This window comes from Pseudomonas sp. RA_35y_Pfl2_P32, assembly GCF_963970735.1.
Taxonomy (GTDB): Bacteria; Pseudomonadota; Gammaproteobacteria; order Pseudomonadales; family Pseudomonadaceae; genus Aquipseudomonas.
The window spans coordinates 1-57,353 of the sequence record NZ_CAXAQF010000002.1 but is presented as its reverse complement, the minus strand read 5'-3'; the positions used below and the strand labels follow the sequence as shown (position 1 = coordinate 57,353).

Below are 57,353 nucleotides of genomic sequence, written 5' to 3'. Positions count from 1 at the left end.
AGATTGACCGAGAGTGAGCCGAAACCCTCGTAGCGCTTGTTCCATTCGTGCATCTGCAGGCAGGCCTGTTCCAGTACCCAGTCGCCGATTTGCAGGATCATGCCGTTTTCTTCGGCCAGGGCGATGAAGTGCTCGGGCGGTACGTCGCCGAAGGTTGGGTGGCGCCAGCGGATCAGCGCTTCGGCACCGACCAGGCGTGGATGGTTGAGGCTGATTTTGGGTTGGTAGGACAGGGACAACTCGTTGCGCTCGATGGCGCGGCGCAGTTCATGTTCCAGGGCTATGCGTTCGCTGGCCTGGGCGGTGAGGTCGCGGGTATAGCTTTCCACCCGGTTGCGCCCTTTGGCCTTGGAGCGGTACATGGCGGCATCGGCGTTCTTGACCAGGGTGGCGACGTCGTTGCCGTCCTTGGGGTAGAGGCTGGTGCCGATGCTGGCGCTGATGAAGAACTCATGCTCGCCGGCCTGGAACGGCGCACTGAAGCAGTTCAGCAGTTTGTTGGCGATGTGTTCGGCATCGCTGGCTTGCTGCAGGCCCGGCAGCAGGATGATGAATTCGTCACCGCCCAGGCGCGCCACGGTGTCGATGTCGCGCAGTTGCTCCTTGAGGCGCACGGCGATGCCCTTGAGCAGCAGGTCGCCGACTGGATGCCCGAGGCTGTCGTTGATGTGTTTGAAGCGGTCGAGGTCGAGAAACAGCACGGCCCCCAGGCCCCCTTGTTCATGCTGGCTGTTGAGGGCTGTCAGCAGGCGGCTTTCGAACAGTGTGCGGTTCGGCAGGCCGGTCAGCGGGTCGTGGTGGGCCTGATAGTCGAGCTTGGCCTGGGCGTGCTTGAGGCTCGAGATGTCGGCAAACACCGCGACGAAGTGGGTGATGAAGCGGTCTTTGTTGCGCACCGCGCTGATGGTCAGCCAACTGGGGTATAGCTCGCCATTTTTGCGCCGATTGGAGATCTCGCCCTGCCAATGGCCCTCGGCGGTCAACTGGTGCCACATGGCCGCGTAGAAGGCGCTGTCGTGCAGGCCCGAGGCCAGGAGCCGGGGTGTGTGGCCCAGGGCTTCGGTTTCGCTGTAGCCGGTAATCTCGCTGAAGGCCCGGTTGACGGCGCTGATGTGCTGTTGGGTGTCGGTGATCAATACACCCTCGGCGGTGCTTTCGAACACGGTGGCGGCCTGTTGCAGTTTTTCCTGCATCAGGTGCCGCTCGGTGATGTCCCGGGCGATGGTCAGCATGCATTCTTCGTCGCCGATCGGCAGCGGTCGGCTGGACATTTCGCAGAGGCGGATCTGCCCGTCGTTGCGCCGGATATGGCAGGTGAAGTCGCGCACAAAGCCGTCGCGCTTGAGCAGGTCGAGCATTTTGCGGCGCTCATTGAGGTTGACCCAGATTCCCAGGTCGAGGGTCGAGCGATCCAGGGACATGGCGCTGTTGAAGCCGGTGATGCGGCTGAAACCTTCGTTGACCTCGATCAGCAGGCCATCGCTGACCCGTGAAAGCAGTAAGCCATCAGGCGAGGCGTGGAAGGCTTTGGCGAACTTCTCTTCGGAAGTCTGCAGTTGCTGTTGGGTTTCCTTGAGCTGGCTGATGTCCCGGACCACCACCACCAGCGCTGGCGTGGTATCGAGTTCGAAGGGCTCGGCGGAGATCAGGCCGGTGAACACCTGGCCATTGCTGCGGCGAAAGGGCATCTCCAGGTTGCGAATGCTGCCGGCCTGCAAGCGCTGCAAGAGGCCCGGGCCGACGCCGGCAATGCCCCAGATGTTCAGCTCGGTGGCGGTTTGTCCCACCACTTGTGCGGCCGTCAGGCCGATCTGCTCCTCGAAGGCCTCGTTGACCTCCAGCAGGCAGCCGTCGGACAGGCGCGCAATCACCAGGATGTCCGGGCACTGCTGGAACACCGAGGCAAACTTCTGCTCGGAGAGGCGCAGGGCTTCTTCGGTGCGCTTGGCTTCGCTGATGTCGATCATCAGGCCGCGCATGATCGGTTCGTGGCCGTGCTCGATCAGGCTGACGATGTCGCGTACCCACAGGCAGCGTCCGTCGGCCGTGATCACCCGGTAGTCGAGGCTGTGATCGCGCCCGGCCAGCACTTCGTGGTCGCAGAAACTCTGGGCCCGTGTCAGGTCGGCCGGGTGAATGATGTTGCGCCAGAAGCCGGGAATCAGCCAGTGGGACAGAGGGTAGCCGAGCAGATCCTCGGCGTGGGGCGACACGTAGCTGTAGGTGAAGTCACTGATGCGCGCTTCCCAGGCGATGGCGGACAGGCTCTCCACCAGGCCGCGGTAATGGTATTCGCTGCTGCGCAGTTCCTGCTCCAGGGCGACTCGCCGGGAAATCTCCGAGCTCAGGCGGCGATTGATGCGGATTACCGCGGCGAGTATGGCAATCAACAAGCCCACGCCTGGCAGGCCGTAGATCAACAGATCGGACCAGAAACCCCGGTGATCGAGGACGTTGCCTACCCAGTGTTCCTGGATGGCGCTGATTTCCCCGGGGCTCATATCGGCCAGTACTTTGTCGAGGATGCCCACCAGCAGTTTGTTGTCCCGTGGTACGGCCATCGCCAATTGGTAGCGATAGGGGGTTTCGCCGCTGACGTAGAGCCCTTCGAGCTTGAGTTGGCGCAGGCTCCAGACACTGGACGCGAGGTCACCGACGACCGCGTCCACCTGGTCGGTGGCCAGGGCCTGGAGCGCGGAGCTGACATTGGGCAAGGGCACCAGGTTGAGGTCGGGGTGCTGGGTGCGCAGCAGTTCGTGTGGGGCGTAGTTTTCCACCACGGCGATTTTCAGGCCGTAGAGGTCTTCAAGGTCATGGGGCTGGGCGCCGCCCACATGGGCCAGGATAACGATGGGGAAATCCAGGTAGGGCCGGGTGAAGGCCAGGTAGTTCTGGCGTTCGGGGGTGGACATGATGCCGGGCAGCAGGTCGAGCTGGCCGTGTTTGACCTGATCCAGCACCTCGGTCCAACTGACCGGTTCCACGGGCGTGACCTTGACGGCCAGGCGATCGCGCACGACGTTGATGTAGTCAGCCGCCAGACCCTGGTAGCGGCCTTGCTCGTCACGAAACTCGAAGGGCGGCCACGAGGCGTCCACGCCCAGGCGTAACTCTGGATGAGCCGCCAGCCAGGCACGTTCTTCGTCATTAAGAGTCAGCGCGCCAGCCGTTGCGGTCCAGGTCATCAGCGACAGTAGCAGCACGGCCGGGAGTCTGGGCATAACGGTCTCGTTATGGCTCGGAGGGAATGTTTCGAGTGTAGACGGGCTGGGGGAGGGGAGCGATGTCTCGAGGATTTAATCTGCACAAAGCAAAACCCCCGGCAGGGCCGGGGGTTTTGTGATCACTCGTCGAGGAAGGAGCGCAGATGCTCGCTTCTCGTCGGGTGGCGCAGCTTGCGCAGCGCCTTGGCTTCGATCTGACGAATCCGTTCGCGGGTCACGTCGAACTGCTTACCAACTTCCTCGAGGGTGTGGTCGGTATTCATGTCGATGCCGAAACGCATGCGCAGGACCTTGGCTTCACGGGCAGTGAGGCCGGAGAGTACTTCGCGAGTCGCTTCTTTAAGGCTCTCAACGGTAGCGACATCGATTGGCGACTGCATGGTCGAGTCTTCGATGAAGTCACCCAGATGGGAGTCTTCGTCATCACCGATCGGGGTTTCCATGGAGATCGGCTCTTTAGCGATCTTCAATACCTTGCGGATCTTGTCCTCAGGCATTTCCATGCGTTCGCCCAGCTCTTCCGGGGTCGGTTCGCGACCCATTTCCTGCAGCATCTGCCGGGAAATACGGTTGAGCTTGTTGATCGTCTCGATCATGTGCACCGGAATACGGATGGTGCGGGCCTGGTCGGCGATCGAGCGAGTGATCGCCTGACGGATCCACCAGGTGGCATAAGTCGAGAATTTGTAGCCACGACGGTATTCGAACTTGTCCACCGCTTTCATCAAGCCGATGTTGCCTTCCTGGATCAAGTCGAGGAATTGCAGGCCACGGTTGGTGTACTTCTTGGCGATGGAGATCACCAGACGCAAGTTCGCTTCGACCATCTCTTTCTTCGCGCGGCGGGCCTTGGCCTCACCGATCGACATGCGACGGTTGATGTCCTTGATCTCGGCGATCGTCAAACCGGTTTCGGTTTGCAGTGCGGTCAGCTTCTGCTGGCAACGAATGATGTCCGGTTGCAGGCGACCGATGGCTTCAGCGTATTTGCTTTTGCCTTTGGCCAGTGCTTCGGTCCAGCTTTCGTCTACTTCGTTGCCCGGGAACTGGCGCAGGAAGTCGGTACGCAGCATACGTGCATCACGTACACACAGTTGCATGATCGCGCGCTCTTGCTGACGCAGACGATCCAGGGCACTGCGAACACGCTCGACCAGGCCTTCGAATTGCTTCGGCACCAGCTTGATCGGCATGAACAGCTCGGCCAGCGCGACCATTTCTGCAATCGCTTGCTTGTGATCGCGACCGTGCTTTTTCAGGGCCTTGCGGGTAATTTCCATCTGGTCGGCCACAGCGCCAAAACGCTGGGCAGCGATGACCGGATCCGGACCGCTTTCGGCTTCTTCTTCGTCGTCACTGGCTTCAGCGTCGTCGTCTTCGGCATCGTCGGCAGCGGGAGCGGCTTTCGGGTCGACAGGCGGCGGTACTTCGGCAGCTGGAGGCGCAATGCCGTCGTCCGGGTCGATGTAACCGCTCAGGACGTCAGACAGGCGACCACCTTCGGTGGTGACGCGAGTGTATTCGGAGAGAATGTGATCAACCGTGCCAGGGAAGTGCGCAATGGCGCCCATCACTTCACGGATGCCCTCTTCAATACGCTTGGCGATTTCGATTTCGCCTTCACGTGTGAGGAGCTCTACGGTACCCATTTCACGCATGTACATGCGCACTGGGTCGGTAGTGCGACCAATGTCGGTCTCAACCGCTGCCAACGCTGCTGCTGCCTCTTCGGCCGCGGCTTCGTCAGTATCGGCGTCGGCCAGCATAAGGGAATCCTTATCTGGCGCAACCTCGAATACGTTGATCCCCATGTCGTTGATCATGCGGATGATGTCTTCCACCTGTTCCGGATCTGAAATATCCTCCGGCAGGTGGTCGTTGACCTCCGCGTAAGTCAGGTAACCCTGCTCACGACCGAGTGTGATCAACTCTTTGATACGAGACTGCTGTTGCGCTTTTCCGGACATAACACCCTATCCACTGAAGGTCTTGGCGGGCAAAAAACAAGCCGAGGATTATACCTGAGCTATGACCTCACGCGCCAGTTGAGGTCGGGCTTGATGCGGAAACATTGCGACTTAGAAGGTCGCGCAGTTGGTTTTTCTCATCGCTACTCAGTTCACTTTGACGTGCTTTCCTGAGCAGTTGTTCCAGGTTTCGCTCGCGTTGGCGGGCTGACAAGCTAGTTATGGTGTCGAAAAACTGTTGTTCAAGGTTGTCGCCCTCAATCAACCATTCCTTTTCGGCCAATGCCTTGAGCAGGCGACCTTGTTCGGTCCCGTGCCAGCGTGCAATCAGCTGAAATGAGTTTAGCTTGGGATTCTTCTGTACCGCTTCGAGCAGTGCCACCAGCAATTGCGTGTTGGAGTGGTCCTCGGCCGCGAAGTGCCCGGCGTCCTCGACTTTTTCCGCCAATTGCGGGTGGTGCAGTAGTGTGCGCAAAGCGGCCAGTGTTGGAGGTTCGACGGCGGCCGGGACGCGCGGGGCACGTGGCTGATCGCGATCGCCGCCACGCTTGCCTTTTTTGTCCCAGGGTTTGTCTTCCCATTTCTTGCCGCCGCCAGGCTTTTTCGGCGTCCATTCCTGCTGGGGTGCGTAGGTTTCCTGCGGTTGATGGTAGTCGGAATAATCCGGCATGGCGTCGTAATCAATGCCTGGGTCGTAGGCCGGCGGCGCTTCCTGTGGTGCGCTTTGCACCAACTGGCTGACGGCTTCGCTGTTGAGGCCGGTGATCTCGCTCAGGCGCTGGCGCATGAGGGTGCGCAGGTTGGCCCCGGGGACCTTGTCGATCAGCGGCGCAGCGAGGGTGGCCATGTGGGCCTTGCCTTCGAGCGAGCGCGGGTCGGATTCTTCGATCAGTTGCTGGAAGAAATAGTCGGCCAGGGGCTGCGCATGTTGGTTGATGCGGGCGCGAAAGGCGTCGGTGCCTTCCGAGCGGACCAGGGTGTCCGGGTCTTCGCCTTCGGGCAGGAACAGAAAGCGCGCGCGGCGTCCGTCCTGCAGGCTCGACAGCGTCGACTCCAGGGCTCGCCACGCGGCATTGCGGCCGGCCTGGTCGCCGTCGAAGCAGAACAGCACGCTGGGCACCACTCGAAACAGGCGCTTTAGGTGCTCTTCGCTGGTGGCGGTGCCGAGGGTGGCGACGGCGTTGCGCAAGCCTTGCTGGGCCAGGGCGATGACGTCCATGTAGCCCTCGACGACGATGATCTCGTCGAGGTTGCGGTTGTTTTTCCGCGCTTCATACAGGCCGTAGAGCTCCTGCCCTTTATGAAAGACCGGGGTTTCCGGTGAGTTGAGGTATTTCGGCTTGTCGTCGCCCAGGACTCGACCACCGAAGGCGATGATGCGCCCACGGCTGTCGCGGATCGGGAACATCACCCGATCGCGAAAGCGGTCGTAGCGCTTGCCGCTCTCGGCGTTCTCGATCAGCAGTCCGGCATCGATCATGGCTTTCTGTTGCAGGGCGTCGCTGCTCAAGTGCTTGAACAGGTTGTCCCAGCCAGGAGGCGCAAAACCCAGGCCGAAATCCCGGGCGATCTCACCGGTCAGGCCGCGGCCCTTGAGGTAGTCGACCGCGGCCTTGCGCGCCGGATGGCTTTTCAGGGCCTGGCGGTAAAAGTCGGCGGCGGCGCTCAAGAGTGGGTACAGCGGCGAGTCGGTGGGTTGCCGGGGTTTGTGCGGGCGACCACTTTCCTCGCGGGGAATTTCCATGCCGGCGGCTTTGGCCAGGTCCTCGACGGCCTGGGGGAAGTCCAGGTTGTCGTGGTCCATGAGGAAGCCGAGGGCATTGCCTCCCGCGCCGCAGCCAAAGCAGTAGTAGAACTGTTTGTCCGGGCTGACGCTGAAGGAGGGGGTTTTTTCTTTGTGGAACGGGCAGCAGGCAGTGTAGTTCTTGCCGGCTTTTTTCAATTGCAGCCGCGAGCTGACCACATCGACGATGTCGGTGCGGTTCAGAAGGTCGTCAATAAAGCTCTGGGGAATCAGCCCGGCCATGGCGTTCTCGTCATCACTGCTTGTGAGTATCTGGCCCACGCGAGGGGCGAGCGGATATCGGTCATGATTTTGAGGCGCGGCAAATGTGCGGCTCGACCAAATATCGTCTGCGTATTCGCGGTAGGGGAGTGCATCCGCCGAAAATCCACTGAGGTTAGTCCCAATCAGGGTTCGACTGTTGAAAAGTATTGCGCTGAGTCCCGCAGTGCCCGGTGACAGGCCTCGGATAGCTCAAAAGCAGGCGCGCAAGAAGGCACCTTGGGCTGATCGTCGTTGAGAGGAATCAGTAGGGTGTGCTCGTCAGTAGCCTTGGAAGGCTCGTCAGAAGAGACGTGCACTGCTGGCAAAAGAGCCAGGTCTGACGTGTGAAGCAGTTTGTCGCGGTCGCGTCTGCGGCTTTGACAGTGAAGCATCAAGCGATATCCGCAAATGCCATAAGCCCGGCTGAGGGCCGGGCTTGGCAGAAGCTTGCTACGATCGTCGGTGTATTAGTACAGACGAACGGCGCGGCGCTGTTCGCGCTGAACTTTCTTGGCGTGACGCTTAACAGCGGCTGCTGCTTTACGCTTACGCTCAGAAGTTGGCTTCTCGTAAAATTCGCGGCTACGAACTTCAGCCAGTACACCGGCTTTTTCGCAGGAGCGCTTGAAACGACGCAGAGCTACGTCGAAGGGTTCGTTCTCTTTTACTTTGACGGCTGGCATCCAGAGCTACCTTCATTCATTACCGGGGTCAACATCCTCGCGGCAAAAGAGCACTTGAAGACGTCGGTTTTTAAGGGTTGCGGATGTTAACCCCTCATCGCTCGGAATGCAAAGCCTCTGATCGAAAACCGCTGGTCGGGGCATCCCATGGAGACTATTATGCGCGCCTTCGAATTTAGCCTAAACAAGGCGCAAACCCATGCTAGTACTGGGATTAGAAACCTCCTGCGACGAAACCGGTGTCGCACTTTACGACAGTGAGAAAGGCCTGCTGGCCGATGCACTGTTCAGCCAGATCGACCTGCACCGCGCCTATGGTGGCGTGGTGCCGGAGCTGGCTTCACGGGATCACGTCAAGCGCATGCTGCCCTTGATCCGTCAGGTCTTGGCCGAGGCCGATTGCGTTCCGACCGAGATCGATGCGATCGCCTACACCGCGGGTCCTGGCCTGGTCGGTGCCTTGCTGGTGGGCGCTTCCTGCGCCCAGGCGCTGGCGTTTGCCTGGGGCATTCCGGCGCTGGGTGTGCACCACATGGAAGGGCATTTGCTGGCGCCGATGCTGGAGCCGCAACCACCCGAATTCCCGTTCGTCGCTTTGTTGGTCTCCGGTGGACACACGCAGCTGGTTCGGGTCGATGCAATCGGTCAATACGAGCTGTTGGGCGAGACCCTCGACGATGCCGCGGGTGAAGCGTTCGACAAGACGGCGAAGATGATGGGGCTCAATTACCCCGGCGGACCGGAAATCGCTCGCCTGGCCGAGCAGGGTGTGCCGGGACGATTCACTTTCCCGCGACCGATGTGCGACCGGCCGGGCCTGGCGTTCAGCTTCAGTGGTCTGAAAACCTTTGCCCTGAACACCTGGCAGCAGTGTGTCAGCGCTGGGGACGACAGCGAGCAGACTCGTAGCGACATTGCGCTGGCCTTCCAGCAGGCGGTGGTGGAGACTTTGACCGTCAAGTGCAAGCGCGCCTTGAAACAGGCGGGTCTCAAGCGCCTGGTGATCGCCGGCGGCGTGAGCGCGAACAAGGCTTTGCGGGTTTCGCTGGAGAAAATGCTCGGTGACATGAAGGGCGACGTTTACTACGCACGTCCGGAATTCTGTACCGATAACGGCGCGATGATCGCTTTTGCCGGTTGTCAGCGACTGCAGGCCGGGCAACACGAAAGCCTGGCGATCACGGTGCAGGCACGTTGGCCGATGGAGCAGTTGTCAGCGCTGTAGAGCCGAAAGGCGTGAGCGTGGCTCATGGGACGGGGTCAAAAATGCCGTTCGCGCCCGGCAAACAGGTCGCGTAGATTGCCGCGGTGGCGCCAGACGATCAGGATCGTCAGGACGCTCATCGGCAGTAGCGCTGCCGGTTCCTGCCAGGCCAGCAATGGCAGTGTCAGGGGGGTGGCAATCAGCGCCGCCAGCGAGCTGGTGCGGGTCAGGTAGAAGGTCAGCAGCCAGCCGCCGATGGCCAGGAGTGCCGCGGGGGGGTAGAGCCCCAGCAGCATGCCGGCGGCGGTCGCCACGCCTTTACCGCCGCGAAAACGGAAGTACAGCGGGAACAGATGGCCGATGACGGCGCAGATGCCGACCCAGGCTTGTTGTTGAATCGACAGGCCGGCGAGGGCCGCCAGCAGAACGGGCAGCAGGCCTTTGCACAGGTCGCCCAACAACGTCAGGACCGCGAGTTTTTTTCCCGCCAGGCGTAACATGTTGGTGGCGCCGGCATTACCCGAGCCACTCATTCGCGGATCGGGGTTACCGGTCAGGCGGCTGAGCAAAATGGCGAAGGACAGCGAGCCAAGCAGGTAGGCGAAGATCGCCAGTGACCAAAACATGCTAACTATTCCGGGCGAGGACGCCCTGATTCTAACGGCGCAATGCGCCCTTGTCGTGCTGCGGAGAAAAGTGCTTGGACAGAGTGTTTATCGAGGGCCTGGAAGTCGACACGGTAATCGGTGCCTACGACTGGGAGCGCGGCATCCGTCAGTGCCTGCGTCTTGATCTGAGCTTTGCCTGGGACAATCGTCCGGCAGCAGCTGGCGATGACCTGACCCTGGCGCTCGATTACGCCAGCGTTTCGGCGCGCATCCAGGCGTTTGCCGAACACGCCCAGTTCCAGTTGGTGGAGACTTTTGCCGAGCGCCTGGCCGAAGAGTTGATGAGCGAATTCAAGATCACCTGGATGCGTCTCAAACTGACCAAGCCTGGGGCCGTTCCGGCGGCTAGCGGCGTGGGCGTGGAGATCGAGCGCGGATGTCGCTAACTCAGGTATTTCTTGGACTGGGCAGCAATGCCGAGCGCGAAACCCATTTGCTGGCGGGGCTGGAAGCGCTTAGCGGGTTTCTGGTGAATATGCGCTGCTCGGCGGTGTTCGAAAGCCAGCCGGTGGGGATCAAGAGCGGGCCGTTTTTCAACTTTGTGGTGTCGGCGTTTACCGATCTGCCGTTGATCGAGCTGGATCGACGCTTGAAATTCATCGAGGCCGATAACGGTCGTTACGCGCCGGATCGCAAGGGTTTACCACTGGATATCGACGTATTGTTGTACGGCGATCTGGTGGGCAACTTTGACGGCTTGATCCTGCCGCGGGCGGAGATTCTGAAAAATGCCTTTGTGTTGTGGCCGCTGTCGCTGATTGCGCCTGATCGGGTGCATCCCGGCGCGGGCAAAAGCTTCGCGACGCTGTGGGCTGAGGCGCAGATTGATCAGGTGTTGGCGCCGGTGGCATTCGAGTGGCGCGGTGAGCCGCTGACGCCTTTGAACTTGCTCTGATCGGGTGACCCCATCGCGGGCGAGCCCGCTCCCACAGGTGTGAAGTCGCCCGTTGTGGGAGCGGGCTTGCCCGCGATGCTTTTCAGGCCGATGCTGCTTCTTTGTAGACTTTTAATGCCTTGAGCCGTTCGCGCTTGAGCGCTTCGCCCAGTTCCGGGCCCTTGAATCCCTGCTCCAGTAATGGCTGCACCGCCACGTTGCGAGCGGCGGTCGCTGCGCCACGCAAGTAGTCCGCCTGTGGGTAACTTCTTTGCTCCAGGCCCTTGCGGCCACGTGCGTCCATCTCGCAGGCGACGATGAACTCTTCGAAGCGCTGCGGACGCCGATAGACGTCAAAGCTGTGCAGCAACTCGAGCAAGGTCGAGGGCTTGAGTTCCAGTGCACGGTGGCCATGGGTGTGGTACTCGCCCACCAGCAATGCCAGCTCCTGGCAGTCACGCGGAGCCTTGAAGCGGGCATTGACGGCTTTGATCAGCTTGAGGCCCTTGTGTTCATGGGCGATGTGCCGGGGCCACTCCTCTTGCGGGGTCAGGCCTTTGCCCAGATCGTGCAGCAAGCAGGCCCAGCGCACGGTCAACGGTTGTTTGTGATGGGCGGCCTGGAGCAGGACGCTCAAGGTATGCACGCCGCTGTCGATTTCCGGGTGGTGGATTTCGGGCTGGGGCACACCGAACAATGCGTCAATCTCCGGCAGCAAAACCTTCAGTGCGCCACAATCGCGAAGCACCTGGATAAACACCTGGGGTTGCTCTTCCATCAGGGCGCGGGAGATTTCTTTCCAGCTGCGCTCAGCGGTCAATGCCTGCAGTTCGCCGGATTCGCTCAGTTGGCGCATTAGCTCCAGGGTCTCTGGGGCTACGGTGAAACCGAGTCCGGCATAACGCGCGGCAAAGCGGGCAACTCGCAGGACTCGCAGAGGATCTTCGGCGAACGCGGGGGAAACGTGACGTAGTACGCGGGCCTGGAGATCGCGTTGACCCTGGTAGGGGTCGGTCAAGTGGCCGTGATCGTCTTCGGCCATGGCATTGATCGTCAGGTCCCGGCGAATCAGGTCCTCTTCCAGGGTCACTTCGGGGCTGGCGTGAAAAGTGAACCCGCCGTACCCGCGCCCGCTCTTGCGTTCGGTGCGGGCGAGGGCGTACTCCTCCCCCGTCCTGGGGTGCAGGAATACCGGGAAGTCAGCACCTACCGGGCGAAAGCCCTTGGCGAGCATCTCTTCGGTGCTGGCCCCCACCACGACCCGGTCGATATCGGTAACAGGTATGCCGAGCAGGCGATCCCGCACTGCGCCGCCGACTTTATAAATCTGCATAAAAAACCTCCGTTAGCTCGACAGGATAACCCTTGCATCGAGCCAACGGAGGCCAGGTTGGTTTCAAAGATGAATGACGGCCAGGTCGAGCCGGCCGTAATCGCCTTCGCTGTGCTCCGATCTGGGGGGGACGTGTTGGGTTTTCATGACCTGGTCGCCTTGCAGGGTTTCCAGGTGAATATCGAAGCCCCACAAACGGTGCAGGTGCTTGAGTACTTCCTCGGTCGACTCTCCCAGGGGTTTGCGGTCGTGTTGTTGATGGCGCAGCGTCAGCGAACGGTCGCCACGGCGATCGATGCTGTAGATCTGCACGTTGGGTTCACGGTTGCCCAGGTTGTACTGGGCGGCCAGGGTTTCCCGGATGGTCCGATAACCGTCCTCGTCATGAATGGCGGGTACCAGCAGGTCGTCCTTCTGATCGTCATCGAGGATGCTGAACAGCTTCAGGTCGCGGATCACCTTGGGTGACAGGTACTGCAGGATAAAACTCTCATCCTTGAAGCTGCTCATGGCGAACTTGATGCTCGACAGCCAGTCGGTCCCGGCGATCTCCGGGAACCAGCGGTAATCCTCCTCGGTGGGCTCTTCGCACATGCGCCGGATATCGCGGTACATGGCAAAACCCAGGGTGTAGGGGTTGATCCCGCTGTAGTACGGGCTGTCGAACCCCGGCTGGTAAACCACGCTGGTGTGGGAGGTCAGGAACTCCATCATGAAACCGTCGGTGACCAGGCCTTCGTCATACAGGTCGTTCATCAGGGTGTAGTGCCAGAACGTGGCCCAACCTTCGTTCATCACCTGGGTCTGGCGTTGCGGGTAGAAGTACTGGGCGATCTTGCGCACGATGCGCACGATCTCCCGCTGCCAGGGTTCCAGCAGCGGCGCGTGCTTCTCGATGAAATACAGGATGTTCTCCTGGGGTTCGGAGGGGAAGCGCGCGTTGTCTTTCTCGTTGTACTTGTCGGCGCCCTTGGGAATGGTGCGCCACAGGTCGTTGATCTGCTTTTGCAGGTGTTCTTCGCGGTCTTTCTGGCGGCGCCGTTCTTCCTCCGCCGAGATCGGATACGGGCGTTTGTAGCGGTCGACGCCGTAGTTCATCAGGGCGTGGCAGGAGTCCAGCAGGTCTTCGACGGCATCGATGCCATGGCGCTCCTCGCATTGCATGATGTACTGCTTGGCAAACACCAGGTAATCGATGATCGAGCTGGCATCGGTCCAGGTACGAAACAGGTAGTTGCCCTTGAAAAAGCTGTTGTGGCCGTAGCAGGCGTGGGCTACCACCAATGCCTGCATGCAGATGGTGTTTTCCTCCATCAGGTAAGCGATGCAGGGATCCGAGTTGATCACGATTTCGTAGGCCAGCCCCATTTGGCCGCGGCTGTAGGATTTTTCGGTGCTGAGAAAGTGTTTGCCGTAGGACCAGTGGTGGTAGCCCAGGGGCATGCCGACGGAGGCGTACGCATCCATCATTTGCTCGGCGGTGATCACCTCGATCTGGTTGGGGTAGGTGTCCAGCGCATAACGGGCCGCAATACGGCTGATTTCGCGGTCGTAGGCTTGGATCAGCTCGAATGTCCATTCGGAGCCGGTGGAGATGGGTTGGCGCTTCTGCTCTTTGGCGGTCATGTCACTAACCTGCGCTGGAAGAGTTCACGGAAGACCGGATAGATATCCCCGGCCGAAACCAGCTGCTGCTGGGCAAACGTGTCGGAAAAGGCTTCGGCGATACGCTCGTATTCGTACCACAGGGCCTGGTGTTCGCGCGGGGTAATCTCCACGTAAGTGTAGTACTGCACGAAGGGCATGATCTGGTTGATCAGGATGTCGCGGCAGATCGGCGAGTCATCGTTCCAGTTGTCGCCGTCGGAGGCCTGGGCAGCGTAGATGTTCCAGTCGTTGCTTGGATAACGCTCGGCCATGATCTCCTGCATCAGTTTCAAGGCGCTGGAAACGATGGTGCCGCCGGTTTCGCGGGAGTAGAAAAACTCTTCCTCGTCCACTTCCCGGGCACTGGTGTGGTGGCGGATGAAGACGACGTCGATCTTGTCGTAGTTACGTTTCAGGAACAGATACAACAGGATGAAGAAACGTTTGGCGATGTCCTTGGTCGCCTGGGTCATGGAGCCGGAAACGTCCATCAGGCAAAACATCACCGCCTTGGAGCTGGGGTTGGGTTGCTTGATCAGCAGGTTGTACTTGAGGTCGAAGGTGTCCAGGAACGGCACGCGGTGAATGCGTGCGCTCAAGCGCTCGATTTCCGTTTCAATTTCCTGGATATCGCCGAAGTTATCCGGTTCTTCCAGCTTGAGTCGCGCCAGCTCTTCCTTGGCGTCGCGCAGTTTGGCCCGGCTGCTGCCGGACAGGGCGATACGCCTGGCATGGGCTGAGCGCAGGGTGCGGATGATGTTGATCCGTGATGGATTGCCTTCGTTGCTGATGCCGGCGCGCACGGTCTTGAAGGTGTCAGTGCCAGTCAGGTTGCGCTTGACCAGGTTGGGCAGTTCCAGGTCCTCGAACATGAATTCGAGGAATTCTTCCTGGGTAATCTGGAAGACGAACTCATCCATGCCTTCGCCAGAGTTGCCGGCCTTGCCCGGGCCTTTGCCACCCCCACCCCCTGGCGGACGGGCAATATGCTCGCCGCTGGTGAATTCCTTGTTGCCAGGATGCACCACGGTCTGTTTGCCACCACGACCGTGATGAAGCACCGGTTCGTCGATATCGCGACCGGGAATGCTGATTTGTTCGCCGTGTTCCATATCGGTGATGGAGCGCCGACTGACCGCCTCTTCGACGGCCTTTTTGATGTGGTCACGATAACGCCGCAGAAACCGCTGACGGTTTACCGTGCTCTTGTTCTTGCCATTGAGACGTCGGTCGATCACATAGCTCATGACTGCTCCTTAGAAGCTGTCCTGAAAGGGGCGAGCGGTGACGCAGCATGGGCTCAGGCCAAGGGACGTTTCACGCTCCCCCAAGCGCTCAGGGTGCTGCCTGTACCTCGCTACCGGCTTTCGAACACCTTCCAGAGGCCTGTGTAACAGAAAATGCGTAGACAGGCCTCTGGCTAACGACAACCGGTCTGACCGGCAGCGGGTTACTGTGATTTTCTGACCCGCAGGTACCACTCGGACAGCAGTCGTACCTGTTTGTCGGTGTAGCCGCGCTCGACCATCCGTGTGACGAAGTCGTTGTGCTTTTGTTGGTCCTCTTTGCTGGCCTTGGCGTTGAAGCTGATGACCGGCAGCAGATCCTCGGTGTTCGAGAACATTTTTTTCTCGATGACCACCCGCAGTTTCTCGTAGCTGAGCCAGGTCGGGTTCTTGCCGTTGTTGTTGGCCCTGGCGCGCAGGACGAAGTTGACGATTTCGTTGCGGAAATCCTTCGGATTGCTGATGCCCGCCGGTTTTTCGATTTTCTCCAGTTCTTCGTTCAGGGCGACGCGGTTGAGGATCTCGCCGGTTTCCGGGTCGCGGTATTCCTGGTCCTGAATCCAGAAGTCCGCGTACAGCACGTAGCGGTCGAAGATGTTTTGACCGTACTCGCTGTAGGACTCCAGGTAGGCGGTCTGGATTTCCTTGCCGATGAACTCGATATAGCGCGGTGCCAGGTATTCCTTGAGGAAGCGCAGGTAACGTTCGCGGGTTTCGGCCTGGAACTGCTCCTGCTCGATCTGCTGTTCCAGCACATAAAGCAGATGCACCGGGTTGGCGGCGATCTCGTGTGGGTCGAAGTTGAAGACTTTCGACAGGATCTTGAAGGCGAACCGGGTCGAAAGGCCGTTCATGCCTTCATCGACACCGGCGGTGTCGCGGTACTCCTGGATCGATTTGGCCTTTGGATCGGTGTCTTTGAGGTTTTCACCGTCGTACACCCGCATTTTCGAGTAGATGTTCGAGTTTTCCGGCTCCTTGAGGCGCGAGAGCACGGTGAACTGGGCGAGCATCTTCAGGGTGTCGGGGGCGCAGTGAGCCTTGGCCAGGGAGCTGTTGAACAGCAGCTTGTCGTAGATCTTCACTTCATCGCTGACCCGCAGGCAGTAAGGCACCTTGACGATGTAGATCCGGTCGATGAAGGCTTCGTTGTTCTTGTTGTTGCGGAAGGTGTGCCACTCCGATTCGTTGGAGTGCGCCAGCAGGATCCCGGTGAACGGAATCGCGCCCAGGCCTTCGGTACTGTTGTAGTTGCCTTCCTGGGTGGCGGTCAGCAGAGGGTGCAGGACCTTGATCGGCGCCTTGAACATCTCGACGAATTCCATCAGGCCCTGGTTGGCCCGGCACAGGGCGCCCGAGTAGCTGTAGGCGTCGGCGTCGTTTTGCGGAAATTCTTCGAGCTTACGGATATCGACCTTGCCCACCAGTGCCGAGATGTCCTGGTTGTTTTCATCGCCCGGCTCGGTCTTGGCGACCGCGATCTGGTTGAGGATCGATGGGTAGAGCTTGACCACGCGGAACTGGCTGATATCACCGCCAAATTCGGCCAGCCGTTTGGTCGCCCAGGGCGACATGATGGTGTTCAAGTAGCGCCGGGGAATGCCGAAGTCTTCTTCCAGGATCGCGCCGTCCTCGGTGGCGTTGAACAGCCCCAGTGGCGACTCGAATACGGGAGAGCCCTTGATGGCATAGAAGGGCACTTTCTCGATCAGTTGTTTGAGCTTTTCAGCCAGGGACGACTTGCCGCCGCCGACGGGACCGAGCAGGTAGAGGATCTGTTTCTTCTCTTCCAGGCCCTGCGCGGCGTGGCGGAAGTAGGAGACGATCTGGTCGATGCATTCTTCCATCCCGTGGAAGTCCTCGAAGGCCGGGTAACGCCGGATCACCTTGTTGGAAAAAATGCGCGACAGCCTTGAGTTGGTCGAAGTGTCCAGCAGTTCGGGTTCACCGATTGCCAGCAGCAGACGCTCGGCGGCGGAAACGTAGGCGCTGCGGTCCTGTTTGCAGAGCTCCAAGTACTCCTGCAGCGAGAGTTCTTCCTGGCGTGTGGACTCGAAGCGTTGTTGGAAGTGGCTAAAGATACTCATGACGTCACCTCGCTCGATACGTGGAGCCGACGTCGGATCATTCAGTCGATGCTGGTTAGCAGCCGTAATTTCAGCTGCTTTCTACCCCCCCAGAACACCTTCAAAGCTATCAACCCTGAAAGCTACTCCCGATGACCCGCTCGCCGGTGTACCGGCTCTCCCCTGTTTTGGATGGCCTGAGGCTAAGGATAGTTGGTAATCCGCGAGGTAAAGGAGCAATGCGTAATTTGTTGTGCATGACCGTTCGTCAGCCCACGGGGGACGTGGGCTGGAGCGCTGAAAAAAATTATTCGTCGCTACTTTTCGCGGTTTCTGAAGGATAAGTCGTACGCCACAACTCGAAGCCACCGTCCATGCTGTAGACGTCGGAAAAGCCCTGGCTGATCAAGTAGGCGGCAGCGCCCTGGCTGGAGTTGCCGTGGTAGCAGACCACCACCGTTGGCGCGTCGAGGTCGGCGGCGCGGATAAAGTCCGAGATGGAGTGGTTGTCCAGGTGCGTGGAGCCGCTGATGTGCAGTGCGGCGTAGGTCGCGGGGTCGCGGATATCGACCAGTACTGCGCCTTGTTCGCGCAGGGCCTGGGCTTGTTCGGGGGGGATGCGTTTGAATTCGCTCATGGCGGGCTCCTGTGGCCGGACTGGCAGCGCAGCCTAGCGCTTGACGCTGGCCGACAATGGTTCGGGGGTAGGTGAGGCGACAGGCGGCGCGACATGGCCGTGCTCGTCGCACTGGCAGCTCAGGCGTACGCCGGTGTCGATGTTCAGCAGGGTCATGGCGCCGCCCCAGACACAACCGGTGTCGAGGGCAATGACGCCGGGTTCGTCGCACCGGCCTTCCAGTGCGGCCCAGTGGCCGAAAATGATCTTCAGGCCGCGGGTCTTGCGATCCTTGTGCTTGAACCAGGGCGCGTAGCCAGGCGGCGCGGTGTCGGCGCCTTCCTTGCCCTTGAGGTCAAGCTTGCCCTCGCTGGTGCAAAAGCGCATGCGGGTGAAGTAGTTGGTGATCACCCGCAGGCGGGTCACGCCTTTGAGGTCGCTGTCCCACTTGGCCGGCTCGTTGCCATACATGCCGTCCAGATAGGGAGTGAACAGGTTGTCGTCGCGCAGGGCGGCTTCGACTTCGGCGGCGCACTTGAGGGCCCTGCGCAGGGACCACTGCGGCGGGATACCAGCATGCACCAGCGCCATGTCGCGGATTTCGTCGTAGTGCAGGAGCTTTTGCTGGCGCAGCCACTCAAGCAGTTCGTTGCCGTCGGGGGCTTCGAGAATTTCGCGCAGGGTGTCGGCTTTCTTCAGGCGCTCGATCTTGTTCCCGGCGGCCAACAGGTGCAGGTCATGGTTACCCAGTACACAGACCAGCGACTGGCGGATGCTATAGAGGAAGCGCAAGGTTTCCAGCGACTGCGGGCCACGGTTGACCAGATCGCCGACCAGCCAGAGGCGGTCGGTCTGCGGATCGAAGGCGACCTGCTTGAGCAGGCATTGCAGGGGTTCGAGGCAGCCCTGCAGATCGCCGACGGCATACGTCGCCATCAGTGCAGGGCTCCGGGCACCGCCAGGCGGAAGGGCGCGATGATGGCGTCGAAGTGGTTACCGTCTTCGGCGAGCATCTGGTAGCTGCCCTGCATATTGCCCACGCGGGTGGTCATTACGGTGCCGCTGCTATAGGTGTGGCTCTGGCCGGCGCCGATCAACGGTTGCAGGCCAACCACGCCCGCACCACGAACCTCTTCGACATGGCCGTCGCCATCGGTGATCACCCAATGCCGCGAGAGCAACTTGGCCGGTAGCGAGCCGTTGTTGTGCACGGTGATGGTGTAGGCGAAGGCGAAACGGTTCTGCTCGGGTTGCGACTGTTCTGCCAGAAAGCGAGTGACGACGCTGACGTCGACCTGGTAACGAGGATCGGACATGCAAGAAGGCCTTAAAAGCAAAAGCGCAGATTACCTAACGCGAGAGGTGGTCAGTCTAGGCCAACTGGCAGGCAGTAGGCCAGAGATGCTGTGGCCGAGGACAGGGGAACGATGTGGTCTGCCTTGTAGGAGCTGGGTTGCCAGCGAGTGGATCTGTCGACTTTGCCGACGCCATCGCCAGCAAGCTGGCTCCTACAGGGGCTCTGAGTTACTCAGCGGTTGGCGCGGGCTGGATTGCCAGCTGATCGGCCAGGCGCACGAAGGCGGCCAGGTCGAGTTGTTCCGGGCGAAGGCTGTCATCGACGCCGGCGGCTTCGATTTCAGCATTGCTGAGCAAGGCCTTGAGAGTGTTACGCAGGGTCTTGCGACGCTGGTTGAAGGCTTCGCGAACAACCCGCTCCAGCAGGCGGTGGTCCTTGGCCGGGTGCGGCAGTACCGCGTGGGGTACCAGGCGCACGATGGCCGAGTCGACTTTGGGTGGCGGGTTGAATGCGCCAGGGCCGACGTTGAACAGGTGTTCGACCCGGCAGTGGTACTGGACCATGATCGACAGGCGGCCCCAATCGCCACCGCCAGGGCCCGCGGCAAGACGCTCGACCACTTCTTTTTGCAGCATGAAGTGCATGTCGCGAATGATCCCGGCGTTGTTCAGCAGATGGAAAATCAACGGCGTGGAGATGTTGTACGGCAGGTTGCCGACCACGCGCAGGCTGTTCGGCGCGGCGTTCAGGCTATTGAAGTCGAACTTCAGGGCATCGCCCTGGTGCAGGTTGAAGTTGCTCTTGCCGGCAAACTGCTGGTTGAGGATCGGGATCAGGTCCTTGTCCAGCTCCACGACATCAAGCTGCGCGCCGCTGTTGAGCAGACCTTCGGTCAGGGCACCCTGGCCCGGGCCGATTTCCAGCAGGCGGTCGTCGGCCTTGGCGTGGATGGAACGCAGGATGCGGTCGATTACGCCGGCGTCGTGCAGGAAGTTCTGGCCGAAGCGCTTGCGCGCCCGGTGTTGGTAATGCTCGGTCATAAACGGGTCTCGGCCATCTGGTAGGCGGTTTCCAGGGCGACTTGCAGGCTGCCGGTGTCGATGTTTCCGCTGCCAGCCAGGTCCAGGGCGGTGCCGTGGTCGACTGAGGTGCGGATGATCGGCAAGCCCAGGGTCACGTTGACTGCCGCGCCGAAGCCTTTGTACTTCAGCACCGGCAGGCCCTGGTCGTGGTACATCGCCAGCACTGCATCGCAGTGCTCCAGATATTTGGGGGTAAACAGAGTGTCGGCGGGCAGGGGACCACGCAGGTCCATGCCTTCGCCGCGCAGACGCTCAAGGGTGGGTTCGATGATATCGATTTCTTCATGGCCCAGGTGGCCGCCTTCGCCCGCGTGGGGGTTGAGCCCACAGACGAGGATGCGGGGCTGGGCGATGCCGAATTTGTGTTGCAGGTCGGCGTGCAGGATCCGCGTGACCCGCTCCAGGCGCTCCGGGGTGATTGCGTCGGCAATCTCCCGCAGCGGCAGGTGAGTGGTCACCAGGGCGACGCGCAAGCCACGGGTGGCAAGCATCATCACCACTTGGGGGGTGTGAGTCAGGTCAGCCAGGAACTCGGTATGCCCGGAAAAGGCCATTCCGGATTCGTTGATCACGCCCTTGTGCACCGGGGCGGTGATCATTCCGGCAAAGTCGCCATCCAGGCAGCCCTGGCCCGCGCGGGTCAGGGTTTGCAAGACAAAGGCGGCATTGGCCGGGTCCAGTTGACCTGCGATGACCGGGGCCTTGAGTGGCGTATCCCAGACGTACAGGCTGTTGGCGGGCGCGGGAACGTCCGGCCAGTGCCCGGGGCTGACGCTCAGCAGATCAACGACCACACCCAGCTGCGCGGCCCGCTCGAGGAGCAGGTCGCGGCTGGTGATGGCTATCAGGGGGTATGGCTGGGCGTGCGAGGCGAGCAGCAGGCACAGGTCGGGGCCTATGCCGGCTGGTTCGCCGGGTGTCAAAGCGAAGCGTCTGGGTTTCACTTCGCCGCCTGGTCGACGCCAGGGAGCTTGATTTCAACGTAGGCTTCGTCACGGATCTGACGCAACCAGGTTTGCAGCTCTTCGTCGTACTTGCGGTTACGCAACACGGTCATTGCTTGTTGCTCGCGAGCCTGGCTGGTGCTGTCGGTGGCGCGACGGCCAAGGACTTCCAGGACGTGCCAGCCATACGGGCTCTTGAACGGCTTGGACAACTGACCTTGCGGGGTGTTGTTCATCACGGTACGGAACTCCGGTACCAGCGCGTTCGGATCGATCCAGTTCAGGTCGCCGCCGTTGAGGGCCGAGCCTGGGTCTTCGGAGTAGGTCTTTGCCAGTTCGGCGAAGTCTTCACCCGATTCGATGCGCTCGTAGAGCTTCTGTGCCAGACGCTTGGTTTCTGCTTCGCTGCGGATTTCGCTCGGCTTGATCAGGATGTGGCGAACGTGGACTTCGTCACGGGTCTGACTACCACCGCCGCGTTTTTCCAGCAGCTTGAGGATGATGAAACCGCCAGGGGTACGTGCTGGCTGGGTGATCTCGCCGACGGGCATGGCACTCAGTTCGCGGTCGAACGGCGGTGGCAGTTGAGCCGCTTTACGCCAGCCCATGTCGCCGCCTTCCAGGGCGTTGTCGCTGCCGGATTTGGCAATCGCCAGTTGGGTGAAGTCCGCGCCCTGCTTGAGTTGCTGGTAAACCTCCATTGCCTGGCGGTACGCACCCTGAATCGCTTCGGAGTTGGCGCTTTCCGGGGTAGGAATCAGGATGTTGGCCAGGTGCAGTTCTTCCGACAGCTGCATTTTGCCCAGGTCGGAGGCGAGGAAGTTCTTCACTTCCTGCTCGGTCACCTGGATGCGCTCGGCGACCCGACGCTGACGCACACGGCTGATGATCATTTCACGGCGCACCTGCTCGCGAGCGTCTTCATAAGACAGGCCGTCGCGGGACAGGGCGGCGCGGAATTGATCCACGCTCATGTTGTTGCGCTGGGCAATGGTGCCGATTGCCTGGTTCAGCTCTTCATCGGTAATGCGGATGCCGGAGCGCTCGCCGATCTGCAGTTGCAGGTTTTCGACGATCAGGCGCTCAAGTACTTGTTGTTCCAGTACGCCGGCCGGTGGAACGGCCGAGCCACGCTTGGCGATGGTTTGCTGGACTTCGTGAACCCGTTGGTCCAGTTGGCTTTGCATGACCACGTCGTTGTCGACGATGGCCACCACTTTGTCGATGGACTGCACCGCGGCGCTGGCCGCGGTACTCAGGAACAGCGCGCCCAGCATCAGCGGGCGCAGACAATCAGAAAGCTTGGTCTTCACGTTCACGATAACCTTGGATGCCTTTGTCGAGGAAGCTCTCTACTTTGGTGCCAACAACGCCACCGAGACCTTTCAGAACGATTTGGAGGAAGATGCCGTGGTCGCCTTTTTCGTTTTGCGGGGCTTCCTGACTGAATTCGTCATAGGACACCCAGTAACGGTTGATCAGGCGCAGTTTCCAGCAGCAGTTGTCGTATTCGAAACCACCGAAGGCTTCCAGCGTACGGTTGCGGTTGTAGTCGTACTGCCAGCGGCTGATGGCGTTCCACTGCGGCACGACCGGCCAGATGACCGAGAAGTCGTGCTGTTGGATCTTGTAGTAATCCTTGACGTAGCCAGGCTCGCCCGCGGTGCCGTAGTCGCCGCCGAACTGCCATTTACCAGTGTTCTGGTTGTAGATCACTTGGTCATTGCGATAACGATAACCGGCGTTGATAACCTTGTTCGGGTTGTCTTCAGGCTGGTAGTGGAACATCGCGCTGCCCGAGCGAGGGCTGTGGCTGTCCGGGTCCCAGTTGTAGTCGGCCGTGGTGCTCCAGTCACGGTTCCAGTTGTATGCGTATTCTAGGGCATACGGTGAAACGCTCGACTGAGCATCTTTGCGATCTTTCGCATCAATCCCCGGTAACTGGACTTCACGGTCTTTGAAGTACACGGCCTGGCCGACGCTGATGCGTTGACGCTCGAAGCCGTTTTCTTCGATCCAGCGGTTGGTTACGCCCAGCGACAGCTTGTTTTCGTCGCCGACACGGTCGGAGCCGGTGAACCGGTTGTCACGGAATAGCGAGGAGTAGCTGAACACGGATTCACTGGTGTCGAACACTGGAATGTCGGACTGGTCTTTCTCGGGAACATAGAGATAGTACAGGCGCGGTTCCAGGGTCTGGCGGTAGTTCTTGCCGAACCATTGGGTATTGCGGTCGAAGTACAGGCCGCTGTCGATGCTGGCGATCGGCACACCGCGATTTTGCGAACTGTCGAAGCTTTCACCGGGAAGCAGCGTGTTTTTACCTTTCTGATCAAGATCCAGATCGTACTGGGTGTATTGGTACTTGAGCGTAGGTTTCACGAAACCGTAGGACGCGTTAAGCGGCAGGCTCATGGTGGGTGCCAGATTGAGACGATTACCGTTGGATCGCGCTAAGCCAGCAACTTGATTGTCGAGGCGAGGAGTACCAACCGGATTGCCTGCCGTGTCAAAAGCACCACCATCTTTATCGAAGTAGTTACCCGTCAGCAAATCACGATCAAATCGCACGAGCTCTGTCTGATAGGCGAAGTTCAGGCCGCCCGGTGTCTGCGGCAGGAAGCCGTTGAAGGTGATCTGCGGTAGGCGGTCATACGGGGTGATATTGGACACCGACGCCAATTCATAGGCCTGGGCGTTGATACGCGCGGTGTAGGTGTCGCCACGGTAGCTGACAGCACCTTGCTGATTGACGAAATCGGAAACGCTTTTAACGCCCAACTGGTCGGTCTGCAGATCCTGGAAGTAGTACGGATCGCTGATCTTGGTGTAGTCGACTTCGGTGAATACCCGCGAGTCCAGGCCACCCTTGTGTTGCCAGTTGTACATGTAGCGAGTTTTTTCGGAGTCGGTCTGTAGCTCACGGTCATCGTCCTGGTCATCCAGGTACGCAGCACCGAACTGGCCCTCGCTCGACTTGGTCAGGTAGCGAGCCTCGCCTTCCAACAACATGCCGCGCTTGCTCATGTAACGCGGGTACAACGTGGCGTCGTAGTTCGGCGCCAGGTTGAAGTAGTACGGCGTGACCAGCAGCATCCCGGTATCGCTGCCGCTGCCGATGGTCGGCGGCAGGAAGCCGGACTGGCGGCGGTCGTCGATCGGGAAGTAGATGTACGGCGTGTACAGGACTGGAATGTCCTTGACCCGCAGTGTCACGTTGGTCGCGGTACCGAAGCCGGTCGCCGGGTTCAGCGTGATGTTGTTGCCCTTGAGCTGCCAGGCGTTGCTGTTGGGCTCACAGGTGGTGTAAGTACCGTCCTTGAGGCGGATGATCGCGTTTTCTGCACGCTTGGCGTACAGCGCGTTACCGCGCACACGGGATTTGTGCATCACGTATTCGGCGTTGTCGACCTTGGCTTCACCGGTGTCCAGTTGCACGTCGGCGTGGTCGCCGACGATCAGCGCGCCGTTGTCGCGCACCCGGACGTTGCCGTTGAGCTCGCCACGGTTCTCCGCCTGGTACAGGCTGGCCTCGTCGGCCTCGACCTGCATGCTGCCCTGGCGCATGACCACGTCACCGGCGAGGGTGGCAATCTGCTGTTCCTGCTGGTAGCGGGAGGCCTTGGCGCCGATGAAGGTCGGCGCGTCGCTTTTATCCGTCTTGTCATTCATGCCAGGACGAGTCGGTTCGACATAGGCGCCGGAGCAGTAAGGACCGGTTTCAGCCAATTGCGCAGCGGTGAGTTGCTCACGCGGGACCCAGTCGAGGTGACTGTAGTCGGCGCTGCGCGACTTCAGGCCGCGGCCCTTGGCTTCGGTAACCAACGCCGGTTTGTCGGCGCTTTCGCTGGCAACGGTGGTGTCTGCTGCCGATTCGTTGCCCGAGCTGACCGCACTGGCATCATGCACAGGGCGCGGAGGCAGTTGAGCCGCGTTGGTTTTCGGCGCGCAATCCCAGGCACCCGAAGCAGAGACTGAGCAGTCATACTGTTCCGCGGCGACCACGAAGGAAGTGGCTAGAGGTTGCAGGGCCAGCAGACTGCCGGTAACCAACAACGGAAATTTTTTACGAAACGCGGGGGATTTCAATGCCATCTTATTAGTCCGGGCTTCCTGCGTGCCATCTGCCCGCGGTGTGGGCCGCACGCCTCTCGATGGTCTGAAAAAGATGCTGGATAATAAAGCATGACCCGCTTGACGGCTAGCGCCGTCGGAGACCCTTGCAATGCCTGATCAAGATGTACGCTTGATACACCTGAAAGTTTGGCTCGATGAGCAATTGGCCAGCCTGTTCGCCGCACAAGGCCGGGGGGCTGTGCCCCAGGCCACGTTGACTGCGGCCAGCAGCGACGCGAGTTTCCGCCGTTATTTCCGCTGGGAAGGCGATGGCAGGAGTTTTGTGGTGATGGATGCGCCACCGCCCCAGGAAAACTGCAAACCGTTCGTGGATATCGCCTTTTTGCTGGCGAAATCCGGGATCAACGTGCCGAAAATCTACGCAGAGGACCTCGAGCGCGGATTTCTTTTGCTCAATGACCTGGGCAACCAGACCTATCTGGACGTGATCAACGACGAAAACGCCGATGACTTGTTCAATGACGCCCTGCAGGCGTTGCTGGCTTTCCAGCAACTGCCGATGGTGGCGCCGTTGCCCAGCTATGACGTGGCGCTGTTGCGTCGCGAGCTGGAACTGTTCCCTGAGTGGTACGTGAAGCGCGAACTGGGGATCGAGTTCGACGCGCACCAGCAAGCCCTCTGGCAGCGTGCCAGCGACCTGTTGATCGACAGCGCCCTGGCCCAGCCGAAAGTGCTGGTGCATCGCGACTATATGCCGCGCAACCTGATGATCAGCCAGCCGAACCCTGGCGTGCTGGATTTCCAGGACGCGGTGTACGGCCCGGTGACCTACGACGTGACCTGCCTGTTCAAGGACGCCTTCCTCAGTTGGCCCGAAGCCCGCGTGCATGGCTGGTTGGAGCGTTACTGGCAACAGGCTGGCGAGCTGGGGATTGCGGTCCAGGCGGATTTCCAGGAGTTCCTGCGGGCCAGCGATCTGATGGGGGTGCAACGGCATCTGAAGGTGATCGGGATCTTCGCCCGTATCTGCCACCGTGACGGCAAGCCGCGCTACCTGACGGATGTGCCGCGGTTCTTTACCTATATAGAAGCAGTTCTGGCCCGTCGGCCAGAGCTGGCGGAGTTGGGTGAGCTACTGGCCAGTCTGCGCCCGGCGCTCGGAGCTTGTGTATGAAGGCGATGATTCTGGCGGCCGGCAAGGGCGAGCGCATGCGCCCCTTGACGCTGACCACGCCCAAGCCTCTGGTGCCAGTCGGCGGCGTACCGTTGATCGAGCACCACCTCAAGGCCCTGGCCGCGGCGGGCTTCACTGAAGTGGTGATCAACCATGCCTGGTTGGGACAGCAGATTGAAGACTACCTGGGGGATGGCTCGCGGTACGGCCTGAGCATTCAGTACTCGCCGGAAGGCGAGCCACTGGAAACCGGGGGCGGGATCTTCCGTGCCCTGGGCTTGTTGGGTGATGGCGCCTTTGTGGTGGTCAATGGTGACATCTGGACGGACTACGACTTCAGTGCGCTGCGCCGGCCACTGGCCGGGTTGGTCCACCTGGTGCTGGCGGATAACCCGGCTCATCACCCTGGCGGAGACTTCACCCTGGTCGATGGACAGGTCTTGGACGGCCAGGCCGATGCACCGACCCTGACCTACAGTGGCATCGCCGTGCTCGACCCCAAGCTGTTTGCCGGTTGCACGGACGGTGCTTTCAAACTGGCGCCGCTGTTGCGCAACGCCATGGCCCAAGGCCGGGTGAGTGGCGAGCGACTGTCAGGGCGGTGGGTGGATGTCGGCACCCACGAGCGTCTGGCCGAGGCCGAACACTTGCTGCAAGCGAGCCGCTGAGATGCTGTGGCCAGGGACTCTGATCGGAGCCGGGGCGGGTTTTGCCATCGCCAGCATTCCGGGGGCCATGCTCGGTGCATTGTTGGGGCAGGCGCTGGATCGGCGCCTGCAACTGCAAAGCCTGGGGCATCTGCGCGAGCGCCTGGGAGGGCGTGCGATGTTGCGCAACGATGAATTGCTGTTTGTGTTGCTCGGACGCCTGGCCAAGAGTGATGGCCGGGTGGGTGACGGCCATATCTACCAGGCGCGCCAGGAAATGCGCGCACTGGAGATGAACGAGTTTGCCCAGAAGCGTGCAATTGCGGCGTTCAATCGTGGCAAGAGCGGGCATGATCGGTTGCGCGGCTACCTGCGTCGTCTGCGTGCCCAGCCCCATGCCGCCGAAGGGGTGCTGCGGGCGTGCTGGCGGATGGTCTGGGCAGACGGGCGTGCAGGACGTGCCGAGCGCGAATTGCTGGACCAGTGGGGTAAATGGCTGGACTGGACGCCGGAGCAGATCCAAGCCCTGGCCCAGGATTACGAGCCGCACAAGCGACCCTTGGCCAACAGTGGCGAGGCCTACCAGCACGCCATGCGCCTGCTGGGGGTGACGGTGAGCAGCGAACCGAGCCAGATCAAGCGGGCCTACCGTCGGCTGCTCAGTCGCCATCACCCGGACAAGATTGCTGGCAGCGGGGCTTCGCCGTCCCAGGTGCGCGAAGCGACGGAGAAGACCCGGGAGTTGCACAGCGCCTATGCATTGATCCGTCAGCGGCGCGACTTTCGCTAGGACGCCGTTGCCCTACCTAGGGCAACGGCGCAGCGTTGTTCTGCGGACTCAACCAGCCCCGCACCCGGCGCACCAATTGTTCCTGTTGGGCGGCGCTGTTGCCCGGCAGGGCGTTCAGGGAAATCTGCCGAAAACTCGAATCCTTCAGCCGCTTGCTGGCCTGCAAGCGTTCCTGGGCCGCGCGTTGCAGCAAAGGTTTGTCGTTGTAGTACAGATCCAGGGTCGGCAATTTCAGGCCGGTGCTCAGTTCCGCCAGCCCGGGTGTGCTGGAGGCGGGAACCTGGGCGGCGACCATCACCAGCTTCGCCACTTGAGCAGGCTGTTTTTCGCTCAGGTAACGGGCCGCCCAGTAGGCCCCGGTGCCGTGGCCGAGCAGGACGATACTGCGGGCGTTCTGTTGCTCGGCAAAGGCCAGGGCGGCGTCGATGCGCAAGAAGATCCGCTGGGCATCGGCCTTGAACGGTTCATCGTGGGTCTGCACCACCGGCTGATCAACCACCTCGCCTTCATCACCGGCCACCTGCTCGATCGGGGCTGCGGTGCTGGCGCCTTTACTTGGGGGCTCGGTGCTGACCGGTGCCGGTGCACTTTCGAGGATGCGCGGCTGTGGGGCATTGCTTTGCAGGTCCGGCAGGGTAAGACTCAGGCTGCTCCAGTCGTTGTCGGGCAATTTTTGCCGCAAAGGCGCAATTGCTTGAGGCCAGTCAGCGGTTTCGCCCGTGCCCGGGATGATAATCACTATGCCGTGGGGTTCGCTGGTGTTGGCCGGTTGCCACAGGGCCAGGAAGGTCTCGCTGCCCACCGGCAACTGTTGCTGCTCGCCGGTGGGCAGGCTGCGTTGCAGGGCCGCGGCTTCTTCCTGGCTGCGCTCAGGCAGGGCTTGGCGTTGCTCGGAAGGTTCGCTGGCGGCAGGCTCCGTTGGCTCGGTAGCCTGGGCGGAAAAGGCGCCAGGCAAGATCAACGACAGGCACAATACTGGCAGTGCCAGGCGGTAGACAGGGGGCATCGGATATTCCAGGCCAGAAGTATTCCCGGCAGCCTAATGGGTTGGTCAGTATTTGTCAGTGTGTGAGAGCTCGCATGAAACGTCTTTGCTGCCTGTTGCTTATCGGCTGTTTCTGGCTTCCCTTGATGGCCTGGGCGGCTGCCACGCCGCCTGCGCGCGTGGCGCAATTGAGCAGTGAACAACGGCAATGGCTGGCCGACCACCCTGAACTGCGGGTCGGCGTGGTGCTGCAGGCGCCTTACGCGCAGTACGACCGGCGTCTTCAGCGCTTGTCCGGGGCCAACGTCGAATTGATGCAGTGGCTGGCCAGTGCGCTGAAGATCGAGCTGACCTGGCGCAATTTCCCCGATCTCGCGCGGTTGGAGCAGGCGGTGCGTGAGGGGGAAGTCGACATGGCCCCAGGTCTGACCCAAACCCCTGCTGGCCTGCGCCTGTGGAGATTCACTGACCCCTACATGCGCGTGCCGCAATTGGTGGTGGGGCAACAGAAGGGCGCCGGCGCGGTGGACCTGGAGAAGCTCGACGATCAGTCTCGCGTCGCGGTGCGGATGCCAAGTGCGATCGCCGATTACCTGCGCAGCAACTACCCCAACCTCAATTTGCAGGGTGTGCCCCTGGAGCGCCAGGCCCTGCAACTGTTGCTGTCCCAGCAAGCGCGGTACGCGGTCATCGATGAGGCCCAGCTCAGCCGGCTGTCGGCAGAGCCCGAGTTTGCCGGGTTGGCCGTTGTGGGGGACATCGGCCTGCCGCAACTGCTGCGGGTGGCGACCCGCCGCGACTGGCCGGCGTTGGCCGGCATCGTCGAAAACGCCTTGCATGCGATCCCGGCCAAGGACCTGGAGCAGTTGCACGCACGTTGGTTGCAACCCAAGTACCCACGGTTGTCGGAGTCCCCGGGGTTCTGGCAGAACCTCTGCCTGTTACTGGGGGTGCTGTTGCTGAGCGCCATGACCATCGTGATCTGGCAGCGCCGCCAGCAACATTCCCTCGAGCAGCGCTTGCTCGCCGCCCGGGAAGACATTGCCCTGCGCGCGGCCAGCGAAGAAGCGTTGCGCCTGACACAGTTTTCCATCGATCAAAGCACCGTCGGGATCCTCTGGGTCAATTGGGACAGCCACGTGCGCTACGCCAACCGGGCGGCCGAAGACATGCTCGGGTACGCCCCCGGCGGGGTGATCGACCGCCCGCTGATCGACTTCGAACCCAACTTGCACATGGACCGTTGGTTGAACCTGTGGAAACGCGCGCGGGCCAGTGAGGAGGGACCCCAAAGCTTCGAGACCCATTGCCGGCGTGCCGATGGCAGCATTTTGCCGACTGACGTGACCTTGAGTTTTCTGCGCTTTCGCGACAGCGAGTACCTGGTGGTCTACCTCAATGACGTCACCGAGCGCCGGCGCGCCCTGGCGGCCTTGCGCGAAAGCGAGGCGCGGCTGCAGGGGATTGCCGCCAACGTGCCCGGCCTGGTGTTTCGTCTTGAGCGCGCGCCGGTGACCGGGCAAATCGACTTTGCCTACATCAGCGAAGGCAGTGAAAGCCTGGTGGGGTACTCGCCCGCCACCTTGAGCCATCGCGACATGGGCCTGCGCAGCCTGGTACATCCGGAGGACAGGGCCAGTTATCACCGCACCCAGGATCACGCGCTGGACACCGACAGTGACTGGTCGTGGCAAGGTCGCATCCTCACCCGCCAGGGGCAGCAGCGCTGGGCCGAGATCAAGGCCATCACCCGGCGCCTGGACGATGGCGCCTTTGTCTGGGACGGGATCGTCTGGGACATCAGCGAGAGCAAGCGCATCGAGCTGGAGCTGGCCAGCTCCCGTGAACAATTGCGTGAGCTGTCGGCGCACCTGGAGAGTGTGCGCGAGGAGGAAAAGGCGCGGATTGCACGGGAAGTCCACGATGAGTTGGGGCAGATGCTGACGGTGCTCAAGTTGGAAACCTCGATGTGCGAACTGGCCTACGCCGAACTGGACCCTGGACTGAGTGATCGGCTCAACAGCATGAAGCGCCTGATCGCCCAGTTGTTCCAGCTGGTGCGGGACGTGGCCACGGCGCTACGGCCGCCGATTCTCGACGCCGGCATTGCCTCGGCCATCGAGTGGCAGGCCCGGCGTTTCGAGGCGCGTACCCAAATTCCTTGCCTGGTACAGGTACCTGACAACCTGCCGGTGCTCAGTGATGCCAAGGCCATTGGCCTGTTCCGGATCCTCCAGGAGGCACTGACCAATGTCATGCGCCACGCCCAGGCGCATACTGTGGAGCTGACGCTGGTGCTGGAAGACGGGCAGTTGTGCCTGACTGTCAGCGACGACGGTGTAGGTTTTGTCGCTCAAACTGGTAGGCCGACGTCCTTTGGGGTAGTGGGCATGCGCGAGCGAGTGTTGATCATGGGTGGCACACTGCTGCTCGACAGCGAGCCAGGCGAGGGCACCACCCTTGAGGTCCGTGTGCCTTTGCGTGAAGCGTGCAGCTGATTTATCTGGAGAAGTCTGTGATCCGTGTACTGGTAGCCGAAGACCACACCATCGTGCGCGAAGGCATCAAGCAATTGATCGGCCTGGCCAAGGATCTGCTGGTGGTAGGGGAGGCGAGCAATGGCGAACAGTTGCTCGAAACCTTGCGTCACGTGCCCTGTGAGGTGGTGCTGCTGGATATTTCCATGCCCGGGGTCAATGGCCTGGAGGCGATCCCGCGGATTCGCGCCCTGAACAATCCACCGGCGATTCTGGTGCTGTCGATGCACGACGAGGCGCAGATGGCCGCCCGCGCCTTGAAGGTCGGGGCCGCCGGATATGCCACCAAGGACAGCGACCCGGCACTGTTGCTGACGGCGATTCGCAAAGTGGCTGCTGGTGGGCGCTACATCGATCCGGAACTCGCCGATCGAATGGTCTTCGAGGTCGGCCTGACGGATTCACGGCCCTTGCATTCGCTGCTCTCGGAGCGTGAGTTCTCGGTGTTCGAACGCCTCGCCCAGGGCGCCAACGTCAACGACATCGCCCAGCAACTGGCGTTGAGCAGCAAGACCATCAGCACCCACAAGGCGCGCCTGATGCAGAAGCTCAACATCACCTCCCTGGCGGAGCTGGTGAAGTACGCCATGGAACACAAGTTGCTCTGAACAAAACGCGTTCCCCTGTAGGCGCGGGCAAGCCTCGCGCCTACAGGGGGCCGTGTCGGCATATCCATTTACGACATCCTGCCAACCCGCTTTTGTCTGTTCTTGTGGCTTGTGGCTGAAAACTCGCCGCCGACCTGTCCAATCACGCCATCCTTGTAGGGCAATCCCTACCCCCAACCTTCCATCCGGCTGAGGCGATTCTCTCCTGCGCCCCGATTTGCGCGGCTGTCCGTAGCCACTAGGCTTAATCCACGGCAGTCATCAACAATAAAGGTGTGGGTATGAGCGAGGTCGATTCAAGCGCGGGGGCCAATGATGTACTGGTCAGCTTTCGTGGCGTGCAGAAGAGCTACGACGGCGAGAACCTGATCGTCAAAGACCTCAACCTGGATATTCGCAAGGGCGAGTTCCTCACCTTGCTCGGGCCTTCGGGCTCCGGCAAGACCACCAGCCTGATGATGCTCGCCGGTTTCGAAACCCCGACCGCCGGCGAGATCCTGCTGGGCGGGCGTTCGATCAACAACGTGCCGCCGCACAAGCGCGACATCGGCATGGTGTTCCAGAACTACGCCCTGTTCCCGCACATGACGGTGGCGGAGAACCTGGCGTTCCCGCTGACCGTGCGTGGCCTGAACAAGAGCGACGTCAGTGACCGGGTCAAGCGTGTCCTGAGCATGGTCCAGCTCGATGCCTTCGCCCAGCGTTACCCGGCCCAGCTTTCCGGTGGTCAGCAACAGCGGGTGGCCCTGGCCCGGGCGCTGGTGTTCGAACCGCAACTGGTGCTGATGGACGAACCGCTGGGCGCTCTCGATAAACAGCTGCGTGAACACATGCAGATGGAGATCAAGCACCTGCACCAGCGCCTGGGTGTGACCGTGGTCTACGTGACCCACGACCAGGGCGAAGCCCTGACCATGTCCGACCGGGTAGCGGTGTTCCATCAAGGCGAAATCCAGCAGATCGCCCCACCACGCACCTTGTACGAAGAACCGAAAAATACCTTCGTGGCCAACTTCATTGGCGAAAACAACCGCCTCAACGGCCGTCTGCACAGCCAGAGCGGCGAGCGTTGCATTGTCGAGCTTGGGCGCGGGGAGAAGGTCGAGGCACTGGCGGTGAATGTCGGCAAGACCGGCGAGCCGGTGACCCTGTCCATTCGTCCGGAGCGGGTCAGCCTCAACGGTTCCAGTGAGTCGTGCGTCAACCGATTCTCCGGGCGGGTGGCGGAATTCATCTATCTGGGCGACCACGTCCGTGTGCGCCTGGAGGTTTGCGGCAAGACCGACTTCTTCGTGAAACAGCCGATCGCCGAGCTGGATCCGGCGCTGGCCGTCGGAGACGTGGTGCCGCTTGGCTGGCAGGTCGAGCACGTCCGCGCACTCGACCCCCTTCTAGAGGCGAATTGATCGCCCCCCTGCTTCACCAACCCTGCACGTGGAGAGAACAATAAATGTTGAAATCCCTGAAATTCACCGCCCTGGCTCTGGGCATGATGGGTGCGGCACACGCGATGGCTGCGGGCCCGGACCTGACCGTGGTGTCGTTTGGCGGCGCGAACAAAGCCGCACAGGCCAAGGCCTTCTATGCCCCTTGGGAAGCCGCGGGTAACGGCAAGATCGTCGCTGGCGAATACAACGGTGAAATGGCCAAGGTCAAGGCCATGGTCGACACCAAGAGCGTGTCCTGGGACCTGGTGGAAGTCGAATCGCCAGAGCTGTCCCGCGGTTGCGACGAGGACATGTTCGAGCAACTTGACCCCGCGCTGTTCGGCAAAACCGAGGATTACGTCAAGGGTGCAATCCAGCCATGTGGGGTGGGCTTTTTTGTCTGGTCGACCGTGCTGGCCTACAACGCCGACAAGCTGAAAACCGCGCCAACCAGTTGGGCCGACTTCTGGGACACCAAGACCTTCCCGGGCAAGCGCGGCCTGCGTAAAGGCGCCAAGTACACCCTCGAATTCGCCTTGATGGCCGACGGCGTGGCGCCAAAAGATGTCTACACAGTGCTGGCCGGTAAAGATGGCCAGGACCGAGCCTTCAAGAAACTCGACGAACTCAAGCCGAGCATCCAGTGGTGGGAAGCCGGCGCCCAACCGCCGCAGTACCTGGCGTCCGGTGACGTGGTCATGAGCTCGGCGTACAACGGCCGGATCGCTGCCGTGCAAAAGGAAAGCAACCTGAAGGTGGTGTGGAACGGCGGCATCTACGACTTCGACGCCTGGGCCATTCCTAAAGGCCTGGACAAGGCCCGTGCTGAAGCGGCGAAGAAATTCATCGCGTTCTCGGTCATGCCACAACAGCAGAAAACCTATTCGGAAAACATCGCCTACGGCCCGGCCAATACCCAGGCGGTACCGCTGTTGAATCCGGAAATTCTGAAAGATATGCCGACAACCCCGGAAAACATCGCCAATCAGGTGCAGATCGACGTCAGCTTCTGGGCGGACAACGGCGAGCAACTGGAGCAGCGCTTCAACTCCTGGGCCGCGAAGTAAGCACGACCCTGTGGTAGAGAGCTTGCCCAATGCCAGTCAGTTAGAGGTTTGACAGCGTAATCCATGTGGGAGCGAGCTTGCTCGCTCCCACAGGTTGTTTGTCTGCCTCTGTAACGATCAAAGATTTTCGGAGTTCGCCATGGCCATCGCCGTTCCCCTGAACGAGGGCACCCACCGCACCTTGAAGCAGCGCCTGGCGCGTGCCGAGCGGGTCAATCGCTGGAAGGCTCAAGCCCTGATTGCGCCGCTGGTGCTGTTTCTGTTGCTGGTGTTTCTGGTGCCGATTGTGGCGCTGCTCTACAAAAGCGTCGGTAACCCGGAAGTGATCGGCGGCATGCCGCGCACCGTGGCAGCCATTGCTGCCTGGGATGGCCGAGGCCTGCCAGCGGACCCGGTGTACAAGGCCGCCAGTGAAGACTTGGCCGAAGCCCGCAAGAATCAAACCTTGGGCGACCTGTCCAAGCGACTGAACATGGAGTTGGCCGGCTACCGCAGCCTGCTGACCAAGACCGCCCGCGCGCTGCCGTTCAAGAGCGAGCCGGCGTCTTACAAAGACGCACTCGAAGCGATGGACGAGCGCTGGGGCGACCCGGCCTATTGGCAGGCCGTGCGCCGCAACACCAGCAGCCTCACGCCTTACTACCTGTTGGCGGCGGTTGACCACCGGATCGACGACCTTGGCGAAATCGCCCCGGCCACCCCTGACCAGGCGATCTATCTCGATATCTTCGCCCGCACCTTCTGGATGGGCCTGGTGATCACGGCCATCTGCCTGGTATTGGCCTATCCCCTGGCTTACCTGCTGGCCAACTTGCCGTCCCGGCAGAGCAACCTGCTGATGATCCTGGTGTTGCTACCGTTCTGGACCTCGATCCTGGTGCGGGTGGCGGCGTGGATCGTGTTGCTGCAATCGGGCGGGTTGATCAACAGCGCGATGATGGCCGTGGGCATTATCGATAAGCCCCTGGAGTTGGTGTTCAACCGCACCGGGGTGTACATCTCGATGGTGCACATTCTGCTGCCGTTCATGATCCTGCCGATCTACAGCGTGATGAAGGGCATCTCGCCGACCTACATGCGGGCGGCGATTTCCCTGGGTTGCCATCCGTTCGCCAGCTTCTGGCGGGTGTACTTCCCGCAGACCTATGCCGGTGTCGGCGCCGGGTGCCTGTTGGTGTTCATCCTGGCGATTGGTTACTACATCACTCCGGCGTTGCTGGGCAGTCCGAACGATCAGATGGTCAGCTACTTTGTCGCCTTCTACACCAACACCAGCATCAACTGGGGCATGGCGACGGCGCTTGGCGGGCTGCTGCTGTTGGCGACCATCGTGCTTTATCTGATCTACAGCTGGCTGGTGGGCGCCAGCCGCCTGCGCCTGAGCTAAGGGGAGAATCGAAAATGCTGAGTCCTTATATGTCCCCCGTTGAGCGGGTGTGGTTCTACAGCCTGCGGATTCTCTGCGGCTTGATTCTGTTGTTCCTGATTTTGCCGGTGCTGGTGATCATCCCGCTGTCGTTCAACTCGGGCAGTTTCCTGGTCTATCCGCTGCAAGGCTTCTCGCTGCACTGGTACCAGGACTTCTTCGCCTCGGCCGAGTGGATGCGCGCGTTGAGGAACAGCATCATCGTGGCCCCGGCCGCGACCGTATTGGCGATGATCTTCGGGACGCTGGCGGCCATTGGCCTGACCCGCGGTGATTTCCCGGGCAAGGCGCTGGTGATGGCCCTGGTGATTTCGCCAATGGTGGTGCCCGTAGTGATCATCGGGGTGGCCAGTTACCTGTTCTTCGCCCCGCTGGGCCTGGGTAACAGCTTCTTCTCGCTGATCGTGGTACACGCGGTACTGGGCGTGCCGTTCGTGATCATCACGGTCTCGGCGACCCTGCAAGGCTTCAACCACAACCTGGTGCGCGCGGCGGCCAGCCTCGGAGCCTCGCCCCTGACGGCGTTCCGCCGGGTGACCCTGCCGTTGATCGCCCCAGGGGTGATTTCCGGTGCGCTGTTTGCCTTTGCCACCTCGTTCGATGAAGTGGTGGTGACCCTGTTCCTTGCGGGCCCCGAGCAAGCGACTTTGCCGCGGCAGATGTTCAGCGGCATCCGCGAAAACCTCAGCCCGACCATCGCCGCCGCCGCGACGCTGCTGATTGCCTTCTCGGTGATCCTGCTGCTGACCCTGGAGTGGTTGCGTGGGCGCAGTGAGAAATTGCGTACTGCCCAGGTCTGAAGCCTGACATCTAACCTGTGGGCGAGCAGGCTCGTTCCCACAGGGGGGCAGCGGCATGACGGCCTGATCGCCATCCCAACCATGGCGCTGGAGGCCGCGGGAATCGAGGGTTTGATGCGCAACGACCCGCGCCAGTTGACGGCTCTTGATATCGAGAAGGTCTATCGAGCCGCTTGCTGATCGTCACAGCCACGGTGCGCGCGTCAGAGCATGAGGTATACAATGCGCGCCATCGTGATCCTGCTCAAAAAAGGTGCGTCATGCAGCCCTTCGCTATTGCTCCGTCGATTCTCTCCGCCGACTTCGCCCGCCTGGGCGAAGAAGTGGACAATGTTCTGGCCGCGGGTGCGGACATCGTCCACTTCGATGTGATGGACAATCACTATGTGCCCAACCTGACCATCGGCCCGATGGTCTGCTCGGCACTGCGCAAGTACGGCGTTACCGCGCCGATTGACGCACACCTGATGGTGTCTCCGGTCGACCGCATCATCGGTGACTTCATCGAGGCCGGCGCCACCTACATCACCTTCCACCCGGACGCCACGATTCACGTCGATCGCTCCCTGCAGATGATCCGCGAAGGCGGTTGCAAGGCCGGCCTGGTGTTCAATCCGGCGACCCCGCTGGACGTACTCAAGTACGTGATGGACAAGGTCGACATGATCCTGCTGATGAGTGTCAACCCGGGGTTTGGTGGTCAGAAGTTCATTCCGGCGACCCTCGACAAACTGCGTGAAGCGCGCGCGCTGATCGATGCCTCGGGCCGAGACATCCGCCTGGAAATCGACGGTGGGGTCAACGTCAACAATATCCGTGAAATCGCCGCGGCCGGCGCTGACACCTTCGTGGCCGGCTCGGCGATCTTCAACGCGCCGAACTATCAGGAAGTGATTGAAAAAATGCGTGCCGAACTGGCCCTGGCTCGTCCATGAGTGGTTTTGAGCAGCTGTTCCCGGGGCAATTGCCGCGGCTGGTGATGTTCGATCTGGATGGCACCCTGATCGATTCGGTACCGGACCTGGCAGTGGCTGTGGATAACATGCTGCTCACGCTGGGGCGGGCGCCGGCCGGCCTGGTCGCCGTGCGCGAGTGGGTCGGCAACGGTGCGCCGGTGCTGGTGCGCCGTGCCCTGGCGGGTGGTATCGACCACAGCCGGGTCGATGATGGCGAGGCCGAACAGGCGCTGGAGATTTTCATGGAAGCCTACGCGGACGGCCATGAGCTGACCGTGGTCTACCCCGGCGTGCGCGACACCCTCAAGTGGTTGCACAAGCAGGGTGTCGAGATGGCGCTGATCACCAACAAGCCAGAGCGCTTTGTCGCACCCTTGCTGGATCAGATGAAGATCGGCCGCTACTTCAGGTGGATCATCGGCGGCGATACCCTGCCGCAGAAAAAACCTGACCCGGCGGCGCTGTTCTTCGTAATGAAAATGGCCAACGTGCCGGCGTCGCAGTCATTGTTCGTCGGCGACTCACGCAGCGACGTCCTGGCGGCCAAGGCGGCGGGCGTCAAGTGTGTGGCCCTGAGCTACGGCTATAACCATGGCCGGCCGATTGCCGAAGAGTCACCGGCGCTGGTGATCGACGATCTGCGCAAGCTAATTCCCGGTTGCCTGGATTCAGCCGCTGGGATAACGTTGCCCGACGCTGTCCAATCCCCTCCTGGAAATGCCATCGTGGTGGTTACCCGCAAACTCTGGATGAAAGTCATCAAGGCCCTGGCCCGCTGGCGTTGGCGCGCCTGACGTGATCCTGGCCGGCTAGCCGGCGCGTTTGCACACCTGACCGTTTGACCCTCACGCCACGAGGCACCTCATGATCCGCGAAGAATTCCTGCGTTTGGCCGCTGCCGGCTACAACCGCATTCCGCTTGCCTGCGAAACCCTTGCCGACTTCGACACGCCGCTGTCGATCTACCTGAAACTGGCCGATCAACCCAACTCCTACCTGTTGGAGTCGGTGCAGGGCGGGGAGAAGTGGGGGCGTTATTCGATCATTGGCCTGCCGTGCCGCACGGTCCTGCGGGTGCATGACCTGCACGTGAGTGTGACCGTCGATGGGGTCGAGGTGGAAAGCCACGATGTCGAAGACCCGCTGGCCTTCGTCGAGACCTTCAAGGCGCGCTACAACGTGCCGACCATCGCCGGATTGCCGCGCTTCAACGGTGGCCTGGTGGGGTACTTCGGTTATGACTGCGTGCGTTATGTGGAGAAGCGTCTGGGCAAGTGCCCGAACCCCGACCCGCTGGGCGTGCCGGACATCCTGCTGATGGTTTCCGATGCGGTGGTCGTGTTCGATAACCTGGCGGGCAAGATGCACGCCATTGTGCTGGCCGATCCGGCGCAGGAAAACGCCTTTGAGCACGGGCAGGCGCGCCTGGCGCAGTTGCTGGAGCAACTGCGCCAGCCGATTACCCCGCGCCGTGGCCTGGATTTCAGCCAGCAGCAGGCGGCGGACCCGGTGTTCCGTTCCAGTTTTACCCAGGCCGATTACGAGCGTGCTGTCGACACTATCAAGGAGTACATCCTGGCGGGTGACTGCATGCAGGTGGTGCCGTCGCAGCGGATGTCCATCGACTTCCAGGCGGCGCCCATCGATCTGTACCGTGCCCTGCGTTGCTTCAATCCGACGCCGTACATGTACTTCTTCAACTTCGGCGACTTCCATGTGGTGGGCAGTTCGCCGGAAGTGCTGGTACGGGTGGAAGACAACCTGATCACCGTGCGCCCGATTGCCGGTACTCGTCCTCGTGGTGCCAACGAAGAGGCCGACCTGGCGCTGGAAGAGGATCTGCTGTCGGACGACAAGGAGATCGCCGAACACCTGATGCTGATCGACCTGGGCCGCAACGACACCGGGCGGGTTTCGGAAATCGGTTCGGTGAAGCTGACCGAAAAAATGGTCATTGAGCGTTATTCCAACGTGATGCACATTGTCTCCAACGTCACGGGCCAGTTGAAAGCTGGCCTGACCGCGATGGACGCATTGCGGGCGATCCTGCCAGCGGGCACCTTGTCGGGCGCGCCGAAGATTCGCGCGATGGAAATCATCGACGAGCTGGAGCCGGTCAAGCGCGGTGTGTACGGTGGGGCGGTGGGTTACTTCGCCTGGAATGGCAATATGGACACGGCGATTGCGATCCGCACGGCAGTGATCAAGAACGGCGAATTGCACGTACAGGCCGGCGGCGGCATCGTTGCCGACTCGGTGCCGGCGCTGGAATGGGAAGAAACCCTGAACAAGCGCCGCGCGATGTTCCGTGCTGTGGCCCTGGCTGAGCAAACACCCCAGGATTGATGCTGTAGCGCGACACAAAAAAACGCTGCCCCCGTGAGGAGGCAGCGTTTTTTTTGGCGCCGTGTTTTAGAAGTCCAGCACCACGCCGACATTCACCCCTTGCTGGGTGAAGTCATCGTCCTTGCGGATGTTGTAGCCAGCCCGCAACGCCAGGTCGGCTGTCAGTTTGTGGCTGACGCCCAGGTTTAGGCGGTTTGTGTGGGACTGCGGGGTGTAGCCGGCCAGGGTGTACGGGTTGCCGGGCAGGGTGTTGAGGTTCATGGTCACGTCTTGGGTATCGTCTTCGTACTCGCGTTCGTGGGCGTATTCGCCATACACCTGGGTTTGCGGGGTGAACAGGTACTTGCCCTGCAGACCGATACCCAGGCGGCGTGAGTTGCGGGTCTGGTCGTCGTAGGTCAGCGCAGTGGCGGTGTTGTCGTCCTCGGAGTAACCGTCGACTTTGACCTTGGCGAAGTCCGCGCTGAGGAACGGTGATAGGTGCCACGGGCTGCTCGCCTGTTGCGCGATGTCGTAGCCGATCCGGCCGCTGGCTGCCAGCACGGTGCCGCTGGTATCGCCTTTTTCGCCGCGTTCGTTGACGCCCAGGTCGAACTTGCGCTTGAGGCTGTCGTAGTCCAGGTGCCCGGCTGTCAGCGCACCGTCCGCCCACCAACGATTTTCCTGGTACTGCGCAAAGGCGGTGCCCATGTAGGTATTGAGTTTGTAGTCCGAATCGTTGTGCCCGGCTTCCAGGCTTTGACGATAGAACCCGGCTGCGACGCCGACACGCCAGGCATCGTTGAGGCGGTAGCTGCCACCGATGTTCAAGTTGTAGCCAGTGCCATCTGCGCTGGCGGCACTGTTCTGGCCGTCGAAGTCCAGGTGCTGGCCACCGCCAGCGACAATGGCTCGCCATTGGCCGACGCCCTGCCAATTTTCCCAGTCGGCTTGCCATTGGTTGCGCAGTTCATCCTGGTGCGCACGCAGGGTGCCGTGGGCCATTTCTGGCAACAGTGAGGCTTCCCATGGCGCGGCCAGCAAGGAGTAGGCGTAGTCGGCGATCAGGCGCTGGCCGGCTTCGGTGGGGTGGACCGAGTCGTTGTAGATCAGCTTGCTCGGGTCGGGGGTGGCGCTGTTGATGCCGTACCGGGCGTTTTCCGTGCAGCCACTGCCACTGAAGCAGGTGGCGGTGAGGTTCTGGTCGGCGGCCAGGCCGAATTGCGCCGGGTTGGCGAAGGCTTCGTTGAGCAACACCGGAATGTTCAGCGGGATGATTTCCGCGTCAACGGTCTGCAGTTGCCGCACCAGTTCGGTGTTGAACTGGGTGCTGAGTTGAGAGACGAAGCCTTGCAGCGGACTGCCGTTGATTGCCGGTGTCAGGCCGATGTCCGGGAGCAGCCAGACCATGATGTATTTGGCGCCCGCCTGCTGCAGGGTTTGCACGCTATCGACCAGCCGGCCGGCAGCCGCATCGGCCTGGGCGAGGTTGAGGATGCGGCCCTGGAGGAAGTCGTTGCCGCCACCGGAGAGGTAATAGAGGGCGTTGGGATCGGCGCGCAAGCCATTGCTGGGCAGATAGCCTGGGCGTGTGCGCTCGCCGGTGGCTGAGGTGGTGGTGATGGAGTCGAGAATCTGGTCGGTGCGATAACCGCCTACCGCCCAGTTGTTACCATCGACCAGGCCCTGGCTGGCGCGGGTCGCCGAGGTCGAGGCGGCGGTCTGATCATCCGAGAACCCCAGTTTGCCCCCCAGCAGTTGAGTCGAGTTGGCGGAACGGACTTCCCCGCTGCCATCCCGGTAGGTTGGCCCCACCCGGTTGGTGAAGCGCTGCGTCGCGCCTGCCGGACCGCCTGGGTCAGCGAACTGGCCGGCATCGTTGAGACTGTCGCCAAAGACCACAAAGTTCGAGTAAGGCGTCGGTGCAGCGATCGCTTGGGCGCAAGCCATCGCGAGAAGGCCTCCTGCCAGCGGTACAAACAGCGTCTGTCTGATCATGATCAAGTCCGTTTATTTATTGTTGTGTTGAACGAAACGACAGTACCAAAAACTTTTGCGCTTTAGCTATGGCTAAAGGCCGTATCACCCGCTAGCGCTACGCCATATTGCACCCTCTGCTCAGCTAAGTTACTGTGCTGGAATGTATGAATGAGACCTTCCCCGTGTTGATCGTCAGCAAACTCTTGGATCAAGTCGTCAAGGCACACGCCCGTTGGCGTTGGCGCGCCTGAACTGTCTCTGCCGGCTCGGCCGGACCTGTCCCCGTTTGCCTTCTATACCCGTATGAACTGCCGCTGTTGCTGGCTCCACTTCCAGCATCTGACCGAGCGACGCCACTGTGCGGGTCAATCATTCGAAGGCTGTTTTAAAAGTCAGTGAATTCAAGAGGTTTGAACCCATGTTGCTGATGATTGATAACTACGACTCCTTTACCTACAACGTTGTGCAGTACCTCGGCGAGCTGGGCTCAGAGGTCAAGGTAGTGCGCAACGATGAGCTGACCATCGCCCAGATCGAAGCACTCAACCCCGAGCGCATCGTCGTTTCCCCCGGCCCGTGCACGCCGACCGAAGCCGGTGTGTCGATCGAAGCCATCAAGTACTTCGCCGGTAAACTGCCGATTCTCGGCGTCTGCCTGGGACACCAGTCGATCGGTCAGGCGTTTGGTGGCGATGTGGTGCGTGCCCGCCAAGTCATGCACGGTAAGACTAGTCCGGTATTCCACGAGGACAAGGGCGTGTTTGCAGGTCTGAACCATCCGCTGACGGTCACTCGCTATCACTCCCTGATTGTGAAACGCGAAACCCTGCCCGAGTGCCTGGAGCTGACCGCCTGGACCCAGCTCGAAGACGGCTCGGTCGATGAGATCATGGGGCTGCGCCACAAGACATTGAACATCGAGGGGGTGCAATTTCACCCCGAGTCGATCCTGACCGAGCAGGGCCACGAACTGTTCGCCAACTTCCTCAAACAAACCGGCGGCACGCGCTAAGGACTTTCCATGGATATCAAGACTGCCCTGAGCCGTATCGTCGGCCACCTGGACCTGAGCACTGAGGAAATGCGCGATGTGATGCGCGAAATCATGACCGGGCAATGCACGGACGCGCAGATTGGCGCGTTCATGATGGCCATGCGCATGAAGAGCGAGAGCATCGACGAAATCGTCGGCGCCGTGTCGGTGATGCGCGAGTTGGCGGACCGGGTCGAGCTCAATACCCTCGATGGCGTGGTGGATGTGGTGGGCACCGGCGGCGACGGTGCAAATATCTTCAACGTCTCGACTGCTTCTTCTTTTGTGGTGGCGGCTGCCGGCTGCACGGTGGCCAAACACGGTAACCGCGCCGTCTCGGGCAAGAGTGGCAGCGCCGACTTGCTGGAAGCCGCCGGGATCTACCTGAACCTGACGCCGGTGCAAGTGGCTCGCTGCATCGACAACGTTGGTATTGGTTTTATGTTTGCCCAATCCCACCACCGTGCGATGAAATACGCGGCAGGTCCACGGCGGGACCTGGGTTTGCGCACACTGTTCAACATGCTTGGCCCGCTTACGAATCCGGCCGGTGTGAAACATCAGGTAGTGGGTGTTTTCAGTCAGGCGTTGTGCCGGCCGTTGGCCGAAGTATTGCAGCGTCTGGGCAGCAAACACGTGCTGGTCGTGCATTCCAAGGATGGCCTGGATGAGTTCAGTCTGGCGGCGCCGACGTTTGTTGCCGAACTGAAGAACGATCAGGTCACTGAGTATTGGGTCGAACCTGAGGACCTGGGCATGAAGAGCCAGAGCTTGCACGGTCTGGCAGTGGACAGCCCGGCGGCTTCGCTGGAACTGATTCGCGACGCACTGGGTCGCCGTAAAACCGAAAACGGCCAGAAAGCGGCCGAAATGATTGTGCTCAACGCGGGTGCTGCGCTGTATGCCGCTGATCATGCGAGCAGTCTGAAAGAGGGGGTTGCCCTGGCTCATGACGCGTTGCACACCGGCCTTGCGCGCGAGAAGCTCGAAGAGTTGGGTGCATTTACTGCGGTATTCAAAGTGGAGAATGAAGCATGAGTGTACCGACGGTGCTCGAGAAAATTCTCGCCCGCAAAGTTGAGGAGGTCGCCGAGCGTAGCGCTCGTGTGACACTGGCTGAACTGGAAGCCCTGGCCAAGGTGGCGAACGCACCTCGCGGCTTCGCCCAAGCGTTGATCTCCCAGGCCAAGCTCAAACAGCCGGCGGTCATCGCCGAAATCAAGAAAGCTTCGCCGAGCAAAGGGGTGATCCGCGAGCACTTTGTTCCCGCCGAGATCGCGACCAGCTACGAGAAGGGCGGGGCGACCTGCCTTTCAGTGCTGACCGATGTCGACTACTTTCAGGGTGCGGACAGCTACCTGCAACAGGCTCGCGCGGCGTGCAACCTGCCGGTGATTCGCAAGGACTTCATGATTGATCCGTACCAGATCGTTGAAGCCCGTGCATTGGGCGCCGATTGTGTGTTGCTGATCGTCTCCGCGCTGGACGACGTCAAGATGGCTGAGCTGGCCGCCGTTGCCAAAGGCGTTGGCCTCGACGTACTGGTGGAAGTTCACGACGGTGACGAGCTGGAGCGGGCCTTAAAAACCCTCGACACGCCACTGGTCGGGGTTAACAACCGTAACCTGCATACGTTTGAAGTGAATCTGGAAACCACCCTCGATCTGTTGCCGCGCATCCCTCGCGATCGCCTGGTGATCACCGAAAGTGGCATTCTCAACCGCGCGGACGTCGAGCTGATGGAAATCAGTGAGGTGTATTCGTTCCTGGTGGGTGAAGCCTTCATGCGGGCCGAGAATCCGGGGACGGAGCTGCAGCGTCTGTTCTTTCCGGAGCGCGGCGTGCCAGTCAGCGGTTCTACACTCGACTGAACCTGATTTAATCAAGAAGCCGGCGATGCCGGCTTTTTTGTATCCACAGCCAAGGATTTGCCTGCCATGACCCAACCCATTGCCTTGACCGTCGAAGCGGGCCTGCAAGCTGAGCAGGATTTGCTGGCGACTGTGTGTGCCGGTGACCAGGATTTTGCTCTGTTGTTCTGGCAGCCAAGCGATCGTGCGCTGGTCATGCCCCGGCGCTTGAGTCGTTTGCCGGGGTTCGACGCTGCCTGTGCGGCGTCGGCGGAGAATGGCTGGCCGGTGTTGTTGCGTGAAACCGGGGGCGAGCCGGTGCCGCAGTCGGCGGCGACCATCAACATTGCGCTGGTCTACGCACCGCCGCGCAGCGAAGGTGATCACGGACGCATCGAAACCGCTTATCGGCGTCTGTGCGATCCGATATGCACATTGCTGGCCGAGCTGGGCGGCAAGGCGTCTTTGGGGGAAGTGGCAGGTGCGTTCTGTGATGGGCGCTTCAACGTCAATCTCGAGGGTCGCAAGCTGGTTGGCACCGCTCAGCGCTGGCGCCAGAGCAAAGGTGGGCAGCGCCCGGTAGGGCTGGTGCATGGCGCATTGCTGCTGGACGATGAGCGCGAATCGATGGTGCAGGCGGTCAACCGTTTTAACGAAGTGTGCGGCCTTGAGCAGCGGGTGCGGGCGTCTAGCCATATCGCCCTGCATGAGCAATTCGCCGCTCCCCAGGCCATCGAGCGCCTGGACACGTTGTATCGGCAGATGCTGGCCGAGGTGCTGGCGCCTTAGCGGGTGCCGAACACCACCATGGTCTTACCCTTGACGTTCACCAGGTTGCGCTCTTCCAGGTCCTTGAGTACGCGCCCGACCATTTCCCGCGAGCAGCCAACGATCCGGCCGATTTCTTGACGGGTGACCTTGATCTGCATGCCGTCGGGGTGGGTCATGGCGTCGGGCTGTTTGCACAGCTCCAGCAGGCAGCGCGCGACCCGGCCGGTGACGTCGAAGAACGCCAGGTCACCGACTTTGCGGGTGGTGTTGCGCAGGCGCTGGGCAATCTGCCCGCTGAGCACGTAGAGAATGTCCGGATCTTGTTGGGACAGCTCACGGAACTTGCTGTAGGTGATCTCGGCCACTTCGCACTCGACCTTGGCGCGCACCCAGGCACTGCGTTCTTGCTCTTGGCCTGCTTGTTCGAACAAGCCCAGCTCGCCAAAAAAATCCCCGGGGTTGAGGTAGGCGATGATCATTTCCCGGCCATCGTCATCCTCGATGAGAATGGTGACTGAGCCCTTGATCATGAAAAACAGTGTGTCGGAACGGTCACCTGCGCAAATGATGTTGCTCTTGGCCTGGTAGCGACGGCGCTGGCAATGCATCAGTAACTTGTCGAGGTTCTTGATCTTGGGGGTTGGGGCAATTGCAACCATGGTTGAATCCCGAAAAGACTGCACGGTCTGACGTGGTTGTTTTTATGAGGCGCTGCAACGCGTGTGCTCTAGGGTGGGTGTCGCGCCAGTGAATTGGCGCCAGCTTAACAGACACATTCTGTCGTCATTAGAGAAATTATCAATGATGCCCGTCGCCGGCTTACGCTGCAGCGGCACGCTGTCAATCGAAGGCCCTGTGCTAAGCTGGCGACCCTTTTTTTACAGTGGAGACTTGGCGATGAAGGCACGCATCCAATGGGCTGGCGAAGCCATGTTCCTCGGTGAATCCGGCAGTGGTCACGTTGTGGTCATGGACGGTCCGCCTGAGGCCGGTGGTCGCAACCTGGGGGTTCGGCCGATGGAAATGCTCCTGCTCGGTGTGGGCGGTTGCAGCAATTTCGACGTGGTCAGCATCCTCAAGAAGTCGCGCCAGGCAGTGGAAAGCTGCGAAGCCTTCCTGGAAGCCGAGCGTGCGACTGAAGATCCCAAGGTGTTCACCAAGATCCACATGCATTTTGTAGTCAAGGGCCGGGCGCTCAAGGAAGCCCAGGTCAAGCGCGCCATCGAGTTGTCAGCTGAGAAGTACTGCTCCGCATCGATCATGCTGGGGGCCGCGGGCGTGGCCATCACCCACGACTACGAAATCATCGAGTTGGGTTGAGTCGATTTCGTCATCGCGAAGAGGGCTAGGCCTTTTTATGCGGTGGACGCGGGCACAAAAAAGGGCGCTGATGTCAGCGCCCTTTTTTTGTCTCGGTGATTGAGGTGTGTCAAATGCGGTAGGTGCTTTTGGTCATCACCTTGGCCAACAGGCTCATGCCGAACTTCACCGGGGCCGGGAAGCGGAAACCGCCGGCATCCAGCGCACTTTCGGCGTGTTGTTCTTCGTCAATGCGCATCTGCTCAAGAATGGCCCGCGACTTCTCGTCCTCGGCCGGCAGTTGCTCCAGGTGTTCGTTCAGGTGTTTGCAGACCTGATCTTCGGTCGCGGCGACGAAACCCAGGCTGACTTTGTCGCTGATCAATCCGGCCACCGCACCGATGCCGAACGACATACCGTAGAACAACGGGTTGAGGATGCTGGTATGGCTGCCCAGTTGGCGGATGCGTTGTTCGCACCAGACCAGATGATCGATTTCTTCCTCGGCCGCATGCTCCATCGCCGCCCGCACCTGCGGCAGTTTGGCGGTCAGGGCCTGGCCTTGATACAGCGCCTGGGCACAGACTTCACCGGTATGGTTGATGCGCATCAGGCCGGCGACGTGACGGGTGTCCTCGTCGCTCATTTTGCTTTCTGGCTGCAGGATGGCCGGCGACGGGCGATAAGGCTGGCCACTGAAGGGCAGCAAGGTGCGCATCGCGGTATCGGCTTGCAACAGAAGACGGTCAATGGGCGAGTAGTGACGTTGGGTAGTCATGCTGACCTCCGGGAAGAATCTCGGCGGCCAGTTTACCGCAATCGGTAGGGGAAGGTTTGCCCTGGGTCATGGCGATTGACGACACAACCCGGAGCAACAGGGGGATCAGCCCGGTGGCCAGTGCATCTGGCGTTGACCCAGGACGTGCATATGAATGTGGTAGACGGTCTGCCCACCCAGTTCATTGCAGTTCATCACCACCCGAAAGCCTTCTTCACAGCCCAGCTCCAGCGCCAGGCGTTGTGCGGTGAACAGGATATGCCCGGCCAGCGCCTTGTCGTCCTCGGTGAGGTCGTTGAGGGTGCGCACCGGCTTTTTCGGAATGACCAGGAAGTGCACGGGGGCCTGGGGGGCAATGTCGTGGAAGGCCAGGACCTGGTCATCCTCGTAAATGATCTTGGCAGGTATTTCTCTGTTGATGATCTTGGTGAACAGAGTATCCACAGCTGTTTCTCCATGTTGATGGGCCGCTCTGAGTGTACTGAAGAGACCACGCTGGTGCCCGACCTTTTATTGCGTTGGTGCTCAGCGCGGGCAATAGGCCTTGTTGACCATGCCGACGATGGTTCGGGTCAACCAGCGCGAGCCCAGGCGCGGCAGGAAGGCGAACCAGCGATTGCGCCGTCCGGGGATGATGATTGCACGATTCTTATCCAGTGCCCGCACGGTGTACAGCGCCACTTCCTCGGGGCTCATCAACAACTTGCTGGCGTTCAGTTTGCTGTCGTCCAACTGTGCGGTACGAAAGAAGGCGGTCCGGGTCGGGCCGGGGCACAGCACCGAAACCTTGACCGCACATTTTTTCAGCTCCACCCGCAGGCCTTCGGAAAAGTGCAGCACATAGGCCTTGCTGGCGTAGTAGGTGCTCATCCAGGGGCCTGGATTGAAGGCCGCCACGGAAGCTACGTTGAGAATCTGCCCGCCACCCTGCAGGGCCATGCTGTTGCCAATGGCATGACACAGGCGCGTGAGGGCGAGGATGTTGACTTCAATCAGGTCTTGTTCGGTCATCCAGTCCTGGGCCAGGAAGGGGCCGCAGGTGCCGATGCCAGCGCAATTGACCAGTAGGTCGATCTGCCGCTCGCCCTCTTCGAGCTCCAGCAAGAAGCCGGACAGGCGCAGCGGTTCACCCAGGTCGCAGGCGCGAAACAGCACTTCGACGCCAAAGCGCTGGGTCAACTCGATGGCGATGCTTTCCAACTGATCACGTTGACGAGCCACCAGAATCAGGCTGCGGCCTCGGCGCGCCAGGGCTTCGGCCATGGCCAAGCCGATGCCGCTGGAAGCGCCAGTGATCAGTGCGTAACGGGTCATGCAGTTCTCCATCGCAACGGCTCGAGGCCTGTGGACAGAGGGTTCACAGGTCGCCAGCGCGTTTATTCTTTCTCATAGTCTACAGGGGGCTGGGCGGCTTGCGCCGCATCGTCTGCCTCAACGTTTTCAGCCGACTCGTCGATCTCGTAGCCGCTGCTCATGGTGCTTTCGTATTCTTCGGTGACGGCACTGAGGCCGCCAGCCAGCGCGCCGACAAACACCACGGCAATCACCACCAGCCAAAGGCCGGCCAATACGTTCACCGCAGTGCTATTGGGCGGTTGCGGTGCGCCGTAGCGGTTGGCGCCGGGGATGCCCGGGATGACCGCCAATGCGATGGGAAACAGGCTGCCCACAATGGGCACCAGGTTCAGGAACCACAGCCAGCCGGACCAGCCCAGGTCATGCAGGCGCTGTACGCTGATGGTGATATTCACATAGAAGTAGGCAAGCAGGCCGACGACACAAACAATTGCCCCCAACACCCTGTTATCGCCCGCCAACAGGCCCAGCCCCAGTGTACCGGCGACACCACCTATGATCAGCAGTGCAGCCAGCGACCAGGCCAGATACCGCAAGCGACCGATGCGTCCCTGGACACTGAACACCTTGAGTTCGGAAAACGTTGTGTTGACCTCACCCACTGGCGCGCGGGGCGGGGCATAGGGCGAGGTATCGGGCTCGGGCAGGGGCGCTGTGGCGGGTTTGACGTCACTCAGATTGAGCTCGATCGAAGGCTCGGCCTCGATCCGCGCATCAACGCCGGTCTTTGTCAGGGCCGAGAGATAGGTGTGCGCATCGGCCTGGGAAAGGTTGTGCTTGAGAGCGACGAGTTCGCCACTGAACAGCCGTTCGATGGCACTGACATCACACTTGAACAATTCGGCGAGGTTGAGTTTCGCCGTGGTGATCTCGACCCCTGGCAGCAGGGCGCCGTCGAAGACAATCTTGAAACGGTTTTCGCTCATGCCAGTACTTCCTTGTCGCGATTGATCGGGGTGTGCGCGTTACCTGGGGCAGCCAAATCCGGCTGACCCAGGTCGGTGGCTTAACGCGGCCAGCGTTTGGGCAGTTGGGCCGCCAGTTCCTGCGCTTTACGGTACTCGGCATCCAACCGGGCGACCAGTTCGTCTACGCTGGGCAGGTCGTCGATTTCACCGACGCCCTGACCGGCAGACCACACGGTTTTCCAGGCTTTGGCTTCATCGCTGATCGGCTTGAGCTTGGCGCCGAAGTTGATTTCGCCCTTGCCTTGCAAGGCGTCGAGATCAAAACCGGCGTTGAGCAGGCTTTGGCGCATGAAACTTGCCGGTACGCCCGAGACCGCTGGCGTATGAACGATGTCCGCCGCTCTGGACGTCAGCAACATCTCTTTGTAGGCCTCAGGTGCATGGCTTTCAGTGGTGCCGATAAACCGTGTGCCGAAGTAGGCCAGGTCGGCGCCGAGCAGTTGCGCGGCGAGAATTTCATGGCCGTGGTTCAGGCAGCCGGCCAGCAGCAGGGTCTTGTCGAAGAACTGACGGATTTCGGCAATCAGCGAGAAGGGGCTCCAGGTGCCGGCGTGACCACCGGCACCGGCGGCAACGGCGATCAAGCCATCGACGCCGGCTTCGGCGGCTTTTTCGGCATGCCGGCGGGTTGTCACGTCGTGGAACACCAGACCACCGTAGCTATGCACCGCATCAACCACTTCTTTCACTGCCCCCAGGCTGGTGATCACGATCGGCACTTTATGCTCGATGCAGATCGCCAGGTCGGCCTGCAGCCGTGGATTGCTGTTGTGCACAATCAGGTTCACAGCATAGGGCGCGGGGTTCTTCAGCTGCGCCAGACCCGCTTCGATCTCCTCCAGCCAGGCCTTGAAGCCGCTGCTTTCGCGCTGGTTCAGGGCCGGAAAGCTGCCGACCACGCCATTGCGACAGCACGCCAGCACCAGTTGTGGATTGGAGATCAGGAACATCGGCGCCGCCACGACGGGCAGGCGCAGGTGTTGTTCTAGCAAAGCGGGCAGCGACATTGGAAGTACCCCGATGGAAAGCGTTCAGTAGGATTAGAACGGCCGTACGACGACCAAAATTACAATAGCCAGCAATATCAGAACCGGCACTTCATTGAACCAGCGATAAAAGACATGGCTGCGGGTGTTTTCGCCACGGGCGAAACGCTTCACCTGGGCGCCGCACATGTGGTGGTAGCCAATCAGCAGCACCACCAGCGTCAGCTTCGCGTGCATCCAGCCGCCCTGGGTGAAGTAGGCGCTGGGGTTGAGGCTGATCAGCCAGCCGCCAAAGATCAGCGTGGCGATCATTGCCGGGCCCATGATGCCCCGGTACAGCTTGCGCTCCATGAGGCTGAAGCGCTCCTTGCTGATGCTGTCTTCGCTTTGGGCGTGGTAGACGAACAGGCGCGGCAGGTAAAACAGGCCGGCAAACCAGCACACGACGCTGATGATATGAAAAGCTTTGAGCCACAAATAAAGCATTTTTAGTTATTCCCAGGTTCACGGTAGCCCGAATAGTAGAGGCTTGAGCGCCCGCACGTCACCTTGACGGTTGTCGCAGGGGCGCGCGGCCCCTATTATCGACGGCTTTCCAGTGGGTTCGTTGAGGGCAGGTTTATGGTCAAGGTCGGTATCGTCGGCGGCACGGGTTACACCGGTGTCGAATTGCTGCGTCTGTTGGCACAGCATCCGCAAGCAGAAGTGGCAGTGATCACTTCCCGATCCGAGGCCGGTCTGGCCGTGGCTGATCTGTACCCGAACCTGCGTGGCCACTACGATGGCCTGGCGTTCAGCGTTCCGGACATCAAGACCCTGGGGGCCTGCGATGTCGTATTCTTCGCCACCCCTCACGGCGTTGCCCACGCCTTGGCTGGCGAGCTGCTCGCGGCCGGGACCAAGGTCATCGACCTGTCCGCCGACTTCCGTCTGCAGGACGCGGATGAGTGGGCCAAGTGGTACAACCAACCGCACGGTGCGCCCGAGTTGTTGGAGGAGGCGGTTTACGGCCTGCCGGAAGTCAATCGCGAGCAAATCAAACAGGCTCGCCTGATCGCTGTGCCGGGCTGCTACCCAACGGCCACTCAACTGGGCTTCCTGCCGCTGCTGGAAGCGGGTCTGGCCGATACGTCGCGCCTGATCGCTGACTGCAAGTCCGGGGTCAGCGGTGCGGGTCGCGGCGCGGCTGTCGGTTCGCTGTACTCGGAAACATCGGAAAGCATGAAGGCCTACGCGGTCAAAGGTCACCGTCACCTGCCAGAAATTCGCCAGGGCCTGCGTCGCGCCGCTGGCCAGGACGTTGGCTTGACCTTCGTGCCGCACTTGACCCCGATGATTCGTGGCATTCACTCCACGCTGTACGCCACAGTGGTCGATCGTTCCGTGGACCTGCAGGCGTTGTTCGAGAAGCGCTATGCCAACGAACCGTTCGTCGATGTCATGCCGGCTGGCAGCCACCCGGAAACCCGCAGCGTGCGTGGTGCCAACGTCTGCCGGATTGCGGTACACCGCCCGCAGGATGGCGACCTGGTGGTGGTGTTGTCGGTGATCGACAACCTGGTCAAAGGCGCCTCGGGCCAGGCGGTACAGAACCTGAACATCCTGTTTGGCCTGGACGAACGCCTGGGGCTGTCCCATGCGGGCATGCTGCCTTAAGCGTCGCAGCGTCGAACAAAAAGGCCCGTCAACGGGCCTTTTTGTTGTCTGGGAAACGAGTTGGGTTGATTGCTATACCATAACAATAGTTGACCGATTTTCTGGGAGAAGCGGATAATGCCCGTCATCACGCATTATGGCGGCGTAACGCCGGGAGATAGTCAGCATGAGCGTCGAATCCTTCACCCCCACGGCTTTGCAATTCACCCACAGTGCCGCGCACAAGGTGAAGAGCCTGGTCGATGAAGAGGGTAATGATCGCTTGAAGCTGCGCGTATTTGTTACGGGCGGCGGTTGTTCAGGGTTTCAATACGGCTTTACCTTCGATGAAGAAGTCGCCGATGACGACACCATCGTCGAGCGCGAAGGCGTCAGCCTGGTGGTCGACCCGATGAGTTACCAGTACTTGGCCGGTGCCGAGGTGGATTATCAGGAGGGTCTGGAAGGTTCGCGGTTTGTGATCAAGAACCCGAATGCAACCACCACCTGCGGTTGTGGTTCTTCGTTCTCGATCTGATCGCTACACGCAGTATCCGCTGTACTCGACGCCGCATGGCCCAAGGCTTTTGCGGCGTTTTGCTGTCTGGTGTTCAGGCGGGGTAGATGGCGCCGAGGACTCGCAGGCCGCGGGCGCCGGTGACGCTGGGGCGATTGGCCGGGATGCCTTCGAGGCAGCAATGGGCCAGCCAGGCAAAGGCCATGGCTTCGACCCAGTCTGGGTCGACACCGTAAGCTGCGGTGCTGTCGACGCCTGCATTGGGCAGCAGGCTGGCGAGGCGAGCCATCAGTGCCGCATTGTGGGCGCCACCCCCACACACCAGCAGGGTCTGGGTGTCGACTTGCGCAGCTTGCAGTGATTCGACAATGGTCAGCGCGGTCAGCTCAAGCAGCGTGGCCTGTACGTCTTGGGCGGCGAATGCTGGCAGGCGCGCCAGGTGCTGGGTCAGCCAGGGCAGGTTGAACACTTCCCGGCCAGTGCTTTTCGGGCCCTTGGTCAGGAAGAAGGGGTCGCTGAGCAAGGCGTTCAGCAAGGCCGGCTCGACACGGCCGCTAGCCGCCCATAGGCCATCGCGGTCGAAGGTTTCCCCGCGTTGCTGATGAATCCAGGCATCCAGCAGGACGTTACCGGGGCCGCAGTCGAACCCCGAGACCGGCTTGCCCGTTTCAATCAAACTCAGATTGCTGAAGCCGCCCACGTTCAACACCGCACGATTGCCGTGATGCTGGCCAAACAAGGCCTCATGGAAGGCCGGCACCAGCGGTGCGCCTTGGCCGCCGGCCGCGACATCACGGCTGCGGAAGTCGCTGACGACGCTGATGCCGGTCAGTTCGCTGAGCAGGGCCGGATTGCCGATTTGCACGGTGAAGCCGCGTGCGGGTTCGTGGCGAATGGTCTGGCCGTGGCTGCCTATCGCACGGATGTCGACGGCTTTGAGCTGTTGCGCGGCGAGCAGGGCGTTGATTCCCTGGGCCGCCAAGGTGACCCAGTTGTGCTGGGCAATCGCGGATCGGGCGATCTCGTCCGGGCCGCTGGCGCACAAACCAAGCAGCTCGGTGCGCAGGGATTCAGGCATGGGAATGTAGTGGGTGGCGATCAGCTTGATCGCCCCCTCGTACTCGATCAGCGCTATGTCCAGGCCATCCAGGCTGGTCCCGGACATCAGGCCGATATAGAGCGCCATGGCTTAGCGTTTGCTCGACGCGAGCAGGGTGGCTTTCTCTTGCGCCATGCGCGCCATTAGCGGCTGGCTCTGCTGCAGGAAGCGTGCACGCTCAGCCTTGGCGATCGGATCGGCCATGGGCAGTTTCTGGCCCAGCGGGTCGACGTGGACGCCGTTGACCTGGAACTCATAGTGCAAGTGCGGCCCGGTCGACAGGCCGGTGGTGCCGATGTAGCCGATGACCTGGCCCTGCTTGACGCTGCCACCGGTCTTCACGCCTTTGGCGAAGCCTTGCATGTGGCCGTACAGGGTGCGGTAGGCGTTGCCGTGCTGAATGATTACGGTGTTGCCGTAGCCACCGCGGCGGCCTGCCAGCAGGACCTTGCCGTCGCCGGCAGCCTTGATCGGCGTACCACGGGGGGCGGCGTAGTCGACGCCTTTGTGGGCGCGGATTTTGTTCAGAATTGGATGCTTGCGGCCCATGGAGAAACGCGAGCTAATACGAGCGAAGTCCACTGGTGTACGGATGAACGCCTTGCGCATGCTGTTGCCGTCAGCGGTGTAGTAGCTGCTGTTGCCTTGCTTGTTGGTATAGCGCACGGCGGTGTAGGTTTTGCCGCGGTTAGTGAAGCGGGCGGAGAGGATTGGGCCATTGCCGACAGCCTTGCCGTTGACCACTTTCTGTTCGTAGATCACGTCGAATTCGTCACCCTGGCGAATGTCCTGGGCGAAGTCGACGTCGTAGCCAAATACGCTGGCCATGTCCATGGTCAGGCTGTGGGACAGGCCGGCACGGGCTGCAGACTGGGACAGCGAACTGTTGATCACGCCATGGGCGTAAGCGGTCCGTACGGTCGGCTTGGCGGTAGTGCGACTGAAGGCATAACCCTTGGCATTCTTGCTCAGGCTAATGCTTTCGAGGTCGCTGATCTTGCTGTGCAGCGTCTTCAGTTGGCCGTCCGGGCCTAGCTCGAACTCAAGCTTCTGGCCGCGCTTGAGCTGGGTGAAGAGCTTGGCTTGCTTGTCGCTGGCAAGGATCTCGCTGACTGAAGTGGAGGGCAGTCCGACCTTCTCGAACAGCGTGGATAGCGTGTCACCCTTGGCAACAATCACTTCGCGGTGGCTCGGTGCCTTGTTCTCTTCAACCACTGGTGCGGGAGCCGCTTCAGCGGTTTGCGGGGTGTCTTCGGTGCTGTTTTCAATCTTGGCGAAGGGAGATTCTACGGGTTCGCTTGTGGCTTGAGCGGCGTCGGCAGCGTCTTGATCTTGTGTCAGTTGTTCTACGGGGCTTTCCAGCTCAAGGCTCAGGGTTGTCTTTTTGGCTTCGACGTCACTGGATGGAAACACCAGGAGCGCCAGGCTGAGCAAGGCGGCAATGCCGCTCGCAGCGAGCAGGTGGGTCTTCGGATAAAGCGGCGGCGCTTTAGGCGGTTCTGTGGTCATAGGTAATTTGACTTTGGAAAAGATGAATTGGAAAAGATGAATGACATGATGAAGATGAAATAACTGTATAAAATATAACCAAATCATCTCTTAAGCAAGCCGCGAGTGCTCTGTTCGTGGATTGCTGGCCGTGCGCCGGGCAAAACTTGTATTTGGTGCGCGATCTTGTATGGTTGGGTCCCTTTGAATCTGAGCCTTGCAGGTTGGTTATGAAGTCGGTTGAAGAGCAGCTAGCGCTGATCAAACGTGGTGCGGAAGAACTGTTGGTCGAGTCCGAGCTGATCGAGAAGCTCAAGCGTGGCCAGCCGCTGCGTATTAAGGCTGGCTTCGACCCGACTGCCCCGGATTTGCACCTGGGTCACACGGTGCTTATTAATAAGCTGCGCCAGTTCCAGGATCTGGGTCACCAGGTAATCTTCCTGATTGGTGACTTCACTGGGATGATCGGCGATCCAAGCGGCAAGAGCGCGACTCGTCCGCCCCTGACTCGTGAGCAGGTCCTCGAGAATGCCGAGACCTATAAGACTCAGGTGTTCAAGATCCTCGATCCGGCCAAGGCCGAAGTGGCGTTCAACTCCACCTGGATGGATCAGATGGGGCCGGCGGACTTCATTCGCCTGACGTCGCAGTACACCGTGGCGCGGATGCTCGAGCGCGACGACTTCGACAAGCGCTACTCGACCAATCAGCCTATCGCTATTCACGAGTTCCTCTATCCGCTGGTCCAGGGTTATGACTCGGTGGCTTTACGCGCCGACGTCGAGCTGGGCGGTACCGACCAGAAATTCAACCTGCTGATGGGGCGTGAGCTGCAGCGTGGATATGGTCAGGAGGCTCAGTGCATTCTGACCATGCCGCTGCTTGAAGGTCTGGACGGCGTGAAGAAGATGTCCAAGTCCCTGGGGAACTACGTCGGGATTCAGGAAGCACCGGGCGTCATGTACGGCAAACTGGTTTCGATTCCGGACGCGCTGATGTGGCGTTACTTCGAGTTGCTCAGCTTCCGTTCCATGGCAGAGATCGATGCGTTGCGTGCTGATGTCGAGGCGGGTGCCAACCCGCGGGATATCAAGATCAAGCTGGCCGAAGAGATCGTCGCGCGTTTCCATGGTGAAGAGGCTGCGGCCAATGCTCACCGTGCTGCGGGCAATCGCATGAAAGAAGGCGAGCTGCCGGACGACTTGCCGGAAATCGAGCTGACGGCCACTGAAGATATGCCGATCGCAGCCGTCCTTAATAAGGCAGGGCTGGTAAAGAACTCGGCAGTTGCTCGTGATCTGCTTGGTTCGGGTGGCGTGCGCATTGATGGTGAAGTCGTTGATCGTTCCTTTATATATGTATTGGGTGCCACCCATGTTTGCCAGGCTGGCAAGAAGGCATTTGCGCGTATTACGCTCAAATCCGAGTAATGCTGAAATAAGGGCTTGACGGCGAATTGTAACGGTCTATAATTCGCCCCACTTCCGGCGCAGTCGAAACGGAAAACTCCTTGGAAAACAATGAGTTAAGCAGTTTTCGGCAGCAGGTTGCTTCAGTTCATCGAAGCGCGAAAGGAGTTGAAAAAGAGGTGTTGACAGCAGCGTGTAACGCTGTAGAATTCGCCTCCCGCTACCGAGTGATCGGAAGCGCAAGTGGTTGAAGTTGTTGAAGAAATCTTCGAAAGCTTCTGAAAAATACCACTTGACAGTAAATGAGGCTGCTGTAGAATGCGCGCCTCGGTTGAGACGAAAGATCTTAACCAACCGCTCTTTAACAACTGAATCAAGCAATTCGTGTGGGTGCTTGTGCTGTCAGACTGATAGTCAAAAAGATTAT

50 protein-coding genes (1 of these 50 running past the window's edge) are annotated in these 57,353 nt (G+C 60.7%); 23 read left to right on the top strand and 27 right to left on the bottom strand.

Annotated features, from left to right (window positions below):
- From AACY45_RS02325 to rpsU, 4 genes are all read right to left on the bottom strand, one after another.
- Positions 1-3,221 carry the 5' portion of an EAL domain-containing protein gene (locus AACY45_RS02325; RefSeq protein ID WP_339543964.1) on the bottom strand. Its footprint begins 523 nt before the window's first position, so only the first 3,221 of its 3,744 coding nucleotides appear in the window; it begins with the start codon at positions 3,219-3,221; the stop codon falls past the left edge of the window.
- Between the two features lie 122 nt (positions 3,222-3,343).
- Positions 3,344-5,191, bottom strand: a complete 1,848-nt coding sequence (gene rpoD / locus AACY45_RS02320) for an RNA polymerase sigma factor RpoD (RefSeq protein ID WP_339543963.1) — start codon at positions 5,189-5,191, stop codon at positions 3,344-3,346.
- Positions 5,192-5,258: 67 nt separating this feature from the next.
- A complete protein-coding gene (gene dnaG / locus AACY45_RS02315) occupies positions 5,259-7,217 on the bottom strand; it encodes a DNA primase (protein ID WP_339543962.1) in 1,959 nt (652 codons plus the stop codon).
- Positions 7,218-7,705: 488 nt separating this feature from the next.
- Complete coding sequence (rpsU, locus tag AACY45_RS02310; protein ID WP_002551877.1) at positions 7,706-7,921, bottom strand: 30S ribosomal protein S21; 216 nt, start codon at positions 7,919-7,921, stop codon at positions 7,706-7,708.
- A gap of 199 nt (positions 7,922-8,120) precedes the next feature.
- Here rpsU and tsaD point away from each other — a divergent pair, with 199 nt between their 5' ends.
- Entirely contained in the window at positions 8,121-9,146 is a 1,026-nt protein-coding gene (tsaD, locus tag AACY45_RS02305; protein WP_339543961.1) for a tRNA (adenosine(37)-N6)-threonylcarbamoyltransferase complex transferase subunit TsaD, read from the top strand.
- Between the two features lie 35 nt (positions 9,147-9,181).
- Here the strand turns inward: tsaD and plsY are convergent, their stop codons facing one another.
- On the bottom strand, positions 9,182-9,751 hold the full coding sequence (plsY, locus tag AACY45_RS02300; RefSeq protein ID WP_339543960.1) for a glycerol-3-phosphate 1-O-acyltransferase PlsY: 570 nt from the start codon (positions 9,749-9,751) through the stop codon (positions 9,182-9,184).
- A gap of 74 nt (positions 9,752-9,825) precedes the next feature.
- On the opposite strand from plsY, the gene folB reads away from it, so the two are divergent.
- Complete coding sequence (gene folB, locus AACY45_RS02295; RefSeq protein ID WP_339543958.1) at positions 9,826-10,179, top strand: dihydroneopterin aldolase; 354 nt, start codon at positions 9,826-9,828, stop codon at positions 10,177-10,179.
- Positions 10,170-10,688 carry a 2-amino-4-hydroxy-6-hydroxymethyldihydropteridine diphosphokinase gene (gene folK / locus AACY45_RS02290; protein ID WP_339543957.1) on the top strand — a complete coding sequence of 173 codons (519 nt, stop codon included), beginning with the start codon at positions 10,170-10,172 and terminating at the stop codon, positions 10,686-10,688. The genes folB and folK overlap by 10 nt, the downstream gene beginning before the upstream one ends.
- An 82-nt stretch (positions 10,689-10,770) precedes the next feature.
- Here folK and AACY45_RS02285 read toward each other — a convergent pair whose 3' ends face one another.
- From AACY45_RS02285 to AACY45_RS02235, 11 genes are all read right to left on the bottom strand, one after another.
- A complete protein-coding gene (locus AACY45_RS02285) occupies positions 10,771-12,000 on the bottom strand; it encodes a multifunctional CCA addition/repair protein (protein WP_339543956.1) in 1,230 nt (409 codons plus the stop codon).
- Between the two features lie 63 nt (positions 12,001-12,063).
- Complete coding sequence (locus tag AACY45_RS02280) at positions 12,064-13,626, bottom strand: SpoVR family protein (protein ID WP_339543955.1); 1,563 nt, start codon at positions 13,624-13,626, stop codon at positions 12,064-12,066.
- Complete coding sequence (locus tag AACY45_RS02275) at positions 13,623-14,894, bottom strand: YeaH/YhbH family protein (RefSeq protein ID WP_339543954.1); 1,272 nt, start codon at positions 14,892-14,894, stop codon at positions 13,623-13,625. The genes AACY45_RS02280 and AACY45_RS02275 overlap by 4 nt, the downstream gene beginning before the upstream one ends.
- 203 nt (positions 14,895-15,097) lie before the next feature.
- Positions 15,098-17,020, bottom strand: coding sequence for a PrkA family serine protein kinase (locus AACY45_RS02270; protein WP_095170580.1), 1,923 nt, complete (start codon positions 17,018-17,020; stop codon positions 15,098-15,100).
- Between the two features lie 286 nt (positions 17,021-17,306).
- Positions 17,307-17,636 (bottom strand): thiosulfate sulfurtransferase GlpE, encoded by a 330-nt coding sequence (gene glpE / locus AACY45_RS02265; RefSeq protein ID WP_339543953.1) that lies wholly within the window; start codon positions 17,634-17,636, stop codon positions 17,307-17,309.
- 33 nt (positions 17,637-17,669) lie between these two features.
- Positions 17,670-18,551 (bottom strand): symmetrical bis(5'-nucleosyl)-tetraphosphatase, encoded by an 882-nt coding sequence (locus tag AACY45_RS02260; RefSeq protein ID WP_339543952.1) that lies wholly within the window; start codon positions 18,549-18,551, stop codon positions 17,670-17,672.
- Entirely contained in the window at positions 18,551-18,931 is a 381-nt protein-coding gene (gene apaG / locus AACY45_RS02255) for a Co2+/Mg2+ efflux protein ApaG (RefSeq protein WP_339543951.1), read from the bottom strand. The genes AACY45_RS02260 and apaG overlap by 1 nt, the downstream gene beginning before the upstream one ends.
- 208 nt (positions 18,932-19,139) lie before the next feature.
- The gene (gene rsmA, locus AACY45_RS02250; protein WP_339543950.1) at positions 19,140-19,952 is read right to left on the bottom strand and encodes a 16S rRNA (adenine(1518)-N(6)/adenine(1519)-N(6))-dimethyltransferase RsmA; all 813 of its coding nucleotides are present in this window, start codon (positions 19,950-19,952) and stop codon (positions 19,140-19,142) included.
- On the bottom strand, positions 19,949-20,938 hold the full coding sequence (pdxA, locus tag AACY45_RS02245; RefSeq protein ID WP_339543949.1) for a 4-hydroxythreonine-4-phosphate dehydrogenase PdxA: 990 nt from the start codon (positions 20,936-20,938) through the stop codon (positions 19,949-19,951). Before pdxA ends, rsmA begins: the two co-directional genes overlap by 4 nt.
- Positions 20,935-22,251 (bottom strand): peptidylprolyl isomerase SurA, encoded by a 1,317-nt coding sequence (surA, locus tag AACY45_RS02240; RefSeq protein ID WP_339543948.1) that lies wholly within the window; start codon positions 22,249-22,251, stop codon positions 20,935-20,937. Before surA ends, pdxA begins: the two co-directional genes overlap by 4 nt.
- On the bottom strand, positions 22,232-25,033 hold the full coding sequence (locus AACY45_RS02235) for an LPS-assembly protein LptD (RefSeq protein WP_339543947.1): 2,802 nt from the start codon (positions 25,031-25,033) through the stop codon (positions 22,232-22,234). The genes surA and AACY45_RS02235 overlap by 20 nt, the downstream gene beginning before the upstream one ends.
- A gap of 130 nt (positions 25,034-25,163) precedes the next feature.
- Here AACY45_RS02235 and AACY45_RS02230 point away from each other — a divergent pair, with 130 nt between their 5' ends.
- From AACY45_RS02230 to AACY45_RS02220, 3 genes are read left to right on the top strand one after another with little or no spacing between them, the layout of a single operon-like run.
- Entirely contained in the window at positions 25,164-26,189 is a 1,026-nt protein-coding gene (locus tag AACY45_RS02230; RefSeq protein WP_339543946.1) for an aminoglycoside phosphotransferase family protein, read from the top strand.
- Entirely contained in the window at positions 26,186-26,857 is a 672-nt protein-coding gene (murU, locus tag AACY45_RS02225; protein ID WP_339543945.1) for an N-acetylmuramate alpha-1-phosphate uridylyltransferase MurU, read from the top strand. The genes AACY45_RS02230 and murU overlap by 4 nt, the downstream gene beginning before the upstream one ends.
- A gap of 1 nt (position 26,858) precedes the next feature.
- Positions 26,859-27,626, top strand: a complete 768-nt coding sequence (locus tag AACY45_RS02220) for a TerB family tellurite resistance protein (protein ID WP_339543944.1) — start codon at positions 26,859-26,861, stop codon at positions 27,624-27,626.
- 16 nt (positions 27,627-27,642) lie between these two features.
- Here the strand turns inward: AACY45_RS02220 and AACY45_RS02215 are convergent, their stop codons facing one another.
- A complete protein-coding gene (locus AACY45_RS02215; protein WP_339543943.1) occupies positions 27,643-28,632 on the bottom strand; it encodes an alpha/beta hydrolase family protein in 990 nt (329 codons plus the stop codon).
- A 74-nt stretch (positions 28,633-28,706) separates the two neighbouring features.
- Here AACY45_RS02215 and AACY45_RS02210 point away from each other — a divergent pair, with 74 nt between their 5' ends.
- From AACY45_RS02210 to trpE, 9 genes are all read left to right on the top strand, one after another.
- Positions 28,707-31,109: a PAS domain-containing sensor histidine kinase gene (locus tag AACY45_RS02210; RefSeq protein WP_339543942.1), complete on the top strand. Its 2,403-nt coding sequence runs from the start codon at positions 28,707-28,709 to the stop codon at positions 31,107-31,109.
- Positions 31,110-31,126: 17 nt separating this feature from the next.
- Complete coding sequence (locus AACY45_RS02205; RefSeq protein ID WP_084318557.1) at positions 31,127-31,756, top strand: response regulator; 630 nt, start codon at positions 31,127-31,129, stop codon at positions 31,754-31,756.
- A 281-nt stretch (positions 31,757-32,037) separates the two neighbouring features.
- The gene (locus AACY45_RS02200; protein WP_339543941.1) at positions 32,038-33,162 is read left to right on the top strand and encodes an ABC transporter ATP-binding protein; all 1,125 of its coding nucleotides are present in this window, start codon (positions 32,038-32,040) and stop codon (positions 33,160-33,162) included.
- 44 nt (positions 33,163-33,206) lie between these two features.
- Positions 33,207-34,250, top strand: coding sequence for an ABC transporter substrate-binding protein (locus tag AACY45_RS02195; RefSeq protein ID WP_339543940.1), 1,044 nt, complete (start codon positions 33,207-33,209; stop codon positions 34,248-34,250).
- Between the two features lie 139 nt (positions 34,251-34,389).
- A complete protein-coding gene (locus tag AACY45_RS02190) occupies positions 34,390-35,637 on the top strand; it encodes an ABC transporter permease (RefSeq protein WP_339543939.1) in 1,248 nt (415 codons plus the stop codon).
- 14 nt (positions 35,638-35,651) lie between these two features.
- Entirely contained in the window at positions 35,652-36,476 is an 825-nt protein-coding gene (locus AACY45_RS02185; protein ID WP_339543938.1) for an ABC transporter permease, read from the top strand.
- Between the two features lie 260 nt (positions 36,477-36,736).
- Entirely contained in the window at positions 36,737-37,411 is a 675-nt protein-coding gene (rpe, locus tag AACY45_RS02180) for a ribulose-phosphate 3-epimerase (protein ID WP_095170546.1), read from the top strand.
- Entirely contained in the window at positions 37,408-38,226 is an 819-nt protein-coding gene (locus AACY45_RS02175; RefSeq protein WP_339543937.1) for a phosphoglycolate phosphatase, read from the top strand. The genes rpe and AACY45_RS02175 overlap by 4 nt, the downstream gene beginning before the upstream one ends.
- 70 nt (positions 38,227-38,296) lie before the next feature.
- Positions 38,297-39,778 (top strand): anthranilate synthase component I, encoded by a 1,482-nt coding sequence (gene trpE, locus AACY45_RS02170; protein ID WP_339543936.1) that lies wholly within the window; start codon positions 38,297-38,299, stop codon positions 39,776-39,778.
- Between the two features lie 66 nt (positions 39,779-39,844).
- Here trpE and estP read toward each other — a convergent pair whose 3' ends face one another.
- A complete protein-coding gene (estP, locus tag AACY45_RS02165) occupies positions 39,845-41,755 on the bottom strand; it encodes an esterase EstP (RefSeq protein ID WP_339543935.1) in 1,911 nt (636 codons plus the stop codon).
- Between the two features lie 400 nt (positions 41,756-42,155).
- Here estP and AACY45_RS02160 point away from each other — a divergent pair, with 400 nt between their 5' ends.
- The 4 genes from AACY45_RS02160 to AACY45_RS02145 all read left to right on the top strand — a co-directional run bounded on the left by AACY45_RS02160 (position 42,156) and on the right by AACY45_RS02145 (position 45,409).
- Positions 42,156-42,749: an aminodeoxychorismate/anthranilate synthase component II gene (locus tag AACY45_RS02160; RefSeq protein ID WP_339543934.1), complete on the top strand. Its 594-nt coding sequence runs from the start codon at positions 42,156-42,158 to the stop codon at positions 42,747-42,749.
- Positions 42,750-42,758: 9 nt separating this feature from the next.
- Positions 42,759-43,808, top strand: a complete 1,050-nt coding sequence (gene trpD / locus AACY45_RS02155) for an anthranilate phosphoribosyltransferase (protein WP_339543933.1) — start codon at positions 42,759-42,761, stop codon at positions 43,806-43,808.
- Positions 43,805-44,641: an indole-3-glycerol phosphate synthase TrpC gene (trpC, locus tag AACY45_RS02150; protein ID WP_339543932.1), complete on the top strand. Its 837-nt coding sequence runs from the start codon at positions 43,805-43,807 to the stop codon at positions 44,639-44,641. The genes trpD and trpC overlap by 4 nt, the downstream gene beginning before the upstream one ends.
- A gap of 66 nt (positions 44,642-44,707) precedes the next feature.
- Positions 44,708-45,409: a lipoate--protein ligase family protein gene (locus AACY45_RS02145; RefSeq protein ID WP_339543931.1), complete on the top strand. Its 702-nt coding sequence runs from the start codon at positions 44,708-44,710 to the stop codon at positions 45,407-45,409.
- On the opposite strand, the gene crp is transcribed toward AACY45_RS02145, so the two are convergent.
- Positions 45,406-46,050, bottom strand: coding sequence for a cAMP-activated global transcriptional regulator CRP (gene crp, locus AACY45_RS02140; protein ID WP_339543930.1), 645 nt, complete (start codon positions 46,048-46,050; stop codon positions 45,406-45,408). The two genes, AACY45_RS02145 and crp, sit on opposite strands and share 4 nt — an antisense overlap.
- 238 nt (positions 46,051-46,288) lie before the next feature.
- On the opposite strand from crp, the gene AACY45_RS02135 reads away from it, so the two are divergent.
- Entirely contained in the window at positions 46,289-46,711 is a 423-nt protein-coding gene (locus AACY45_RS02135; RefSeq protein ID WP_005792019.1) for an OsmC family protein, read from the top strand.
- Between the two features lie 109 nt (positions 46,712-46,820).
- Here AACY45_RS02135 and coq7 read toward each other — a convergent pair whose 3' ends face one another.
- The 6 genes from coq7 to hemJ form a co-directional block, all read right to left on the bottom strand.
- Complete coding sequence (gene coq7, locus AACY45_RS02130) at positions 46,821-47,468, bottom strand: 2-polyprenyl-3-methyl-6-methoxy-1,4-benzoquinone monooxygenase (protein WP_095170529.1); 648 nt, start codon at positions 47,466-47,468, stop codon at positions 46,821-46,823.
- Positions 47,469-47,573: 105 nt separating this feature from the next.
- Positions 47,574-47,912 carry a histidine triad nucleotide-binding protein gene (locus tag AACY45_RS02125; protein WP_095170527.1) on the bottom strand — a complete coding sequence of 113 codons (339 nt, stop codon included), beginning with the start codon at positions 47,910-47,912 and terminating at the stop codon, positions 47,574-47,576.
- Between the two features lie 81 nt (positions 47,913-47,993).
- Positions 47,994-48,782, bottom strand: a complete 789-nt coding sequence (locus AACY45_RS02120; RefSeq protein ID WP_159998201.1) for an SDR family NAD(P)-dependent oxidoreductase — start codon at positions 48,780-48,782, stop codon at positions 47,994-47,996.
- Between the two features lie 62 nt (positions 48,783-48,844).
- Complete coding sequence (locus AACY45_RS02115) at positions 48,845-49,750, bottom strand: DUF805 domain-containing protein (protein WP_339543929.1); 906 nt, start codon at positions 49,748-49,750, stop codon at positions 48,845-48,847.
- A gap of 80 nt (positions 49,751-49,830) precedes the next feature.
- Entirely contained in the window at positions 49,831-50,799 is a 969-nt protein-coding gene (locus tag AACY45_RS02110; RefSeq protein WP_339543928.1) for an NAD(P)H-dependent flavin oxidoreductase, read from the bottom strand.
- A gap of 33 nt (positions 50,800-50,832) precedes the next feature.
- On the bottom strand, positions 50,833-51,264 hold the full coding sequence (gene hemJ / locus AACY45_RS02105) for a protoporphyrinogen oxidase HemJ (RefSeq protein ID WP_095170520.1): 432 nt from the start codon (positions 51,262-51,264) through the stop codon (positions 50,833-50,835).
- A 135-nt stretch (positions 51,265-51,399) separates the two neighbouring features.
- On the opposite strand from hemJ, the gene argC reads away from it, so the two are divergent.
- Positions 51,400-52,434 carry an N-acetyl-gamma-glutamyl-phosphate reductase gene (gene argC / locus AACY45_RS02100; RefSeq protein ID WP_339543927.1) on the top strand — a complete coding sequence of 345 codons (1,035 nt, stop codon included), beginning with the start codon at positions 51,400-51,402 and terminating at the stop codon, positions 52,432-52,434.
- Positions 52,435-52,600: 166 nt separating this feature from the next.
- Entirely contained in the window at positions 52,601-52,951 is a 351-nt protein-coding gene (erpA, locus tag AACY45_RS02095; protein ID WP_339543926.1) for an iron-sulfur cluster insertion protein ErpA, read from the top strand.
- 73 nt (positions 52,952-53,024) lie between these two features.
- Here the strand turns inward: erpA and AACY45_RS02090 are convergent, their stop codons facing one another.
- A complete protein-coding gene (locus AACY45_RS02090; protein ID WP_339543925.1) occupies positions 53,025-54,116 on the bottom strand; it encodes an anhydro-N-acetylmuramic acid kinase in 1,092 nt (363 codons plus the stop codon).
- A 3-nt stretch (positions 54,117-54,119) separates the two neighbouring features.
- Positions 54,120-55,538: a peptidoglycan DD-metalloendopeptidase family protein gene (locus tag AACY45_RS02085; protein ID WP_339543924.1), complete on the bottom strand. Its 1,419-nt coding sequence runs from the start codon at positions 55,536-55,538 to the stop codon at positions 54,120-54,122.
- A 209-nt stretch (positions 55,539-55,747) separates the two neighbouring features.
- On the opposite strand from AACY45_RS02085, the gene tyrS reads away from it, so the two are divergent.
- On the top strand, positions 55,748-56,947 hold the full coding sequence (gene tyrS / locus AACY45_RS02080; RefSeq protein ID WP_339543923.1) for a tyrosine--tRNA ligase: 1,200 nt from the start codon (positions 55,748-55,750) through the stop codon (positions 56,945-56,947).
- Positions 56,948-57,353: the final 406 nt, after the last annotated feature.

Coding starts and splice junctions, on each gene's coding strand:
- rpoD (WP_339543963.1), bottom strand. CDS start 5,191: ATGTCCGGAAAAGCGCAACAGCAGTCTCGTATCAAAGAGTTGATCACA.
- dnaG (WP_339543962.1), bottom strand. CDS start 7,217: ATGGCCGGGCTGATTCCCCAGAGCTTTATTGACGACCTTCTGAACCGC.
- rpsU (WP_002551877.1), bottom strand. CDS start 7,921: ATGCCAGCCGTCAAAGTAAAAGAGAACGAACCCTTCGACGTAGCTCTG.
- tsaD (WP_339543961.1), top strand. CDS start 8,121: ATGCTAGTACTGGGATTAGAAACCTCCTGCGACGAAACCGGTGTCGCA.
- plsY (WP_339543960.1), bottom strand. CDS start 9,751: ATGTTTTGGTCACTGGCGATCTTCGCCTACCTGCTTGGCTCGCTGTCC.
- folK (WP_339543957.1), top strand. CDS start 10,170: ATGTCGCTAACTCAGGTATTTCTTGGACTGGGCAGCAATGCCGAGCGC.
- AACY45_RS02285 (WP_339543956.1), bottom strand. CDS start 12,000: ATGCAGATTTATAAAGTCGGCGGCGCAGTGCGGGATCGCCTGCTCGGC.
- AACY45_RS02280 (WP_339543955.1), bottom strand. CDS start 13,626: ATGACCGCCAAAGAGCAGAAGCGCCAACCCATCTCCACCGGCTCCGAA.
- AACY45_RS02275 (WP_339543954.1), bottom strand. CDS start 14,894: ATGAGCTATGTGATCGACCGACGTCTCAATGGCAAGAACAAGAGCACG.
- AACY45_RS02270 (WP_095170580.1), bottom strand. CDS start 17,020: ATGAGTATCTTTAGCCACTTCCAACAACGCTTCGAGTCCACACGCCAG.
- glpE (WP_339543953.1), bottom strand. CDS start 17,636: ATGAGCGAATTCAAACGCATCCCCCCCGAACAAGCCCAGGCCCTGCGC.
- AACY45_RS02260 (WP_339543952.1), bottom strand. CDS start 18,551: ATGGCGACGTATGCCGTCGGCGATCTGCAGGGCTGCCTCGAACCCCTG.
- apaG (WP_339543951.1), bottom strand. CDS start 18,931: ATGTCCGATCCTCGTTACCAGGTCGACGTCAGCGTCGTCACTCGCTTT.
- rsmA (WP_339543950.1), bottom strand. CDS start 19,952: ATGACCGAGCATTACCAACACCGGGCGCGCAAGCGCTTCGGCCAGAAC.
- AACY45_RS02235 (WP_339543947.1), bottom strand. CDS start 25,033: ATGGCATTGAAATCCCCCGCGTTTCGTAAAAAATTTCCGTTGTTGGTT.
- AACY45_RS02230 (WP_339543946.1), top strand. CDS start 25,164: ATGCCTGATCAAGATGTACGCTTGATACACCTGAAAGTTTGGCTCGAT.
- murU (WP_339543945.1), top strand. CDS start 26,186: ATGAAGGCGATGATTCTGGCGGCCGGCAAGGGCGAGCGCATGCGCCCC.
- AACY45_RS02220 (WP_339543944.1), top strand. CDS start 26,859: ATGCTGTGGCCAGGGACTCTGATCGGAGCCGGGGCGGGTTTTGCCATC.
- AACY45_RS02215 (WP_339543943.1), bottom strand. CDS start 28,632: ATGCCCCCTGTCTACCGCCTGGCACTGCCAGTATTGTGCCTGTCGTTG.
- AACY45_RS02210 (WP_339543942.1), top strand. CDS start 28,707: ATGAAACGTCTTTGCTGCCTGTTGCTTATCGGCTGTTTCTGGCTTCCC.
- AACY45_RS02200 (WP_339543941.1), top strand. CDS start 32,038: ATGAGCGAGGTCGATTCAAGCGCGGGGGCCAATGATGTACTGGTCAGC.
- AACY45_RS02195 (WP_339543940.1), top strand. CDS start 33,207: ATGTTGAAATCCCTGAAATTCACCGCCCTGGCTCTGGGCATGATGGGT.
- AACY45_RS02190 (WP_339543939.1), top strand. CDS start 34,390: ATGGCCATCGCCGTTCCCCTGAACGAGGGCACCCACCGCACCTTGAAG.
- AACY45_RS02185 (WP_339543938.1), top strand. CDS start 35,652: ATGCTGAGTCCTTATATGTCCCCCGTTGAGCGGGTGTGGTTCTACAGC.
- rpe (WP_095170546.1), top strand. CDS start 36,737: ATGCAGCCCTTCGCTATTGCTCCGTCGATTCTCTCCGCCGACTTCGCC.
- AACY45_RS02175 (WP_339543937.1), top strand. CDS start 37,408: ATGAGTGGTTTTGAGCAGCTGTTCCCGGGGCAATTGCCGCGGCTGGTG.
- trpE (WP_339543936.1), top strand. CDS start 38,297: ATGATCCGCGAAGAATTCCTGCGTTTGGCCGCTGCCGGCTACAACCGC.
- estP (WP_339543935.1), bottom strand. CDS start 41,755: ATGATCAGACAGACGCTGTTTGTACCGCTGGCAGGAGGCCTTCTCGCG.
- AACY45_RS02160 (WP_339543934.1), top strand. CDS start 42,156: ATGTTGCTGATGATTGATAACTACGACTCCTTTACCTACAACGTTGTG.
- trpD (WP_339543933.1), top strand. CDS start 42,759: ATGGATATCAAGACTGCCCTGAGCCGTATCGTCGGCCACCTGGACCTG.
- trpC (WP_339543932.1), top strand. CDS start 43,805: ATGAGTGTACCGACGGTGCTCGAGAAAATTCTCGCCCGCAAAGTTGAG.
- AACY45_RS02145 (WP_339543931.1), top strand. CDS start 44,708: ATGACCCAACCCATTGCCTTGACCGTCGAAGCGGGCCTGCAAGCTGAG.
- crp (WP_339543930.1), bottom strand. CDS start 46,050: ATGGTTGCAATTGCCCCAACCCCCAAGATCAAGAACCTCGACAAGTTA.
- AACY45_RS02135 (WP_005792019.1), top strand. CDS start 46,289: ATGAAGGCACGCATCCAATGGGCTGGCGAAGCCATGTTCCTCGGTGAA.
- coq7 (WP_095170529.1), bottom strand. CDS start 47,468: ATGACTACCCAACGTCACTACTCGCCCATTGACCGTCTTCTGTTGCAA.
- AACY45_RS02120 (WP_159998201.1), bottom strand. CDS start 48,782: ATGACCCGTTACGCACTGATCACTGGCGCTTCCAGCGGCATCGGCTTG.
- AACY45_RS02115 (WP_339543929.1), bottom strand. CDS start 49,750: ATGAGCGAAAACCGTTTCAAGATTGTCTTCGACGGCGCCCTGCTGCCA.
- AACY45_RS02110 (WP_339543928.1), bottom strand. CDS start 50,799: ATGTCGCTGCCCGCTTTGCTAGAACAACACCTGCGCCTGCCCGTCGTG.
- hemJ (WP_095170520.1), bottom strand. CDS start 51,264: ATGCTTTATTTGTGGCTCAAAGCTTTTCATATCATCAGCGTCGTGTGC.
- argC (WP_339543927.1), top strand. CDS start 51,400: ATGGTCAAGGTCGGTATCGTCGGCGGCACGGGTTACACCGGTGTCGAA.
- erpA (WP_339543926.1), top strand. CDS start 52,601: ATGAGCGTCGAATCCTTCACCCCCACGGCTTTGCAATTCACCCACAGT.
- AACY45_RS02090 (WP_339543925.1), bottom strand. CDS start 54,116: ATGGCGCTCTATATCGGCCTGATGTCCGGGACCAGCCTGGATGGCCTG.
- AACY45_RS02085 (WP_339543924.1), bottom strand. CDS start 55,538: ATGACCACAGAACCGCCTAAAGCGCCGCCGCTTTATCCGAAGACCCAC.
- tyrS (WP_339543923.1), top strand. CDS start 55,748: ATGAAGTCGGTTGAAGAGCAGCTAGCGCTGATCAAACGTGGTGCGGAA.